Source organism: Flavobacterium alvei (assembly GCF_002920895.1).
Taxonomy (GTDB): Bacteria; Bacteroidota; Bacteroidia; order Flavobacteriales; family Flavobacteriaceae; genus Flavobacterium; species Flavobacterium alvei.
Genome location: NZ_PQVG01000003.1, coordinates 57,672 through 115,342, shown reverse-complemented (window position 1 = coordinate 115,342; position 57,671 = coordinate 57,672). Strand labels below are relative to the sequence as shown.

The window sequence follows — 57,671 nt, the reverse complement described above, 5'->3', positions numbered from 1 at the left end:
GGTTGGTGCTTTTTGATACACTTTTGCCTGCCAAGTGTGAAAAGGAATCAATGGAATTTTAATGGCATAAGCCAAGAAAAAAGCCATAAATATCCAAAATTGCTCAGATGAAGAAAGGTTTAGCGCAGTTAAATCACTTATTAAAAAGCTTCCTGCTTTTTGGAACAAATAAACAAAGGCAATTAGCATAAATAACGAACCAGCCAGTGTGTAAATAAAGAATTTCACCACTGCTTTTTTGCGCTCCTCAGCATCTCCATTACCCCAAATCAAGGCTATAAAATAGATAGGAATTAGTGATAGCTCCCAAAAAATATAATACAAAAGCCCATCAGATGCTAAGAATGTTCCTGACATTGCAAAGCTCATAAATACGATTAAGGCATAAAATGCTTTCGAATTTTTATACGTATTCCCAAAAGAAGAGAAAATGATTATTGGTGTCAAAGCTGTTGTCAGCAATACCATGGCAAGCGCCAATCCATCAGCTTGTAAAGCAAAATAGATTTTGGGTTTGGCTATCCAAAGTTTGGAGTAGCTTATTTCGTTTCCTAAATTGTATTGACTTAACAAACAAATTGCACCAGCAAAAGCGGTCAAGCTAAAAAGTAAAGCTACTTTTGGAGCCCATTTATCGCCCGAAAAATAAGTTGCAAATGCGCCAAGCAAAAGAATAATTAATAGTGTAGTTACATCCATTATATAAAAAATTGTTGTAAAAATAAATAAGTTAGTATGACAATAACGCCTATAACAAAAGCAAATAAATAAAACCCAACACTTCCGTTGTGTGCTTTTTTCCCTTGAATCGCTATTTCGTTAGTCACTTTTCCTAATCCGAAAACCAATGCTGAAAGTGATTTTTCTACATGTTCTCTAAACAAATCAGACAACAGATTAATTGGTTTTACAAAAACTGAATCATAAATTTCGTCAACATAATATTTGTTGTATAACACTTTTGAAAGACCTGTGATTTCAGCATCTTCACTTGGAATGGTATTGTCTTTCAAATATTTTTTGTAGGCAATTCCGATTCCAATTAGGGCTCCGATTGTGGCTATCGCCATCAACATATATTCTGTACTTCCTAATGTGTGTTCTTCGTGAGCTACTTTTGTAAATAATGGCGCTAAATAGTCGTTTAACCAGCTGTGACCAGGCAAACTAATGGCTCCACCAACAAAAGACAATATTGCCAAAATTATTAATGGCACTGTAATTAAACTTGGGCTTTCGTGCAAATGATGTTTTTGTTCTTCGGTTCCTCTAAACGAGTTGAAGAAAGTTAGATAAATTAATCTAAACATATAGAAAGCTGTCATTATAGAGGCGATAGAACCAACTACCCACAAAGCTTTGTTATTACTATGATTGAAAGCTGTCATCAAAATTTCGTCTTTCGACCAAAATCCTGCTAATGGAAATATTCCAGCAATGGCTAATGAAGCAATTAACATCGTGATGAAAGTGATTGGCATCGCTTTTTTCAAACCACCCATTTTGCGCATATCCTGTTCACCATGCAAACCATGAATTACAGATCCTGAACCTAAGAACAAACAAGCTTTGAAGAAAGCGTGAGTGATTACGTGGAAAACGGCTACTTCATAAGCACCCAATCCTAAAGCCAAGAACATTAACCCTAATTGTGAAACGGTAGAATAAGCCAAAACTTTCTTGATATCGTTTTGAACCAAAGCAATCGTTGCAGCCACCAAAGCAGTACAAGCTCCGACAATAGCAATAATATTTTGAACGCTTGGCGCCATATCAAACAAAAAGTTCAATCTAGTAAGCATAAAAATACCAGCTGTTACCATTGTTGCAGCGTGAATCAATGCCGAAACTGGCGTTGGTCCAGCCATTGCATCAGGCAACCAAGTATATAAAGGAAGCTGCGCTGATTTTCCAGTTGCTCCAATAAATAAAGCTAAAGCAGCTATAGCAATCCATAAATCACTAACATCCTTTGCAGATTCTATTGTAGTTCTTAAACTGGTAAAATCTAAAGTATTAAACAACGAACCAACGATAAATATCCCGATTAAAAATCCTAAATCTCCAATTCGGTTCATAATGAATGCTTTTTTGGCAGCATCATTAAAGTTTTGATTTTTATACCAAAATCCAATCAATAAGTAAGAGCAAAGACCTACTCCTTCCCAACCAATGAACATCATCAATAAATTGCTTCCGATTACAAGTGCAATCATAAAGAAAATAAACAGATTCAGATAAGCGAAAAACGAATGCATTTTTTCGTCATCGTGCATATAACTGATAGAATACAAATGAATCAGCGACCCAATTCCAGTTACAAACAACAACCAAAGAATAGACAATTGGTCAATAAGGAAACCAAAACTTATATCGAATCTTTGAATCGAAATCCAATCGAATAAATTAATAACAACTGGTTCTTGACTTGCATTTGCAAATAAATATAAAGTGATGACAAAAGAAACCGCAACCGAAAGTGTTCCCACAATTCCAACAACGTTTTTTCCTGCTTTTTTACCCAGAAAAACATTAAATAAAAACCCTAAAAAAGGAGCTAATAGTAAGACTAAAACTAAATTTGTATCCATTGATGATTATCCTTTTAAGTTTTTTAAATTTCCAACATCAATTGTTCCCATATTACGGAAAATCGACACTAAAATTGCCAATCCAATGGCAACCTCTGCAGCAGCAACAGCCATAGAGAAAAACACAAAAATTTGGCCTTGTGCATCTTGATGATAAGTCGAAAAGGCTGCAAACAAAAGGTTGATTGCGTTCAACATAATTTCGATTGACATAAATACAACAATAGCATTTCGTCTGTATAAAACTCCAAAAACACCAATACAAAAAAGTATAACGCTCAGGAAGATATAATTTTCTATACCAATTTGGTTTAAAATATTATCCATATTATTTCTCTATTTTTTCTTTTTTAGACAATAAAACCGCACCAATCATTGCCACTAAAAGCAATACCGAAGCAAATTCAAAAGGTACCATATATTCATTAAGCAACAATTTACCCAATACTTGTATAGATTGATAGTCTTCGCCTGTTACATCATAACTTCCATCGGCAATAGGTTTCGAATTCATGAACATTGCAATCAAAACCAAGCACATCAAGCAAAACACCACAATAGCACCAAGTCTAGTAATTCGGGGTTTATGTACTTCATTTTCTTTGTTCAAATTCATCAACATAATGGTAAACAACATCAAAATCATAATCGCACCGATGTAAACAATTAAGTTCACCAATGCCAAAAACTGAGCATTCAACAATAAATAATGTCCTGAAATTGAAGTAAAACAAATTACTAAATAGATGGCATTGTGCATTGGTTTTTTGCTATAAATAGTCAAAAATGCCGTAGCCAATGTAATAACAGACAACACACAAAATAAAATTTGTATTGGAGTTGCATTTGCTATGTCTGGAATCTGTATCATTAATTACTGTTTTTAAGTTGAGTATTTTTAATAGCCATTTCTAAAGGCATGACCAATTTATCTTTTCCAAAAATAAAATCTTCTCTATCATAATTTGCAGGAACCAATTCTTTTGAAATTGTTAAATAAATGGCATCTTTTGGACAAGCTTCTTCACACAAACCACAAAAAATACAACGCAACATATTGATTTCATAAATCGAAGCGTATTTTTCTTCGCGGTACAAATGTTTTTCATCGGCTTTGCGTTCAGCGGCCTTCATCGTAATGGCTTCGGCAGGACATGACAACGCACATAAACCACAAGCCGTACAGTTCTCACGACCTTGTTCATCGCGTTTCAACATATGACGACCACGATAAACAGGACTAAATTCGCGCACCTGTTCAGGATAATTAATGGTAGCCTTTTTTCTAAAAAAGTGCTTAATAGTAATCCCTAAGCCTTTTAATATAGCTATAAGATACATTTTCTCTAAAAAAGTCATCTCCTTATTTGAGACTAGCTTTTTTCTGCCGGAAAGTGATATTTCTTGTATTGACATTTATAATTTATGATTTACGATTTTAGATTTGCGATTTGAAAACCGAAATTAAAATCAATTTCTAAATTTATTTTTTGAAGCTTTGATATCTAATTACCATCCAAGATAAGCAAAGATTTCTCCTCTCAAAATTACAACTCCAGTAATCATGATATTGATAATCGATAGTGGAATTAATATTCTCCAACCCAAATGCATCAATTGATCGTATCTAAATCTTGGAATCGTCCAACGAACCCACATATAAAAGAATATGAATCCACATAATTTTACAAACAAGGCTCCAATTCCTATGATATTAGCAAGATTCACTCCCCAATTTTCAGCAACCCAACTCATTCCTGGATAATTATATCCTCCAAAGAATAAAACAGCCAAAATAGTAGATGAAATAAACATATTGGCATATTCAGCAAATAAATAAAACCCCATTCTCATAGACGAATATTCGGTGTGATATCCGCCAATCAATTCGGTTTCGCATTCTGCCAAATCAAAAGGAGTTCTATTGGTTTCGGCAAAAGCACAAATCAAGAAGATCAAAAAAGAAATAGGTTGATAGAAAACATTCCAATTCATTCCAGCTTGTTGTTCTGAAATTTCTTTTAAACTCAATGTTCCAGTCATCATCAACAAGGCAACGATTGACAATCCCATGGCAACTTCATAAGAAACCATTTGAGAGGCTGCACGAATAGCACCAATCAATGAAAATTTATTGTTAGAAGCCCAACCTCCAATCATGATTCCATAAACTCCAACAGATACTATACCGAAAATATATAAAATACCAACATTAATATCCGTAGCTTGTAGCAAAATATCTCTACCAAAAAGATGCAATCGATCTCCCCAAGGAATTACAGCACTAGTCATCAAGGCAGTTGCCATAGCAATACCAGGACCCACTCTAAATAAAAATTGGTTGGGTGTGTTTGGAGCAAATTCTTCTTTAGCAAACAATTTTAATCCATCGGCAAGCGGCTGAAACAAACCTCCCCAACCCGCACGATTAGGACCAACTCTATCCTGAAGATAAGCCGCAACTTTTCGTTCTGCCCAAGTAGAATACATCGCCATAAGCATGGTTACACCAAATACAACCAGAATTACAACACTTTTTTCTATAATAAATGTACTATCCATTGTTCTTTGCGTTTAATGGGTTACCGTCTATTTTTTCGTTGTAATCAATCTCTGCCATACTTATTTTTTTTCGATCTTGTTCTCTTCCTTTAAGAATCGTTTCTTCGGTGTTGATGATCACTTTTTCTAATTTTTGAGTATAATTATTCTGGTTGATAACCGAATCTTTTTCAAATTCTCTTGGCCCTTCAATTACCCAATCCGAAACCTCTTTTTTGTCAAAACGACAAGTATTGCAAATGAAATCTTCTACCTCGTGGTATTCGTCTTTTCTTCCTGTAACTCTCTGAATTTCGTTTCCAAACATCCAAACAGTTGTTTTTCCGCAACATCCTGGAGTGGTGCATTCTCTGTGAGCATTAAATGGTTTGTTGAACCAAACTCTCGATTTGAATCTAAAAGTTTTGTCGGTCAAAGCACCAACAGGACAAACATCAATCATATTTCCTGAAAACTCGTTGTCAATCGCTTTAGAAATACAAGTCGAAATATTCGAATGATCGCCTCTATCCATCACTCCGTGTACTCGGTTGTCTGTCAATTGATCCGCAACCATTACACAACGGTAGCACAGAATACAACGATTCATATGCAATTGAATATTCGGGCCAATATTTTCGGGTTCGAACGTTCTTTTTTCTTCAATATAACGAGATTCTGATTTTCCGTGTTCGAAACTCAAGTTCTGCAAATCGCATTCTCCCGCTTGGTCACAAACTGGACAATCCAAAGGGTGATTAATCAGCAAGAATTCCGTCACTGCTTTTCTTGTTTCTTGTACTCTTGGTGAAGATTTGCTGTTTACTTCCATTCCATCCTGACAACTTGTTACACAAGATGCCATTAATTTAGGCATTGGTCTTGGGTCGGCTTCACTTCCTTTGGCTACTTCTACCAAACAAGCTCGGCATTTTCCACCGCTGCCCTTTAGCTTAGAATAATAGCACATCGCTGGCGGAACTACTTCTCCTCCAATCATTCTGGCTGCTTGCAGGATTGTTGTTCCTGGTTCTACTTCTATCTCGTGACCGTCTATTGTTACTTTCATTATGTTGAAAATAGTTAATTAATTTTTTGAATTATTTTTGACAAATCTTTCAAATCATCGGATTTAAGATTGTATGATACAGGCACATATATAGAATATATTATTTCACCTGTTAATGAATTTATTACGCTAATGTATTTATTGGTGCTACTTTTTATATATTGTAAATAATAAAATCCTTTTGTGTCACTTAAAATTTTATCATTCAATTCTTTTGTAGATAGCATTTTATATTTGAATTTATAATCTTCTAAAAGCTCTTCTTCTTTTAATTTAGCTGATTCGTCACCAGTAAATTTATTGAATTTAACTAGAATATAATCTGGTATATACAATGTTTCACTAGCTAATTTTTTTATTTCCTTTTCGTTTAAGATGTCTGAAAACAAGCTTTTTTTCTTTCCAGTGTTCAAATAAGTATTCAGATTTTGAATGTGATTTTTAAGAATTCCTGGTCCCCAATTGCGAATATGATTATCAGCATCATAATCATTTTGATAGAGATTGCTTGGTCTTACAATGGTTTCAAAATCTGTATATAATTCCAAACGAGCGATTTGAATTCTATCTTTATCGTTAAACTCTTTGTTTTTCTTAAAGTAATTATCGTCCACAGTCCAAAGTTGTAGAAAGATGTGAGTGTGAGAGTAATCAATACCCGGACGTATTCCATTGTTATACAAACTCATCATTTGTACATCTGTAACATATCCAGATAGGGTCAAAAAAGAATTCCCAGGAGCAATATATTTGGTGATATCTGTATATTTAATAAATTCAAGTTTAGTATAAGTCCAGTTATTTTTAAATATTTCTACATATTCTTTAGATTTTTCGGCATTAGGGTCTTTCATTGCAACGTATGTAGTTCCCCCTTTAATTTTAGAAAGTTCTTCAATATTATCAATTGCAATTTGAGCACTTACTTTTGAAGTAAATGACAAATTTATGAGCAATAAAAACAATATAATTTGAATATTTCTTTTCATTATTTGCCTATTATACCGTTACTTTAGAAACTAAATGCTTTACACTTTCAAAAGGTTCGGCAACAAAATGATCTCTGTTTTTTATTTTTTCTGGGAAACGGATATGGTATTCAAACTCCTCTCTAAAGTGACGAATGGCTGCTGCCACTGGCCAAGCTGCTGCATCACCCAAAGGACAAATCGTGTTTCCTTCAATTTTACTTTGAATGCTTAAAAGCAAATCGATATCTTCTTCACGACCGTGACCGTTTTCTATTCTATGCAATACTTTTTCCATCCAACCGGTTCCTTCACGACAAGGTGAACATTGTCCGCAAGATTCGTGGTGGTAAAAACGGGAGAAATTCCAAGTGTTTCTAACAATACAAGATGTGTCGTTGTAAACAATAAATCCTCCTGAACCCAACATTGAACCCGTTGCAAAACCACCGTCGCTCAAACTTTCGTAAGTCATCAAACGGTCGTCGCCATTGGCTGTTTTATAAATTAAATGAGCTGGTAAAACTGGAACTGAACTTCCTCCAGGAACAAACGCTTTTAAAGGTCTGTCTGAACTCATTCCGCCCAAATATTCATCAGAATTCATAAACTCGTAAACGCTCAATCCCATTTCAATTTCATAAACTCCCGGGTTTTTGATGTGTCCTGAAGCCGAAATTAATTTGGTTCCTGTTGATCTTCCCACACCAATTTTGGCATAATCAGCACCTGAATTGTTTATAATCCAAGGCACTGCAGCAATCGTTTCTACATTGTTGACCACTGTTGGATTTGCCCAAAGTCCGGAAACTGCCGGAAATGGTGGTTTGATACGAGGATTTCCTCTTTTTCCTTCCAATGATTCGATTAATGCGGTTTCTTCTCCACAGATGTAGGCTCCGCCACCAATTTGAACATATAGTTCCAAATCGTATCCGGTTCCTAATATATTTTTTCCTAACCAGCCCGCAGCTTTTGCTTCGGCAATGGCACGTTCCAAAATTTTGTACACCCACATATATTCACCACGAATGTAAATGTAAGATAGGTTCGCACCCAAAGCATAGCTGGAAGTAATCATTCCTTCAATTAATAAATGAGGAATAAATTCCATCAAATATCTGTCTTTGAAAGTTCCCGGCTCTGATTCGTCAGCGTTGCAAACCAAATGTCTTGGTTTTCCTGATTTTTTATCAATAAAACTCCATTTCATTCCTGCTGGGAAACCTGCACCACCACGACCACGTAATCCAGAAGTTTTCACTTCTTCAACCACTTCGTCTGGAGTTAACGTTTTCAAGGCTTTTTCTACTGAAGCATAACCACCATTTTGGCGATACACTTCGTAGGTCTTGATTCCCGGAATATTTACTTTGTCTAATAATATTTTTTGTGACATATTATTTATCGTGTAACGTAATTTTATTATCTCTACAATCAGCAATGATCTGATCTACTTTTTCTTTGGTCAAGTGTTCTTTGTAAAAATCACCCAATTGCATCATTGGAGCATAACCACAAGCGCCCAAACATTCTACGCCTCTTACTTCAAAAAGTCCGTCTGGAGTAGTTTCGCCAATTCCAACGCCTAATTTTTCGCAGGTATAGTCCATTAAATCTTCAACACCATTCAAACAACAAGGCGAAGTTTGACAAAATTCAAACATATATTTACCAATTGGTCGTCTGTTGAACATTGTATAAAAGGAAACTACCTCATAGACTTCGACAGGTTTTATCGAAAGAATTTCGGCTACTTTGTCTTGCAATTCAATGCTTAACCAGTTCTCGTGTGCATCCTGAACTTCGTGTAAAACAGGCAATAAAGCCGATTTTTGTTTCCCTTCGGGATAATGACTGATTAATTCATTGATGCGAGTCATCAATGCTTCAGTCATATTTATTTCTTGTTTGTAATCTGTTCTTTCCATTCTATATTTTAGATTTAGATTTAGATTTAGATTTTTCAATCTGCATTCTAAAATCTGTATTCTGCAATCTTTTTTAAGCGTCTAATTCTCCTGCAATAACATTTAAACTGGATAAAATCACAATCGCATCCGAAAGCATTGCGCCTTTTATCATTTCAGGATAAGCTTGGTAATAAATAAAACAAGGTCTGCGGAAGTGTAATCTATAAGGAGTTCTACTTCCATCGGTTACTAGATAAAAACCTACTTCTCCATTTCCGCCTTCCACAGCGTGATAGACTTCGGCAACTGGAACAGGAATTTCTCCCATTACAATCTTGAAGTGGTAAATCAAAGATTCCATATCGTGATAAACGTCTTCTTTTGGAGGCAAATAATATTCAGGAACATCAGCGTGATATACATTTCCTTCAGGCATTTTGTCTAATGCTTGACGAATGATGCTCAAGCTTTCCCAAATTTCGGCATTACGAACACAAAAACGGTCGTAAGTATCTCCTGATTTCCCAACAGGCACTATGAAATCGAAATCTTCATAAGAAGAGTAAGGATGCGCCACACGAACATCATAATCTACACCGGCAGCACGTAAATTTGGACCTGTAAATCCGTAAGCCATTGCCATTTCGGCTGTAATTGGACCTACATTTACGGTTCTGTCAATAAAAATTCTATTTCTTTCGAATAAGTTTTCAAATTCTTTCCAAGCCACTGGAAAATCTTTCAAAAACACATCTAATTTACGGAAAGCTTCTGGTGACCAATCTCTTTCGAAACCGCCTAATCTTCCCATATTAGTAGTTAAACGAGCTCCACAAATTTCTTCGTAGATTTCATAGACTTTCTCTCTGAACTGAAAAACATACAAGAAACCAGTATAAGCTCCTGTATCTACACCAAGAATCGAATTACAAATCAAGTGGTCTGTAATTCTAGCCAATTCCATCACAATAACTCTCAGGTATTGTACTCTTTTCGGAACTTCAATATCCAATAATTTTTCCAATGTCATCCACCATCCCATATTATTGATAGGAGACGAACAATAGTTCATTCGGTCTGTTAGTGGAGTGATTTGATAAAAAGGACGGTTTTCGGCGATTTTCTCAAAAGCTCTGTGGATATATCCAACGGTTGGCTCTGCTTCTATAATTTTCTCGCCATCCATCAACAAGATATTTTGAAAAATACCGTGAGTCGCTGGGTGCGTTGGTCCTAAATTCAGAATTGAAAGTTCGCTTCCGTCTTCGTTATGACGCTCTTGAATTATTTTAGCATATCTATGCTCTGGTGGTAATAATAGTTCTGACATAAAAAATTGATAATTGATAATTGATTTAATTATCAATTGTTAATTGTTAATTATCCATTAAAAGCTGTTCTTCCGAAGAAACGGTCGTCTTTATCAGTTCTTCCTCCATCTTCCATCGGGAATTCTTTTCGCATTGGATGCGATACCATTTCATCCATATTTAAAATACGTTTCAACTGCGGATGACCCGTAAAAATGATTCCATAAAAATCATAAGTTTCTCTTTCCATCCAATTGGCACCTGGAAATATGGTTGTCAAAGATTTTATTTCTGGTGTTTCTCCATTGATAAAAGCTTTTATTTTAATACGTTTGTTTTCATACCAGTTATGCATATGATAGACTACTGCGAATTGTCTTTCGACAGCATTATCCGGATAATGAACACCGCAAATATCGGTTAGGAAATGAAAACGCAATGTAGGGTCATTTTTCAAGAAAAGAACTACTGCAGTAATTTTGTCTGCTGCTACTTCAAATGAAAAAACATCTTTTTCCTGATTGAATTGGAAAACACTTTCTCCAAATGTTTCCACTAATTTATCTTGAACGGTTGTCGATTCTAAACTCATTTTCTTATTTTATGTTATAAGAAGCTAGTAATTCCTGATATTCAGGAGAACTTCTTCGTCTTACCGATTCACTTTTTACTAATTCTTGCAATCTCATTACACCGTCCACAATTTGTTCTGGTCTTGGCGGACAACCCGGAACGTAAACGTCAACTGGGATTACTTTATCTATTCCTTGCAAAACAGAATAGGTATCAAAAACACCACCAGATGAAGCACAAGCTCCAACAGCAATTACCCATCTTGGTTCTGCCATTTGTTCGTAAACTTGACGCAAGATTGGCCCCATTTTTTTGGAAATGGTTCCCATAACCAACAACATATCGGCTTGACGTGGAGAAAAACTCACACGCTCAGAACCAAAACGCGCTAAATCATAATGAGATGCCATTGTAGCCATAAATTCGATACCACAACAAGAAGTGGCAAAAGGCAATGGCCAAAGCGAATTAGCACGAGCCAATCCTACAACATCATTTAGCGTAGTAGCAAAAAAACCTTCGCCAGAAACGCCTTCAGGAGGGGCAACCATTTTTATATTTGAATCACTCATTTTTTTAAAATTATGAATTATGAATTATGAATTATGAGTTCACAATTTAAAATCTAAGATGTTTTTAGTAAATATATTTAGAAAATAGAATTCGTAATTTCTAAATTTCAAATTGATTTTTATTCCCAGTCTAATGCTTTCTTTTTGATGATATAGAAAAATCCAATCAACAACAAAGCCATAAAAACGACCATCTTAATCATTCCTTCTAATCCTAATTCTTTGAAATTGACAGCCCAGGGATAAAGAAAAACGACTTCAATATCAAATAGTACAAAAAGAATGGCTACCACAAAAAATTTAACAGAAAAGGGAATTCTAGCATTCCCGATAGATTCAATCCCACATTCAAAATTGGTATCTTTGATTTTTGAGGATCTTTTTGGGCCTAATTTTCCAGAAATAATAATTATTGCCACAACAAATCCTACAGCTAATAGCATTTGCATTAGTATAGGTAAATAATCTAATTGACTTGATTGCATAAATAATATTGGTTTAGTCTAAATAAGCCACAAAGATAGGCTTCGTGTCTTTAAAACACAAGTTAAATGCAAAAATTTAGCAAAAGGAAATACAATATCGTTTTCGGAAAAACATTCCAATATTCAAGTAGGCTATAAAACAAAAAAGCGTCCCGAATTACTTCGGGACGCTTTAATCCTTCTTAGCCAATAAAAATGAATTTTTATGCTTAGATTACTGCTACTTTCGCAGCAACTTTTCCTTTTCTTCCTTCTTCTTCTTCATAGCTTACTCTGTCACCTTCACGAAGTTCTTCCGCGTTGATTCCTGATGCATGAACAAAAATGTCTTTTCCTGTTTCTTCGTCTGTAATGAATCCGTAACCTTTAGATTCATTGAAAAATTTAACTGTACCTGTACGCATTGTAATAGTAATAATAATTTATAATGTGGCAAATGTAATATTTAATCTAATACGAAAGCCGATATTGCAAAAATTTTATTAAAATATTTGATATTCAACGATTTCTAACCTATTTTATCGATAAACGGCTATAAATCTAATTTAATGTGCAATTCGTTCAGTTGCAATTCATCAATTACCGAGGGAGCATCAATCATCACATCTCTTCCTGAATTATTTTTCGGAAAAGCAATAAAATCACGGATGGTTTCCTGACCTCCAAGTATTGAAACTAATCTATCCAAACCAAAAGCTAAGCCTCCGTGAGGTGGTGCACCATATTGAAAAGCATTCATCAAGAATCCAAACTGATCTTCGGCTTGTTCAGGTGTGAATCCTAAATATTTAAACATCAATTGTTGTGTTGCCTTATCGTGAATACGAATCGAACCACCACCAATTTCGTTTCCATTCAGGACCATATCATAAGCATTGGCACGAACTTTTCCGGGTTCAGTTTCTAACAAACTCATATCTTCTGGTTTTGGCGATGTAAACGGATGATGCATAGCATGATAACGACCGCTTTCTTCATCCAATTCTAATAACGGAAAATCAACCACCCAAAGTGGCGCAAATTCATCTGATTTTCTCAAACCTAAACGAGCAGCTAATTCCATTCGTAAAGCCGAAAGTTGGGTTCTAGTTTTGTCTGCTGGTCCCGAAAGTACAAAAATCATATCTCCAGATTGTGCTCCTGTTGCTTTTGACCAATTAGTTAAATCATCTTGATCATAGAATTTATCTACCGATGATTTAAAAGTGCCATCTTCGTTGCATTTTACATAAACCATTCCGCTGGCGCCAATTTGTGGACGTTTGATCCAATCAATTAAGCCGTCGATTTCTTTACGAGTGTAATTTCCTGCTCCTGGAACAGCGATTCCAACCACCAATTCAGCCGAATTGAAAACAGAAAAATCTTTGTGTTGTGCAAATTCATTCAACTCGCCAAATTCCATTCCGAAACGAATATCTGGTTTGTCGTTTCCATAAGTTTTCATGGCATATTCGTAGGTAATTCTTGGGAATTTTTCTACTTCAATTCCTTTGATCTCTTTCAATAAATGACGGGTCAATCCTTCGAAAACATTCAGAATATCTTCTTGTTCTACAAAAGCCATTTCGCAATCGATTTGTGTAAACTCGGGCTGACGGTCGGCACGCAAATCTTCGTCACGGAAACATTTTACGATTTGGAAATATTTATCCATTCCGCCCACCATCAATAATTGTTTGAACGTTTGTGGCGATTGTGGCAATGCATAAAATTGCCCTTCGTTCATTCTTGATGGCACCACAAAATCTCTAGCGCCTTCAGGAGTCGATTTGATTAAATAAGGGGTTTCTACTTCACAAAAATCTAAATCCGAAAGGTATTTTCGAACTTCCATTGCTACTTTATGACGGAAAAGCAAATTGTTTTTTACAGGATTTCGACGAATATCCAAGTAACGGTATTTCATTCGAATATCTTCACCGCCATCGGTTTCGTCTTCGATTGTAAAAGGTGGCGTTATTGATGCATTTAATATTTTGAGCTCTGTTACTAGAATTTCAATATCTCCTGTGGACATATTTGGGTTTTTTGCTTCGCGTTCGATAACGGTTCCTTTGGCTTGAATTACAAATTCACGTCCTAAGGTTTTGGCCAATTCAAAAACTTCTTTTTGAGAGCGGCTTTCGTCAAAAATTAATTGTGTAACTCCGTAACGGTCACGCAAATCGACCCAATTCATAAATCCTTTATCACGAGATTTTTGAACCCAACCCGCAAGCGTAACTTCGGTATTAATGTGTGAGGCGTTCAATTCGCCACAGCTATGACTTCTATACATAATCTAAATTTTAGACTGCAAAAGTAAAAACAAAAATCAACTTAAACTCTAAATTGGTAAAACTTAGTTTAATTAATACTTTAAAATAGTGTTAATCTTAATTTGCCTTTCAGAAATTGAATTGCAAAAAGTATTAGACTCGCTTTTGAATTAGCTGTAAGACTACTATTGTCAAAAAGTTAGAATTGTTTCATTTTTGAATAATATGATCAATTTCTTTGTGAAATGTTTTTTTAGTAAACATTAATTTTTTAAATTTACTACATAGAAAGACGTTCATGATTTCAGAAATTCGAGATAAAATTTAGACAATAAATTTCTCTTTCTGTGTATTAAATCAATACTTATAGCGTCTATAAAAAAATCGGCTGTCACAAAAATTTGTAACAGCCGATTTTGATTTTATAAATGGTTAATTTTTCTTGATTTCAAAAAAAATTACCTTCTAATTCGTATTTGAATTGCATTTTCAATGGGTTTTTCACTAAAGAAAATCAAATAACCTCCTCCACCAGCGCCACTAACTTTCCAACCCAAAACATCTTTTTTGTGAGAATCAATTTGAGCCATAATATCTGGCGTCACCATATTAGGAAACATCGAAATCTGAGCTTCGAAACTTTGAGTCATTGCTTTTCCAACGGCTGGCGCATCTTGTTGTTGCAAAGCTTTCCAACAAGCATCTGTGGCTTCACTTAACCAACGAGCTCCTTTTTCGTCTATTTGAGTATTTGCTAAAACATCATAATCCATTTCACGAGGATAAAGCGGAATCATCCAAATGCGTTGTTCAATCCAATCCAGCAATTCCGAAACCATAACCGACTGTATATCAGATGGCCAATATTCACCGTCGTAGTAATATTTATTTAAACCTGGCATTGTTATACCAAGTGCATCTTGAGAACCACTCACATATTTTGTTCCGGGAGGATTTTCAAAACAGAATAAGGTTTTAGCCAATTTTTCTTTTTCTCCTTCAGGAATATCAGTATGCCAAAGTTCAATGGCTTTTTTTCTACTGCTGGTGGACATTCCACTGCGGTCATTAAATTCGTAATCGGGCTCTACACAAATGGTAATCACTGAACCACTTACATATTTGCTAACATAAGGCTGATCGAGCCAACCACCAGCAATATCAATACGATATGGAATTCTACATTCCTGACGCAAGGCTGTTGTGGAACGAGCTGGCAAATTGCCGTGTGGTACTCGTTTGCTAACGATGTATTCAATATTCATCTCCTCACACAAAGCTTCTTTTTGAGGCGTATGACCATCGGTGTTTACAAAGAATATATCGGGTTTTAGTTCTTTCAATTCTTCAACAAAATCTAATAATCCACCGCCACTGTTTATCCAAGCTTGTTTTACAACTTTCAATGAATTAACCATATATAGTCGTTCGGCATCGGAATTAATAGTTTTTCGAGCCTTTAATTCGTTGATTGTCCTGTCTGAACCAATGCCAACATATAAATCACCTTGTTGAGCTGCTTCTTCAAAAAATGCTACGTGGCCGCTATGCAACATATCATAACATCCGCTAACAAATACTTTTTTATTCATGTTTATCTTTTACTCTATTAAATTTCAAAAATACACATTTTGGTATTTTAATTTAACTATTAAGCTGCTATTTTTTCAAATGGAGCAACTCTTCTATACTTTTGAATTTAATTAATCATCACCCTTTTAATAGCAAAAACCACCCAAAATCAAATTTTAGGTGGTTTTTTTCAATTAAAATCTATAAATTTATTATACTTCAGCTCTAGCTAATCTTCGATCTCGCAACCAGTATTTGGTTCTTTTTACCAAATAAAACATTACAGGAACCATAACCAAGGTCAATACCGTGGCATAAGTTAATCCGAAGATAATCGTCCAAGCCAAAGGTCCCCAGAAAATCACGTTGTCTCCACCCATGAAAAAGTGCGGATTAAAATCGGTGATTAGGGTAAAGAAGTCAAAGTTCAAACCAATCGCCAACGGAATCAATCCTAAAACTGCCGTTAAAGCCGTTAACAATACTGGACGCAAACGAGATTTTCCCGATTCGATAATTACTTCTTTAATTTCGTCTAAGGTTAAATCATCATGGCTTTTTAACTTATTATCGGTAACTTTTTTATCTAATAATAAGACAAAGAAATCCATCAATACAATTCCATTTTTCACCACAATACCCGCCAGCGATATGATTCCCATCATCGTCATTAGGATTACGAAATCCATTCCTGCAATTACATAACCATAAAAAACGCCACTAAAACTCAAGATAACAGTGAATAAAATCACCATTGTTTTCGACACCGAATTAAATTGCAAAACAATAATTAGCGTGATTCCTGCTAATGCCAAGAAGAGTGCATACATCAAGAAACTTTGATTCTTGCCTTGTTCTTCTTGAACTCCAGAAAAGGAATAACTCACATCACTTGGTAATTTATAATTTTTTAATTCCGTTTTGATTTGTTTGGTAATTTCATCTCCATTAAAACCAGTCAAGACATTCGAATAAATAGTCATTATTCGTTTGTGATTCTTTCTTTTAATCTGATTATAGGTCTTCGTTTTTTCAGTTTGTGAAATCGCGGAAACGGGAACTTGCACGATTTGTCCGTTATTCTGGTTCCTGAAAGTCAACGATTGATTGAAAAGGATGTTTTCGTTCTTGCGTTGATCGTCTTGCATTCGCATCACAATATTATAATCATCATCACCTTCTTTGTAAGTCGAAATTTCTTGACCGTAAACCGAACGTCGCAAGGCAAAACCTAATTGTCCTGTAGAAACACCCATACTTCCTGCGTTTACTCTATCGACTTTTACTTCTAATTCAGGGCTGTCTCTGTTGATATCCACGCTCAATTTTTCGATGCCGGGAATGTTTTTCGAATTAACAAAAGCAATCATTTTATCGGCTTCTTTCAACATCAAATCATAATCGGTTCCTTTCAATTCGATACTGATAGGATAACCAGCTGGAGGCCCATTGGCGTCTTTTTCGACAGTTATGGTTGCTCCCGCAATGGCTTTTACTTTAGACCGAATTTCTTCTAAAATATCCGAAGTATTAATGCCTTTACGGAATTTGAATTCAGAAAAACTTACGGTTACTTTTCCTTTGAATGGCGTTTCCGAAGCCGAGCCTGCATCAACATTTGGATTTCCAGCACCAATTCCCACTTGCGAAACGATACTTTCTGCAAGGAAGTTTTTATCTGTTTTTGGGTCTTCTACATATTTTTGTAAAATTCCAATGATTTGATTTTCTACATATAGGGTTGCTTTATTGGTTTTCTCTATCGAAGTTCCTTGTGGATATTCGATGTAAGCAATAACCTGATTCGGGATATTGTCTGGAAAAAACAATACTTTTCTCGGGAAAATACCTAGTAAAACAAAAGAGAAAAACAACATTCCAATGATGGATACTAAGGCAATCCAAGAATTTCTTTGGGTTAAGATTTTGGCTAAAAACACTTTGTATTTTTCTTCCATTCTTGGGAAAAAACTGTGTTGAAAATCTTGTGTCCATTGGTACAATTTAAGGAAATACAACCACATTAAACCGGTGGAAATCAACAATAAATGCCCAATTCCTCGCACCAATTTACTATCATACGTATATTTTGACCCAATAAAAGCCAAGAATATTCCGAATGCCAAAAATAGAATGGTATAGAATTTCAGGTTCTTTTTAGAAATATTTCGGTCTTCAGTATCCATCGAACCTCCGGTCATTGCTGCATTGACAACCATCGCCACAAATAACGAAGCGGTAAGCGTTACGGTCAAAGTCATTGGGAAATACTTCATAAATTTACCCATAGTTCCTGGCCATAAGGCAAAAGGTAAAAACGCCATCAAGGTGGTAGCTGTCGATGAAATTACAGGCCAAGCGATTTCTCCAATACCCACTTTGGAAGCCGTAACTCGATCCATTCCTTTTTTCATGTTGGCAAAAACGTTGTCAACGACCACAATTCCGTCATCAACCAGCATTCCTAATCCCATTACCAATCCAAAAAGTACCATCGTATTCAATGTCAATCCCAAAGCCGAAAGTATAGCAAAAGCAATCATCATCGATAACGGAATTGCTGCTCCAACGAACAAGGAATTTCGCAATCCCATCGTGAACATCAACACAATCATTACCAAAATAATCCCGAAAATAATGTGATTCGACAATTCATCTACCTGATGTTCTACACGAGAAGATTGGTCGTTTGTCATTTCGATTTTCAGGTTTTTTGGCAAATAAGAAGCTTGTGCTTTCTCAATTCTTTCTTTCACCTGTTCGATAGCCGAAATCATATTTTGTCCCGAGCGTTTTTTCACACTCAACATCACTACTTCTGTACCTTTCTCACGAGCGTAAGTCGTTTTTTCTTTTTCTTTGAAGCTAACAACAGCAATGTCTTTTAGATAAACGGCTCCACCAAAAGATTTTACCACCACATTTTCCAGTTCTTTCGGGTCTTTAATTTCTCCCACAATTCGGATGTTGTTTCTAGAACCTTGAGAAACTAAGTTTCCGCCTGAAAGGGTCATATTTTCATATTTAACCGCATTCTGAATTTCATCGAAAGTTACTTGTGCAGCTGTCATTTTGAAAATATCTACAGCAATTTCTACCTCTTTATCATCCACACCAAGAATATCGACTTTCTTCACTTCGGAGATTTCTTCCAAATCATCCTGAATTAATTCGCCGTATTTTTTAAGTTGTTGCGTAGTGTAATTTCCTTGCAGATTGATGTTCAAAATAGGCACTTCTTCGGAAATGTTCAATTCAAAAACATTCGGTTCTACCTTGCTTCCGTTGTCTAGATTTGGCCAATCGGTGTCGGCTTTGGCATTATCAACCTTGTCTTTGATTTTTACTTTAGCGGCATCAATAGAAACATCGTCATCAAACTCTGCGATAATCATTCCGTAATCCTGAAACGAACTCGAAGTTACCTTAGTAACCCCACTAATGTTTTTGATTTCTTTTTCTAATGGTTTGATAACCAATTTCTCTACATCTTCGGCTGAATTCCCAGGGAAAACGGACGAAATATATACTTTGTTTTCGATGATTTCTGGGAAATCTTCACGCGGCATTGTGATATAGGCGTAAACTCCTGTAATTACTATCAGTGCCGTTACGATATAAACGGTAACTCGATTATCTACCGCCCAATTGGAAATGCCGAATTTTTTATGATTAATACTGTGCATCTTTCTATTTTTAGTTTAATGTTTAATGTTGCTTAAAATGGTTTAAGATGGTTTAAAGTTGATTAAAGGTTTAATATTTTAAGCCGATATTAAACAATTTTTAAACTCTTAAACCTTTAAACCCTTTTAAAAATTAAGTTTCATTCCTTCTGAAACAGCATTCGCTCCTTCGGTAACAATTATAACTTCGGAGGATAACCCGCTTAGAATTTCGGTAACATTCCCTGAAGATTGTCCTAGTTTTACAATAACTTTTTTAGCAATTCCTGTTTTTCCGTTGGAATTGGTTACTACAAAAACAAAATTATTTTTCTGACCATCTTCCTGAATGACATTCGTAGGAACTACAACAGCATCTTTGCTTACGTAATCAATGATTTTAAGATTAGCTACTTGGTTTGGACGCAATAAATTTTCAGGATTTGGAACACTTACTTCAATTCCAAAACTACGGTTGTTTGGATTCACAAAGTTTCCAATTTGGCGTACTTTTCCTTTATAGGTTTTTCCTAAAGAAGATAAAACCACATCCACTTCAGTACCCACTTTTAGTTTACCAATGTATGTTTCAGGAACCGAAGTCGAAACATACATATTCGATAAATTCACGATACGCATCAATCCTTGTGCGCTTGGTGCTACTACTTGACCTTTTTCTACAAAAACCTCATCGATTGTGCCCGTAAATGGCGCTTTTATGATTGTTTTTGCCAATTGCGCTTTGATTTGAGCAACCCCTCTTTGAGCAGAAACCATTTGGGTTTGTGCTTGCAAGTATTGAATTTCAGAACCAATTTTTTGATTCCAAAGATTTTTTTGACGTTCGAAAGTAGTTTTTGCCAAAGCGTATTGGTTTTCTAAACTGGCTACTTGTTGGCTCAATCCAGCGTCGTCAATTCTTCCCAAAATTTGTCCTTTCGAAACTCTTTGTCCTGCTTTCGCATTCAATGAAACTAAAGTTCCTTGATATTCGGGTTGCACCAAAATATTTTCTTTAGTATCAATACTTCCTTGAATTTCAAGATAATGACTAAAAACGGTGTCTTTTACGGTTTGTACAGAAACTAATGCTTCTTCTGTTTTTACGTCTAAGATAGCTAGAGCTTCATCAATTTTGGTTAAATCACCTTGGATTAATGCTTTTTTTGCTTGAAGTTCTTTAACGTTTTTGGATGCAATTAAGTCATCAATATTGGTGCTATTTTCGTTTTTACCGCAAGCGAAAAGCACTAACGAAACGGTGGCGATGAGGAATATTTTTTTACTCATAACTTTTATATTTTTTGTTTGGAATTCGTGAATCTTCGATTTCATTTTTTATAGTTATTTATAGTGGATTATTGTTTGTTGATTACTTTTTCTAAAGCGGCTTTTTTGTTGATTACATCTACCATCGACTGCAAGTATTTTTGTTGTGCAGTGTATAATTGTCTTTGCGCATCGTTAAAATCAAAACTAGTCGAAAGTCCTTCGGTAAATTTTATTTGTTGCTTTTTTTCAATTCTTTCAGCAAGATTCAAATTTGTTTTTGCCGTAGCATATTCTTCTACACTAAATTCATAATCGCTTTTCGCACTTGCATATTGCAATTTCAATTTTTGCTCGGTTTCTGTCAATTGGGTTTTGGCTTGATCCAAAGCAATTTTGGCTTGTTGGGTTCTCGAACTTCTGGCCAAACTACTGAATATTGGCACTCTTAAACTTACACCAAGATTGGAATAATTGAACCAATTTTGATTTTGAGTAAAAAACTGAAACTCATCCTTGAATGCGTTGGTTCCATAATTAAGATTGGCTGATAATGAGGGCAAAGCTTTGCTTTTTTCTAGTTTCAGCTCTAATTCTCTTTGCTCTTGAAACGTTTGAGCCATTTGATAATTGATGTTATTCGAAACGTTAAATTCACTTTGAGAAAATGCCATATCCAAATTAGAAACGGTTAAATTATCTAATTTATCGGTCAGCTTCAAATCACTAGCGATTTCGATACCTAGGTTGGTTTTTAGCATTTTATAAGCTACGTCAACCAATCTTTTGTTGTAGTTCAATGTACTGTTTATTGAGGTCAATGTGATTTCTAATTGTTCCACATTTTCCTCTTCAATCAATCCATTTTTGAAAGTTTCTTTAGTGTCGGATAAGGTTTTTTCGAGCGCTTTTTTGTTTTTTTCTAGAATGGCAATACTCTCTTCTGCCAGCAATACATTACCATAAGAATTGGTGACCATTTCTCGAATTTCGGTACTGGTTTTTTGTTTTGCATTTTCGTAGTATTTCATATAGGTTTTAGAAGCCTGAAGTGCTACAATATAGGATCCGTCAAAAATTAACTGACTCAAAGTAGCGTGAGCTGACATATTGTGTTTGGTTCCAAAAGCAACGGTGGCATAAGTTCCTGGCTCTCCTCCAAAAAATTCTGCTGGAACAACCGATTTTTGTAAAACGAAATTGTTTGTATAATCAACTCCTCCATTAATTTGTGGCAAACCCGCAGCGGTTGTTTCCCATTTCTTTTCTTTAGAGGCTTCAATATCTCTTGCTGCATTGATGGCCGAATAGTTGTTGACTGTAGCGTGAGCAATAGCTTGTTCTAAGTTAAAACTGTAGCTTTTTTGTGTTTCCTGCGCCTTTGCCGTCAGGGCAAAAACGAATAAGGGTATGATAAATAGTTTCTTCATTATAGATGGTAGTTTATTAATTGTTTTTCTAGTTCTATTATTCCTTCGGGAGTTGCCATTGCTCGGGTATGGTATTCTAAGGCCAACAATTCCTTTTCATTTGCTTCTTTTTCGGAGCTTATCTTTCCATTAATACTAAAAATTAGCGTGTAATAAAATTCAACATAAGTATCAATTGGTGTTTCTTTTCGATACAAACCTTGTTCAATTCCTTTTACGATGTTTTGTTTAAAAACCACATTGCATTCGTCTATTTCTCTCGACATTACGTTATCGTAAATTTCGGGATAATGTTTTCTCAATTGATAAACCGGTGACGAATCGCCTGCTTTAAACATTTCTTTAAACATTTTTCGAATCTCGAAATTTTCCTCGATAGCATTGTGATTTTTAACTACTATATTATCAATAATTTGATGTACTTCTTTGTGAACTAATGCTGTCGATTCCTCAATTAAAAGTTCTTTATTGCAGAAATATTTGTAAATTGTTTTTTTAGAAATACACATTTCTCCAGCAATATCATCCATTGTGACACTCTTGAATCCTAATTTCAAGAATAAGTCGGTTGCTTTTGCTATAATTTTATCTTTCATTTTTTTGCTGAACGAATTCAGACTCTTTATTATTTATTCAAATGTATGTTGTAAACTTTTATTGAAATTCTAGTTTTCTAAAAGTTCACGAAAACTTAACTTTTGGGAGTTTATCTAAAAGAATTAAATCGAAAATTCCAAGTTAGCTACCAATTTCAAGTTTTTTCCGAATCCAAATTTCTCTTGCGAATTGTTGAAGTTTTTGTCTAAACCAAAATCGTTTCGATTAATATCTCCTTTTATTTCAAAAGCTGCTTTTTTGGTTCCGCTGTAATTATTAATTCCAATGAATTCGGCATCGAGTTCAACCATTTTTGTCACATCTTTTATGGTCAAATAGCCTTTCAAGAAATTGATATTGTTCTTAAATTTCTGAAAAGAAGTCGATTTGAATCGAATAAGAGGTTTTTTTGTAGATCCAACATTGTTTTTATTCTCCAATCTAGCTTGGCTGTTTTTTGAAGAAAACGTTTTACTTTCTAAGAAAAATTCCACCGATGCATCTTCAATTCCATCTTCATCAAGAGATACAAATCCATCAAAATGATTGATTTCATTTCCCAAATAAGTAATTGTTGAATCTTTCATTTGGATTAACACATCCGATTGATCTGAATCAATAGTCCATTTAGTTGCCATAATAGGTTAGTTTTATAAGGTAAAAAGACTTTTTAGTTTTTAATTTCTGGTGCAAATATAGAACGGAAACTTTGAATACCAAAATAGTTTCCAAAGTATTTTTATTTTTTTTTTCTGGAATTAAAGTCTCAGGTTTTTTAAGTTACTTTGTAGTCTTTAAAATCAGAACCTTAAAAAACAATAGTAATGCTTACCATCAGCGAGTATCAAGAGCAATTCTTAATCTATTTGAAAAGTCAAAATATTGACAAAGAACCCAAAAATCTATACCAACCCATAGACTACATTTTGCAGTTGGGAGGCAAAAGATTGCGTCCAGTTTTAACCTTGATGACTGCAGATATTTTTGATATAGATTACAAATTAGCTTTGCCAGCAGCAATGGCAGTCGAGGTTTTTCATAATTTCTCCTTGGTGCATGACGACATTATGGACGATGCTCCACTGCGAAGAGGAAACGAGACCGTACACGAAAAATGGAACATCAACACTGGAATTCTATCTGGCGATGCAATGTTGATTTTGGCCTATAAATATTTCGAAAATTACCAACCAGAAACCTTTAGAAAACTGGCCAAATTATTCAGTAAAACAGCTCTCGAAGTATGCGAAGGACAGCAATATGACGTTGATTTCGAAACCAGAAATGATGTTACGATTCCCGAATATCTAAAAATGATTGAATATAAAACCGCTGTTCTCGTTGCTGCAGCAATGAAAATGGGCGCCATTGTGGCTCGTTCTTCTAAAGAAAACAGAAGTTTAATTTATGATTTTGGTCTTAATTTAGGTTTGGCATTCCAATTGCAAGATGATTATCTGGATGCTTTTGGTAATCCTGAAACCTTCGGAAAACAAGTGGGTGGCGATATCATCGAAAACAAGAAAACCTATTTGTACTTGAAAGCGCTCGAATTTGCAAAACCAACCGAAAAGGAACAATTATTGCATTTATTTTCGACCAAATTAGACGACAACTCCGATAAAATAGCTGCCGTAAAAGAAATTTTCAATACAACTGGAGCTTCAAAAGCCACACAAAAAACAATTGAAGAATACACTTTGAAAGCATTCGAAACCTTAGAACAAATAAAAATTTCAGAAGATAAAAAAGCCATTTTGAAAGCTTTTGGCGAAAATTTGATGAGCAGAAATACATAAGCTAAAATAGAATTTCCGTTACCATATCAATGAACAAAGAATTAAACAGGCGTGATTGCCTGTTTTTTTGTGTTTTAGTTTTATTAAAAAATCATAGTAATCTTGATTGTTACTCTATTCGAAAATAATAATTTCAAATCATCACCCTCAAAAATGATTCTTAACACAAATATTTACAGCTAGTTAAAAAATTATAATTATTTTTTAATGGGCACTAGTAGTACTAAACCTAAAAAAAAACAGAAAATAAGGTAGGGTAATTTTATTTTAAAATGTTTTAAATGACAAGTTCTAATAGAATTATAAAAAATCCGTATAAAATATATGATATAGTTTTACCTAATTTTAAATTTTTAACAAATGAAAACCAATCAAAACACTATTTTAGCATTAGCATTATCTTGTGTATTATTTAGTTGCACAAATAATGACACAGTTTCATCAAATACAGACACAAGTGCAACTTCAACTTATGAAGTGGTTTCTGCTGCCGCTTTACCGACTACAATCTCCAATTACATTACATCTAAATATGCAGGTTCTACAACAACCGAAGTAAATTTGAATGCTGATGGAACTTATGTAACTTATGTAACTCTTGCTGCTGGTGCTACAGCAAAAACAACCTCAACAGCAAAAACTACTAATGTAGTTGTAAAATTAAAATTCAATGCAAAAGGCGTTTTAATAATTACAAAAATAGAAACTCCAATTGCCATTGCTGATCTATTGCCAGCAATAACAACTTACATCACTACCAATTATCCAGGTGCTACAATAAATGTTGCTCACACAGAAACTGGTGGAAGTTTTGATGTTTTAATTACTGCGGCCGATGGAAGTAAAATCAAATTGAATTTTACAGCCGATGGAACCTTTGAATCTGCACGTGTTTTTAGAACAAACGGAAATCACCGTCACAATCATGATAAACCACAAACTCCAGTTGCCATTGCTGATTTAGCGACAAGCATAACAACTTATATTACCACAACTTATTCAGGTGCTACTATTACTTCGGCCCACAAAGAGTCTGACGGAAGTTTTGACGTGTTTATTACTACTGCTGCAGGTGCTAACCTAAACTTAAATTTTAGTGCTACTGGCGATTTTGTTTCTGTAAGTTCTTGCGGAAATAATCATTCCAATCACGAAACTCCAATTGCTGTCGCCAATTTACTGACAGAAATTACCACATACATCACAACAAATTATGCTGGAGCCACGATTACATCTGCAGAAAAAGATTGGAACGGTGGTTTTGAAGTGCATATTACCACTGCAGCAGGAGTTCGATTAGAATTGAATTTTACCGCGGCAGGAGTTTTTGTAGTGGGTTCTGATTCTAATAACAATCATTCAGCAGGATCAGTTTCGGTTATTATTAATGATTTAATAGTTAGCATTAAAACGTATATCAGCACAAATTATGCTGGTGCGACAATAAAAGAAGCTCATTTAGAATCAGATGGAAGTTATGATGTAACCATTATAACCGCTACAGGAACTAAACTGAAATTAACTTTTACTGCTGCTGGTGTTTTTGTTAGCGTAAAAACTACATAAAAAAAATAATATTTCTTTTCAATATACATTCAATAAAGACCATCAGTTCGCGCTGATGGTCTTTTTGGTTAAAAACATTAGAAGAAAATTTAAGGAGTAGAAATACCTAATTTGATTGTTTTATCGTTGAAGCAAAAATTTAATTCTTAAAAACAGTTGTTTTTCATCTCCTATTTTATATTTTCGAGTCGAATTATTTTTAAAACATCTTTACTGGCTTGAATAGGATTCGTTATTTGGGGCTGTTTTTATTCCAAATTTAGATTTCATTTTATGCTAATAGAAAATAATTAATTACAGATAACCACTTCAAAAGAATTTATCGAATGAATTTCATTGCTCCAATAAATACAAATCAATTACTCGAAGAAGCCGAAAAGGAATCTTTATACTTGAAATTAATTGAACAAATCAATAAGGATTTTAATTTGGCCAATGAAGGAATAGATTTTCCCAAGAGCATTTCACCCGAAGAATTGAAAATTCAAATGCATGAAAAAATCTATCGAATGATTCAATACAAATTTGCCGAATATTTAAATTTACTATACATCATAGATGTATCTGAAGATCAAATCAAAAAATTGGATGGTTCAGATTTAGTAATCCTAGCCGAGAATGTAGCCTTTTTGATTTTGAAAAGAGAATGGCAAAAAGTGTGGTTTAGGAATAAATATTAAAAATAAACCCTAACAAAAGGCATAAATGCATCGTTGTAATAGCTGTTGTTTTCATCAAATAAAACATTGTAACGAGCCCCTATGGTAACATTTCCTGTTCTGTAACCCGCACCAACATACAAGGCTGTATTCCAAAAAGAATCCGAAACGCCATAATATTTATAGTTGGTATTGACGTTGATTTCTTCTAACTCTACCGAAAGCTGAATTTCAGGAATTGGATTAACCAAGGTAATTAAACTTGCTCCATAAATAGTAGAGGTGTAGTCATTTTTTGCAGAAACATAACCAAACTGCAAGGCAGTTCCAACACCAACAATTGAGTTTATATTGTAAATCGCACTTGGCGAAATGGTGATGTCTGTATAACCTGATCCTATACTCAATCCCAATCCTCCTCCAAATTGAACATTTTTCCAAAAACCATTTGACGAACTGGGAGTATTTGATGGTCCTTGAGCGGCTATTGGATTAAAAACAAATAGGAATGCCAAAACAAATAATGACCTGAAAATGGTTAAATGATGATTATTTTTCATGCTTTTTGGATTAATTTAACAAATTATTACGTAAAAGTACGTAAAAAAAAATATTATGTGTATTGTTTTATTGTACTTTTGCCAAACTATTTTTAACATATAAAGATATTTTATACAATTATGGACAGGTTTTCATTCTTAAACGCGGCTCACACCGAATTTTTTGCCCAACTTTACGATCAATATTTAGAAAATCCAGATAGCGTAGAGCCAAGTTGGAGAGGCTTTTTTCAGGGTTTCGACTTTGGAATGGCAACTTACAACGGAGAAAATCCAGTAACTCAACCAGAAATCAAGACAGTTGTAGCTCCTGAAAACAATTCTGGAACAGAAAAACTGCTGAAAGAGTTTAAGGTTATCAAATTAATTGATGCTTATAGAAGTCGTGGACATTTGTTTACTAGAACAAATCCGGTTCATAAAAGAAGAACGTATTCGCCAACATTAGACTTGGAGAATTTTGGGTTAACAAAAGCTGATTTACCAATCGTTTTTGATGCTGCTAGAATCATCAAAATTGAGCCTTGCAGTTTGGCCGAAATATTAGGTCATTTAGATAAAATCTACTGCCAATCTATTGGTGTAGAATATATGTACATCCGAAATCCTAATGATATTCAATGGATTCAATCTAAAATAGGGCACAACGACAACCAGCCAGATTTTTCGGTAGAACAGAAAAAAACAATTCTAAGAAAATTAAACAAAGCCGTTGCATTCGAAAACTTCTTGCACACTAAGTATGTTGGTCAAAAACGTTTTTCACTCGAAGGAGGAGAATCAATCATTCCAGCACTTGATGCTTTAATAGAAAAAGCAGCCGAAAAAGGAGTAGAACATTTTGTGATGGGAATGGCTCATCGTGGCCGTTTGAATGTTTTGGCTAATATTTTCGGAAAATCTACCCAAGATATTTTTAGCGAATTTGACGGAAAAGATTACCAAGACCAAGAATATTTTGATGGTGACGTAAAATACCATTTGGGATTAAGTGCTGAAAAAAGAACTAGTACAGGAAAAACCATTAATATCAATTTAGCACCAAATCCATCGCATTTAGAAACCGTTGGAGCTGTAATCGAAGGAATAACAAGAGCCAAACAAGACAAATACTTCCCAAACGATTTCTCAAAAGTATTGCCAATTGCCGTTCACGGTGATGCCGCTATTGCTGGACAAGGTCTTTTATATGAAATCATTCAAATGTCGCAATTAGATGGTTATAAAACAGGTGGAACTATTCATATTGTAATCAATAATCAAGTTGGTTTTACTACTAATTATCTTGACGCACGTTCATCAACTTATTGTACAGATATTGCCAAAGTAACACTTTCGCCAGTATTGCACGTTAATGCCGATGATGCCGAAGCTGTTGTACATGCTGTACAATTCGCTTTAGATTTCAGAATGCATTTTGGTCGTGACGTATTTATCGATTTGTTGGGCTATAGAAAATACGGTCATAACGAAGGTGACGAACCCCGTTTTACACAACCTATTTTATATAAAATCATCGCCAAACATAAAAATCCAAGAGATATTTATGCTGAAAAATTATTGGCCGAAGGCGTAATCGATGCTACTTATGTAAAAGAATTAGAAACCGAATACAAAGCCGATTTAGAGGTTAGCCTTGAAGAATCTCGCAAAAAAGAATTGACTATCATCACTCCGTTTTTACAAAATGAGTGGAAAGGTTTTGAAACTGCTGGAATTTCACAAATGCTTACAAAAGTGGACACGACTTATACAAAGGAGGGTCTTACTGCTGTGGCCAATGCTATTTGTAATTTGCCAACCGATAAAAAATTCATTAGCAAAGTTCAAAAATTAATCAACGACAGAAAAACAATGTTTTTCGAAACCAATAAATTAGATTGGGGAATGGCCGAACATTTGGCCTACGGCTCTTTACTAAGAGAAGGTTTTGACGTTCGTATTTCAGGTCAAGATGTAGAACGCGGAACTTTTTCACATCGTCATGCAGTTGTAAAAGTTGAAGATTCAGAAGAAGAAGTAGTTTTAATCAATAGCCTTGAAGGAAAAAAAGGAAAATTTAACGCTTTCAATTCATTGCTGTCTGAATACGGAGTTTTAGGTTTTGATTATGGATATGCCTTGGCAAATCCAAAAGCACTAACCATTTGGGAAGCACAATTTGGTGATTTTTCCAACGGAGCCCAAATTATGATTGACCAATATATTTCGTGTGGAGAAGACAAATGGAACAATCAAAACGGAATCGTTTTATTATTGCCTCACGGATATGAAGGCCAAGGAGCTGAGCATTCTTCAGGACGTATGGAACGCTTTTTGCAACTTTGCGCTAGACAAAACATGTATGTTGCCGATTGTACAACACCGGCCAACTTCTTCCATTTATTGAGAAGACAAATGAAATTAAAATTCCGTAAACCACTTGTTGTTTTCACACCAAAAAGTTTGCTTCGTGATCCAAGAGTAGTTTCTAGCATCGAAGAATTAGAAAATGGTGCATTCCAAGAAACTATTGATGACAATTCTATAGTCAAATCAGAGATTAAAACTCTGGTTTTCTGTACAGGAAAATTCTATTATGACATCACAGCCGAAAGAGAAATAAGAGGTAGAAAGGATGTAGCAGTTGTGAGAATCGAACAATTGTTCCCATTCCCTGCTGAACAACTAAAAGAAATTATTGCAAAATACCCAAATGCCGACGATTATGTTTGGGCACAAGAAGAGCCTAAAAACATGGGGGCTTACGGTTATATGTTGATGAATTTCGATTTAGTAAAATGGAGATTGGCATCATTAAGAGTTTCCTCAGCATCAGCGTCAGGAAGTTATACAAGATCTAAAAACCGTCATGCAAAAGCCCTTAAAATGGTTTTCGAAAAGGATTATATTAGATAAAAAACAGTTCCTATAAAAAATTTAAAATTCATAATTTAATACAAACAAGATGATTTTAGAAATGAAAGTCCCATCACCAGGGGAATCAATAAAAGAAGTTGAAATTGCAACTTGGTTAGTAAAAGAGGGCGATTATGTAGAAAAAGATCAAGCCATTGCCGAAGTAGATTCTGATAAAGCAACATTAGAATTGCCAGCAGAAGCTAGCGGAATCATCTCTTTGAAAGCAGAAGAAGGAGATACTGTAGCCGTTGGAGCAATTGTGTGTCATATCGATACTGATGCAGCAAAACCATCAGCTGCAGCGCCAGTAGCAGAAGTGAAAAAAGAAGAAAAAGCTGCCGAAGTTAAGAAAGAAGAAGTAAAAGTAGTTGCTCCAGTAGCACCAACTTCTTACGCTTCAGGAACTCCATCGCCAGCAGCAAGAAAAATATTAGACGAAAAAAATATTCAACCTTCTACTATTGTTGGAACCGGAAAAGACGGAAGAATCACTAAAGATGATGCCATAAACGCAGTTCCATCTATGGGAACCCCTACGGGAGGAAATCGTGGTTCAGAACGTACAAAACTATCAATGTTGCGTCGTAAAGTAGCCGAAAGATTAGTGGCTGCTAAGAATGATACTGCGATGTTGACAACGTTCAACGAAGTAAACATGACACCAATCAATACTTTGCGTAACGAATACAAAGATGCGTTCAAAGCCAAACACGGCGGTCTTGGTTTAGGATATATGTCATTTTTTACAAAAGCGGTAACAAGAGCTTTAGAATTGTTCCCTGATGTAAACTCAATGATGGACGGTGATTATAAAGTAGCTTACGATTTTGCTGATATCTCTATCGCCGTTTCTGGACCAAAAGGATTAATGGTTCCTGTGGTTCGTAATGCCGAAAATTTATCTTTCAGAGGAATCGAAGCTGAAATCAAAAGATTGGCCATCAAAGCACGTGACGGACAAATCACCGTTGATGATATGACAGGAGGAACATTTACTATCACAAATGGTGGTGTTTTTGGATCTATGTTGTCAACTCCAATTATCAACCCTCCTCAATCTGGAATCCTTGGAATGCACAACATTATAGAGCGTCCGATTGCTGTAAATGGCAAAGTGGAAATTCACCCAATGATGTATGTAGCTCTTTCTTATGACCACAGAATTATTGATGGTCGTGAGTCTGTTGGTTTCTTGGTTGCCGTGAAAGAAGCATTGGAAAACCCTGTAGAATTGCTTTGCGGAGGAAATCCAAAAAAAGCTTTTGAATTGTAAAATTCCATTTCAAAATATAGAAATCCCGTTTGAGAAATTGAACGGGATTTTTTATTTCCCCAAATACAAACAATGATTGTAGTAATCAATAATTCCCTTGCCTTTCATTAAAATATCGGCACCTATGATGCCGTGAACAGGTTTAGCTTTATATGCAATCAAGGCTTCATTGACGTGGGATAAATCAAAAATAACAAGATTAAAATCACTGTATTTCCAATTGCCCAATTGTAGTTTGTTTTTATGCGCTGTTTGAGTGGTCATTCCGGTTGCTCCAGCACCAGAAGCTTTAGTTTTAGAATCTTTGGCTTCGAGTTGAAACAATTCGACACTTTCAAAACCAATACAACTATTGGATGCTCCCGTGTCGAGAATAAAATTGCCTTTTACGCCGTTAATCTTTGCTTTTATCAGCAAATGTTGGGTTTTCGAAACCTTGAATTTTATTTTTTTGTAGTTTTCTTTTTTGAGAAGATAAGGAAGGTAGTTCATTTTCGAAAGTGTTTATAGACCAAAAATAGTCCAATTAATAGCAATAACCCAAGAATATAAAAAGAATAATTCGTTGGTTTCTCGGCAGTTTCAATTCCGCCATAATACACGAAAGCACTCCAGTAATAAGGCGATTTTTTGGCATTCGAAACCGATTTGTCGTTCAAGAAATCTAGTTTGGCTTGATGATTGGCTTCCAAATACGAACTTCCGTTTTTGATGTTTGCATAAAAATCTTCCATAAAAACCGAAGTCGTATAATCGTTCACTTTCCATAAGGAAAACAACAAATTTTGTGCTCCGGCAAACTGGAATCCCCTGGCAACACTCATCGCACCTTCGGATTTGTAGAGTTTTCCTATTCCCGTTTCGCAAGCACTCAAAACCACCAAATCGGGATTGATGTTGAGGTTGTATAGTTCTGAATACAAGATTTCCTGATCATAAAATTTAATACTTGCCGGCGTTTCGGTATCGCCTGAAGTGGCGTGCGTACTCAAATGCAAAATCGAATAATTGGCAGTATTCTTCTTGAAATTGTCGAAAGTAGCAGTTTTATTATCGAAAAATTGGCCGTCGAAATTGCTTTTTATGGATTGCATTTCGGTTTTGGAAAACACCAATTCGTAAGCTGTTTTTTCGAAAATTGGGAAAATGCCTAGAACTGTTTTCTTATCTCTTGAAATGGGTTTGCCATCCAAATAAAATGTTGCCGAATTATTATAGGCAATCCTGAAATCATTCAGCAAATAATGCATTTGGGCAAAATTGGTCGTGGTGGATTCTTTGGTAATCAAGGCTTCGAAAGGAAGAAAACACAGTATTCCGTCTGGGATTATGACGAGGTTTTGATAAGTCCAGTTTGTAGGCAATTGCAACATTTTGTAAATTGAATTACCATAATGATTGTAACCCGAAATATCGTCAATTATTTTATTGGCATCGCTGAAATAATCCAAAAACGAAATTATTTTCGGTATCGCCGTGTCTGTTATGTTAATGTGTTCAAGTTTTATTCTTTGGTTTGCCAAGGTAAAAATGTACATTTTCTCAAAGCCCGAAAAATACTCCACCATAATGGCTTTGTCTTTTTCCAGTTTCGAATACAAGGATTTTAAATCAATGTTTTCGGCTGAATTGACTTGATTTTTGGCTCTGATTTTTTTTAGCGAAAGCATCAATTCGTTTTGTTTTTTTATCGCTTCGTTTATTTTTGAAATGTTCGCCAATTCGCCTTTTTGTTGTTCTTTGACGATTTTATTATTCCAGCTTTGGAGTTGTTCCAAATACAATTTTTCTTCCCTCGAAGCTGTTTTTTTGTCGGAAAGATAACTTTTCAAAACACCCGATTTGGTTCGTTCCGAAAGTAGGAAAGCCTTTTCTATATAACTGGTTTTCCCTTCTTTTTTGTAGAGAAAATCATAAATGGCAATACATTTTTCGGTTCGGTTTCTGATGCGGATTTGGTTGATGATTTTTGAATTTTCATAGACCAACAAGTTTGAGAATAAATCCTCGATTTGAAAAGAAAGTGCATACGCTTCCAAGGCTTTTTTGGGTTGGTTTTGTTCTGTAAAAATTTGGGCTTGCAAGTCCAAAGCGTCCAGCAAAACGGTTTCGGCATAAAGAGAATTGGGATTGGGCAGAATGTTTTTTTGATTGGAATAATTGGGAATCAAAATTTTGAAAACGGCTTTAATCAAGATGCTGGATTCGGAATATTTTTGTTGTTGAAACAATAAATTGGCTTCTTCGTATTTGAATTTGGCTAGCTTTCGAGACGAAATATTCGGACTTGCAAAGAAATAGTTCTTGGCTTTTTCAAAATAAGAATTGGCCAATTCCATCTTTTGCCATTGCAAATTTAATGAGGACAAGTTGCGGTAACAATTGGCCAGCGTTTCGGTTTGGGTTTTGTCGGATTTTAATAGTTGAATGGCCGATAAATAGGAGCTTTCCAGTTTTTTTATCATATTGGATGGAAAAAAGGTAGGTTGTCTGTAGCTCAACACATAATTATTTCCCAAGTTGTTGAACAAGTTTCCTTTTTGAACGGCAGATAATTTCTCGGTTTTAATGGTTTTTTCGAGTAAATCAATCGCTTCGTTTACTCGACCCGTGTTTTGATATACATTCGATAAATTCAGGATTGCCGCTATTTTTTGGACTTGGTTTTTCTCGGTTTCGGCAATAAAATAATACTGTTTGATGGTGTTTTCGGCATTGTCGTAATCGCCCATAATAGTGTAAAGATTGCCCAAAGGTTTCAGGCAATATTCCGTAATGTCGTAATTAGAAAGTTGGTATTTTTGATACACTTGCCAGCCTTTTTCATAACTCGAAATGGCTTGGTGGGTTCTTCCAAATAGATTTTCGTAATAGGCTTTGTTGCAATTTAGGACAACAATCGCAAGTAGTTCATTCTTGGTTTTTGGTTTGGGATTTTTCCAAAAATCAGTTTCTGTTTTGGCTAAATTTTGCAATCCTTCAGCGGTGGGATTGGTGGAATAGGCATCAATGGCAGCATAAATTTTATCTTCTGGCGTAAGCGGATTTTGTCCAAAAACATTTAGACTTAAAACAATCAGAAGAAAAATAAGTTTTTTAACCATTAAGGAATTAAGTTTATTAAGTCTGTTCAAAAGAAACTCCGTGACAATCTGTTTAAATCCGTGTCATCCGTGTGCCAATAATTAAAACTTCCAAATGCCATACAACTGGAAATAATTGAAATTGTCTTCGAAATTGATGACATATCTCGCGCCAAAACTGGGGCCAATTCGAGCAAAACCTGCAGTCAAATCAAACAACAATCCCGTTTTGAAATTGGTAAAAGATTCTTTTTGAGTGTTAGTTTCGTTGGTTGTTGAGAGTAAAAGTTTATCGGTTGGTCCTTCATAAGTTTCTATTTTCAGGTTTTGTTCCTGCTTTTCCGAAACATTAAAATTGGCTTGCAATCCTGCGCCAATTCCAATAAAATTATTAATGTTATAACGCATCAAAACGGGAATTTCCCAATTGATACTGCTATTTTCTATCGAAGTTGTGATGCGTTGCAATTGACGAACGCCATTGGCATTTTGCACAAATGTTTCTGTTGTTGTGGTCGTCCCGTCATAAGAATGCAAGCTGTTTACAAATTCGGCTTGCCAATAATAACGATAGGATTTATAAGGCGAAATTGTGGCTCCCACAAAATAACTCTTGGAATTTTCTAAATCGGGATAGTAATTATACCCCACTTTGGCTCCAACAGAAATTCCGGGACTGAATCGTGTCGTGGCATAATTGGTAATGATGGGTTCGTTTTTATCGAAAATAATTGCGGTTCGGCTTTTGGTATTTACTTTGTGAAAGTCCTTGTTGAACTTCATCGAATACTTGACAAATCCTTTGGTACTGTCCTTTTCCTTGACGTTTTTCTGCTCGCTTCCCGGCAAATAAATGTTTTTGAAAGTGAAGAAAATTTGTTTTTGTTTGATGATGGTATCCAAACAACTTGTTGTGGGTTCTTCTCCTTTAGGGCAAATAGGGCATTTAGGATACATATCTTCAATCTGGAAGGTTTTTTTGTCGAACATTTCGGGAATGTCGGTTTCCAATCGAATCATTCTCGCTGGACCTTCGCCGTTATTTTGGAATCGGGTTTTGAAATTGACTCTTTTAAATCGCACCAATCTATAATTCATAAAACTCCCGTTGGAACCCATTTTGTTGGGGTCGTGCGAGGTCACGATTTCCATTTCTAGGTTTTTTATTTTGTGGTTTTTATAACTTCTATTCGGTACAAAAACACTTCGCATTGTCACGGTGGCACTGGTGTCCTTAATCATTTCGGGCGTGGTTTTGTGCGTGAAAAACACATTGCGGGTTTCGCCCGGATTTACGCCGTCAAATTCTAAAACGGTTACGTTTTTATAAGTTTTGTTCGCTTCTAACAAGGTCGCATCTAAATCTTCTTCGGTGGTTGTAGTTCTGTATCTTTTGGCTACTGCCAATGCATTTGCAGAAGCCAAATAAGAATTGGAGTTTTCTAAATCATTCGCAGTTGCCACCAAATTTTCTTTTACTTCTCGTTCGCCAGCATACGTTCGGAAATCGACCAATTCGAAGTTGTTGTTTTTGAATTGTTTTTCGTTGTAAAAAAGATATAATTTCCCGTCGGTGACATAATTTTCCATATTTTGATAACTCACGATCACTTCCATTTGTTGGTCGGGAATCGGGTCACAATTTTTTTGGATGGCCAATCCATTTTGATCTTCGATGGAAGCAATATCAGTGTAAACTTCTTCATTCGAAGTTTCGTTTACGGCCACCGATTTTGGTCTGGTTGCCGGTGGTTTTCCGTTGTCGTAATTGTTGGTTACAGCAAGTCTAGCGGTGTAAGTTCCTTTGTTTTTATAAACGTGTTTAGGCTCGGCTTCTTTACTATAATGACCATCTCCAAATTCCCATAAGTGAGAATAGGAAGGTTTTGGTGCGCCCGCAATCGGAATTAACGGAGGCGTTTCAGGTTTGAATTTTACCGCATTAGCCTTTTGATTATAAGTGATATTGGCTCTTCGAGTTACGGTATCTTTTACCTTGGTTTGCGAAAAAGATACGATAGAGAATAGAAAAAAGAAAATAGAAATTTGTTTTTTCATAATCCATTTGGTTTAGTTAAGGTTCTAAAAATAGAAAAAAGTGGTGAGCAAATCACCACTTCGTTCAAAAACTTCTGTTTTAGACTATTGAATCGCATTAATTGCTGCCACCATTTGAGCTTCAGTTGCTACTGTTGTTTCCGCTAAACTAAAGGTGTAAACATCGCCTGCTGCAACGGTTACTGCTTTGATGGCATATCTCCAATTGCCATTGTCTTCAGTGGCAAAAATCACGTGACAAGCCAGTCCTATTGGGATTTGACCGTAATGTTCGCTGAATTGTTTCGTAGTGGAATTATAAGTATCTAATTTAGCTAAAGCATTGGTTCCTTCGCCATCATATGACAAATAAATAGCGCTATTGGTGTTGTCATATCCAGTTGGAACTTCGGCTAGAATGGTTGTTCTAGGTCTGGGGTCACTGTAGAATTTATCCACGTTTGTCCAGCCAAAGTTGCCAAAAGATACATTATAAGTATTTTGTTTAAAATCAACATTTCCGTCTTTTTGCCCTCCAGTTCCTGCAGCAGTTCCAGGTCTTACCCAAGCCAAATTTTCAGGATCGGTAGTAATGTCTCCTGCCCAGAATAGCATTCCTGTATCAATGGTTCCTGTTAAATTTGCGGGTACTTGAAGTTGAATACCGCCATTTGACACTAAATCAACTCCGCCTTGAGAGGCTTTGATGAAAAATTCTCCACCTGATTTTAGTAAACTTTTTTTACCGTCAGGCATCACTCCCATTGTAGGTTTGTTAGTGATTAGCATATTTCCTTTGTCGAAAAGCTCGATAAAAGTAATGTCGATTGCTCCAGTAACAGGACTTCCGTTTTTAGTTAGCGTATTCCCGTTTAAAGTGATAATAACTCCTTTTGCAGATGTCAAAGTTATGGTTCCTGTTCCAGCAGTTGCTGTGAAATTTTGAGTATTACTTTTGAGTCCGGCTTCGTTTATTCCTTTGAATGCAGCTGCTGTTGGAGGAATTGGATCTAAATTTTCATTGTTAGTACAGCTTGCGAAAATCATTGTTGCTAAAGCTAAAAGTCCGATGTTTTTAATTTGATTTTTCATAATTTCTAATGTTTTAAAATGGTTGTTTATAGTTATATCAATTCGGGTTTGATATTGTTACCCCTTCAATCTGAATTTATTTCAGATTCTTGTTTTTTTTATCGAGTAATTAATGCCCAGAGTTTATGGAAGAAAGTGATTCCAATTTTTTTTAAATTTTTCATAATCTAAAATTTATATCTTTTTGTTTGCTTTTACATTATATCCTGGCTTAACACTACTCTCTTGTTTCAAAGTGCTTTTAGGAGGAAAAGGATTTCCATCATCCTGACCGTTTGGTCTTGTAGTTCTTTCGTTCGTTTGATTACTTTTAGTTCTTGTTTTTAGAATCTGAACAGGTTCTGTAGTTTCGTCAGAGATAGAAGTCATTTCTCCAGACATACTATTTTCTTTAAAATAAAGATTGGTAATTGCACCAGTGCTTGCCAAATCGCTTTTAGCTTTTACGATGTCTTGAGTTGATTTTTCTGTTTGTGCAAAACCAATTGATGTTGCTAAAACCATTAGAAGATAATATTTGTTAATGGTGTTTTTTTCTGATTTGTGATGAGTTGATTTCATAATTTCTATTTTTAAAGGATTATAATTTTTGATTTATACCGTTATATCAATTGGGTTTTAAATTTGTTACCCCTTTAATCTGAATTTATTTCAGATTCTTTTTTACATTAGCAGATAAATATTTTTTTATGGCACAAAGCACAATTCATCCCGACCAAATTTATATCGATGGACTTGCCAATAATAATTCGGCGGTAATTCAATCTATTTACAAGAATTTTGTACCTAAAGTGGTTTCGTATATAAGGAACAATTCTGGAGATCAAGACCAGGCGCAAGATGTGGTTCAGGAAATTATGATTTTGCTTTTTAATCAGGCTAAAGCCAATAAATTGCAACTGACTTGTCCGTTTGACGCCTACTTTTTTTTATTGTGCAAAAGAAAATGGTTGAACGAACTCAAAAAATCTTCGAATAAAGGGGTAACAATCGATGATGATTTGCCATCTACTAATGAACCCACCGAACAAATGGTGACTGAAGCCGAACTATTCGACGAAAAACAGCAGCTTTTTGACTTGATGTTTCAAAAACTGGGCGACAAATGTCAGGAGTTATTGAAATTGAGTTTCACCATCAAATCGATGGAGGAAGTAGCCGAAAAACTCAATGTAACTTATGGTTATGTGAGAAAGAAAAAATCGTTGTGCGTTGGTCAATTAACCCAGTGGATTCAAGAAACCAATCGCTTTCAATCTTTAAAAATTACTTAGCCATGAACGAGGAACGCTACATATTATTCGAAAATTATCTTTCAAACCTATTGTCTGCTGAAGAAAAAGCAGACTTTGAATCTCAACTTCAAACGGATACCGATTTTCGCAAAAACTTTGAAATTTATCAAAACTGGACTAATTTTTTAGAAAATAAATTTTCGCCAGAAGCAGTTGATTTCAAAAAGAACATAGAATCCATTTCTAAAAAACACTTCAAAACCAAAAAATCGAAAGTTATTGATTTGCGATCTTGGCATTATGCAGTGGCGGCTTCTGTAACAATTTTATTTGGATTGTTTCTTTTTCAAAACATAAATCCAACTTTTGAGGATTATGACAATCCAGAAATGGCCACTTTTGTTGAAAGAGGAGATGTGAACGAAAATTTAAAATTGGCGCAAGATGCTTTTAATGCAAAAGAATATAAAAAAGCAATTCCAATTTTTGAAACGGTTTTAAAAACCAATAAATCACCTGAAATTCAGTATTTTTATTCCATTGCACTTCTGGAAGACAATCAACTTCAAAAAGCCGAAATCAATTTTTCTGATTTAAGATATGGAAATTCTATTTACAAAAACAAGGCGACTTGGTATTTGGCACTTTCAAAACTCAAACAGAAAGATTTTAGATCCTGCAAGGATATTCTGTTGACTATTCCTGATGATTTCGAAGATTACGACCAAGTTCAGGAATTGTTGAACGAATTGGATTAGGTTTTAATTTCACGGAGATTCACAAAGAGTTTTCGCAGAGATTCGCAAAAAATGGAATTATTTCTTTGTGTTACTTTGTGTTGCCTTTGTGAATTTTTGCGTAATAATTGTAAGTTTGCAACTTAATATTTGCATCAAATAATGATTATTACCGACACGCACACCCATTTATATTCCACTGAATTTGACCAAGACCGCAACGAAATGATTCAGCGTGCCATTGATGCTGGAGTTACACGATTCTTTATCCCTGCTATTGATTCTGCTTATACGCAGTCGATGTATGATTTGGAAAAAGCTTATCCCGAAAATATTTTTTTGATGATGGGCTTGCATCCAACGCACGTAAAAGACAACTATCTCTATGAATTACAACATGTTGAAGAAGAATTATCCAAAAGAAAATTCTTTGCCGTGGGCGAAATTGGTATCGATTTGTACTGGGATAAAACCCATTTACCGCAACAACAAGACGCTTTTAGAAAACAAATTCAATTAGCAAAACAATACAAATTGCCCATCGTAATTCATTGTCGGGAAGCTTTCGACGAAATTTTCGAAATATTAGAAGCAGAAAAATCGACTGATTTATTCGGGATTTTTCATTGTTTTTCTGGCACTTATGAGCAGGCATTGCAAGCCATTTCGTATAATATGAAATTGGGAATTGGCGGAGTTGTGACTTTCAAAAACGGAAAAATAGACCAATTTTTAAGTCAAATCGATTTGAAACATATTGTTCTAGAAACCGATTCTCCCTATTTGGCACCCGTTCCTTTTCGAGGAAAACGCAACGAAAGTAGTTATCTAATTAATGTTATCGATAAACTGTCAATGATTTACAATCTGTCGAAAGAGGAAATCGCTCTGATTACAACCCAAAATTCTAAAGCTATATTTGGGATTTAATGTAGATTTCACTACTTTTCGATAAAATTTTTGTTCATTTGCCTTTTAAAAAACAAGTTATATGTCAAAATTTGACGCCATTCGTCCATTTTATGAAACTGAAGTAAACGATGCCATTCAAGGTGTGCTTCATCACCCTATGATGAAAGCATTGATGAACTTTACATTTCCAGATCTTCCTGACGAAATATGGAAAGAACAGTTGCTACGAACGCATTCAACGAGAGATTTTCAATGTAACTTTACATACAAATCACTCAAAAAAATTCTTGAAAAAAAATCAGATGGATTGACCACTTCTGGATTTGAAAAGCTTCAAAAAAACACACCTTATTTGTTTATTTCAAATCATCGAGACATCCTTTTAGATACTTCATTACTAAATGCTTGTTTGTTCGAAAATAAATTAGTGATGACTGCATCGGCCATTGGAGACAATTTGGTGCAAAAATCATTCTTGAGAACACTAGCCCGATTAAACCGAAACTTCCTAGTTCAAAGAGGTTTGTCGCCACGCGAAATGTTGCAAAGCTCAAAATTATTATCCGAATATATCAGCATATTATTGCAACACGAAAACCGTTCTATTTGGATAGCACAACGAGAAGGAAGAACAAAAGACGGCAATGACGCTACAAATCCTGGCGTTTTAAAAATGCTGGCTATGGCATCTGACGAAGAAAATTTGATGGATTATTTCAAGAAAATTCAAATAGTTCCCGTTTCTATTTCATACGAATACGACCCAACCGACTTCTTGAAAATGCCACAACTTTTGGCAGAAGCCAAACAAGAAATTTACATCAAAGAAAAAAATGAGGATTTCATCAACCTTATGAGTGGGGTTATGGGTCAAAAAAAACGCATTCACATTCACGTTGGAGATGTTCTAGATAAAGAATTGGATATTATAAAAGAGCTACACGAAAACTCAAACAAACAAATTCAAGCTTTGGCACAAATAATAGACGATTCTATTTTAAGCAATTATAAACTTTGGCCTACCAATTATATTGCTTACGATATTTTGAATAAAACCACAACCTATCAGCATTTGTACACCGAAAACGAAAAATCGCTTTTTGAACGCAGATTAGAAATGAGGATAGATCATAGCAATCCATTGGCGTTGCAAGGTTTCTTGTCTATGTATGCGAATCCGGTTGTGAATAAATTAAAATACGAAAATGCTATCTAAAGCCAAAATCCTCTTGATTTATACCGGCGGAACCATTGGTATGATGAAAGATTTTGAAACAGGAGCACTCAAGGCTTTTAATTTTAGAAAATTGCTGCAAAAAATCCCTGAGTTAAAACAATTGGATTGCGACATCGAGACAGTTTCTTTCGAAAAACCAATCGATTCTTCTAATATGAATCCCGAGAATTGGACAGAAATTGCTCAAATCATAGAAAACAATTTTGACAATTTTGATGGATTTGTAGTGCTCCACGGTTCGGACACGATGTCTTATTCTGCATCGGCATTGAGTTTTATGCTCGAAAATTTATCAAAACCCGTGATTTTTACAGGCTCGCAATTGCCCATAGGCGATTTAAGAACCGATGCCAAAGAAAATCTCATAACAGCCATTCAAATTGCGTCGTTAAAAGAAAACGACAAACCCCTAATTAGCGAGGTATGCCTTTATTTTGAATACAAATTATATCGAGGCAATAGAACGACCAAGATAAATGCCGAAAATTTCAATGCGTTTATTTCTCCAAATTATCCCACTTTGATAGAATCGGGAGTGAATTTGAAGACTTTTCCCGATTTGTTTTTGCCACAGACCAAGGCAAAAAAACTTAAAATTCATAAAAAATTAGACACTAACGTAGCCATTATAAAAATGTTTCCTGGCATTAGTGAAACCGTTTTATCGGCAATTTTTGATATTCCGCAACTAAAAGGAATCGTATTAGAAACCTATGGTGCAGGAAATGCTCCAACCGAAGATTGGTTTTTATCCTTACTAAAAAAAGCCATTGCCAACGGATTGTATATCGTTAATGTGACCCAATGCTCCATCGGAAGTGTGAACATGGGAAAATATGAAACGAGCACTGCCTTGAAGGAAATTGGAGTGATTTCTGGCAAAGACATCACTACCGAAGCTGCCATTACCAAATTGATGTACTTGCTGGGACAAAATGTTTCGAAAGAAAATTTCAAAACCCTTTTCGAAACTTCTTTAAGAGGAGAAATTTCATAAAAACCGTTTTTTAATTTTCTTTAATCATTTTTTTTAGTGTTATTTGCACCCTCAAACAACTAGAGAGGTGTCCGAGTGGTTGAAGGAGCTAGCCTGGAAAGCTAGTATATGGGTAACTGTATCGAGGGTTCGAATCCCTTCCTCTCTGCAAGTAGAAATACAATAAAAGCTAAAACGCTGTAAAACTTATGTTTTATGGCGTTTTTCTTTTTATCAATATTATAGACGTTGATCTTGTTTGTTGGCACAGTTTGAAAAAATGAGCTAATGATTCATGGAGATATCATCGCGATCGGTTTATTTTTTTTCTACAAATTTAACGTTTCGATTTCTTCGATTTGTTTGTCCGTCATTGTACCAAAACATTATTTTCGGAACATACAAAGCCAGAGTTTCGTCTGTGTCCTCCTCAAATAAAGTAATTGTTTTTCTTAAAATTGTTTTCAAATTGCCTAAACCTACTATCTCAAAAGCATCACCATTTTTAAAAAATTAGTAATCGGTGCCATCGCTTCGTGTATCCGTACGCATCAAATAAATTCCCTTTTTTCTATCAGCGCTTAAAGGTGATTTATCGGTAATTTCCCAGGTCAAAACACCTAATTTTTAGCTTTCGGTGATTTCTCCTTTACTTTTGAAAAAATCAACCATAGATTTTTTCATCACTTCAATATCGTTTCCTTTTTGAGAAAACATTGAGTAAAAACAAAAAACACTTAGAATAGTTAATATTGTTTTTGATTTCATAATTATTATTTTACGCTTTCTCTAAGAATTTTGTCACTAATTGCATTTGGTTTTTTTCTATCCACTCCCCCGAAGTCTTCTTTTAAAACTAAACATCATCAGAACTTGGATGCTGTGCAAATGTCGATGACTTCGCACCCATTCCTACATACCGTTCCAACTTTTTCAAAATGACTATTGCAATGCGTTTGATCCTTCAAATATACTCATTTTTACTACAAAAAAACCTTGTCTTTATTGCCTATTGTAATGACAGTGGCTAGAAAAATCGTACTAATCTTCGAGATTATTTTCCATTCCATCCTAATAAAAACTTAAAGTAAAAACAGTTCCAACCAGAATGAATTAATTTTGCAACAGAAAATCAATTGGCAATCTTGATATGGAAAATAAATTGAGCGTACAGATTTGGTCGGATATTATGTGTCCGTTTTGTTATATAGGAAAAAGAAGAATCGAAGAAGCTTTAAGCCAATTCGAACACAAAGATGCCGTTGCCATCGAATGGAAAAGTTTTCAATTGGATGCAGGTTTTATTCCTTCATCCGATGATAATTTAGCCGAACACTTGGCAGATAAATACGGAAGAGATATCGATTGGGCTCAAACGATGTTAGAAAATACAACGCAAAACGCAAAAACAGCAGGATTGGATTTTCATTTTGAAAAATCAGTGATGGCGAATTCCCACAATGCACACCGATTATTGCATTTGGCTAAAAAATATCAACTTGCTAACGAATTGAAAGAACTGCTTTTTAAAGCTTATTTCACCGATGGCAAAGATTTAAACAATCTCGAAACACTAACCGAATTAGGAATCGCCGTAGGACTCGAAGCCGAAATTGTTGCTCAAGTTTTACATTCTAACGCTTATAGCCAAGAAGTAAAACAAGACATTCAACAAGCTGGAGCGATAGGTGTTCAAGGAGTTCCTTTTTTTGTTTTTGACAACAAATATGCTATTTCGGGGGCACAGCCAACCACCACTTTTTTACAAACGTTGGAAAAAGTATGGCAAGAAGGACAATTTGATTCGAAAATTACTTTGGTAAACAGCACTACGGAAAACAGTTGCGATATTAATGGATGTGAATAAGAATATTATTAGGACACAGATGACTCCGATGCCAAGGCAAACGCGGATAAAAACGAATTTTTCAAATAATATAAAAGTAAAAATCCGTTTTTATCCGTGTTTTCGCAAAGCGAATCCGTCTCATCTGCGTCCCATTTTTTTTATCAACAATCGCTAAAATTAACTTTTGTTCCGCCACGATATAAACTGCTGTTTTGTAATTTTACAGGATGTATGCTTTAGTCGATTGCAACAATTTCTACGCTTCCTGCGAACGTGTTTTTCAACCGAAATTCAACGGAAAACCTGTTGCAATATTATCCAACAACGACGGCTGCGTGATTTCTAGAAGCAATGAGGCCAAAGCCGTTGGCGTTCCAATGGGCGCTCCAGCATTTCAAATCAAGGAATTGGTCAAAGAAAAAAACGTCCAATTGTTTTCTTCCAATTATCCACTCTATGGCGATTTGAGCAATCGAGTAATGGCGATTTTAAATCAATTTACACCCAATGTAGAAATCTATAGCATTGACGAAGCTTTCCTAAATTTTGATGGATTAGACATTTCAGATTACCACGATTACGGTCTTCAAATGAAAACTCGTGTACAAAAATGGGTCGGAATTCCGGTTTGCATTGGCTTTGCCAAAACCAAAGCTTTATCGAAAGTAGCCAACAAAATCGCCAAGAAATTTCAGGAAAGAACCCAAGGCATTTATGTAATTGACACCGAAGAAAAACGCATTAAAGCCCTAAAATGGACAAAAATTGAAGATGTTTGGGGTATTGGCTATCGAATGAATAAAAAAATGAAGTCGAAAAACATTAAAACTGCGCTAGACTTCATCCAACCACAACACGAAGCTTGGATTAGAAAAGAAATGGGCGTTGTAGGAATGCGCTTGAAATATGAATTGGAAGGAAAATCGGTTTTGGATTTGGAGCCTATTGTGGACCAAAAGAAAAGCATTGCCGTTACCCGAAGTTTTCCCAAACAAATTGCCGATTTCGATTTGTTGCGCGAACGTGTGGCAACTTTTGCCTCGGTTTGTGCTGAAAAATTGCGGAATCAAAAATCCTGTTGCCACACAATTATTGTAATGTTGGTCATTGACAAACACAGCATTCAAACGAATAAATATTATTTTAATATGGCTGTTACACTACCTTTTGCAACTAATTCGACCTTGACTATTTCGAATACAGCCATTGCGATATTGAAAAAATTGCACGCCGGAAATGAAAACATCAAGTTCAAAAAAGCAGGAGTAATTGTCACCGAATTGATTGACGAAAACAAAAAACAACTGCAATTATTCGATGAAGAAAACCCAAAACATTTGGCTTTAATGCAGGCAATAGACAAACTCAATCATAAAATTGGTGATAAAAAAGTAAAACTCGCCACCCAAAACTTGAACCTGACTTGGAATATGAACCAGAACCATCTGTCGCCAAAATACACTACTAATTTCAACGATATTCTCGAAATACGATGTCCCTAAAAAAAGACCAAAAGCTAACTTTTTTCACTCCAGATTTTGAAAGTGAACTGCGAATTCCTTTCATCAAAGAAGGTGTTTCGGCAGGATTTCCCTCGCCTGCGGCTGATTTTATGGAAAATAGCATTGATTTAAACAAGGAGTTAAGCGAAAACCCGTTGGCCACATTTTACATCAAAGTCAAAGGAAACTCAATGATTGATGCTGGCATCAACGACAAAGATGTTTTGGTCGTGGATAGAAGTCTCGAACCCCAAAACAACAAAATCGCCATTTGCTTCATCGACGGCGAATTTACCGTAAAGCGCATCCAACTCGAAAAAGACTGCTTGTATCTAATGCCGGAAAACCCCAATTATCCTCCCATAAAAGTCACGGAAGAAAACCAATTAATCATTTGGGGAATTGTGACTTATGTGATAAAGAAAGTGTGAAATTGAAAAAATCATCTACTTTACGGAAAACCGTAAAGTAGATGATTTTTAATAGATTACATTTGGGTTTTATTAATTTAAATCATTAAAAATGAAAAAAACATTAATACTTATACTTTTAAATTTCTTTATTTTAAATGCACAAAATATTGATAATGAAATTAATAGACTTGAAAAAAACAGAAAAGAATTTATTGAAAAGATTAATTCTTTAAAAGATTCTATTTCAATTATTGATAAAAAAATTAACATAATTAAATCAAAGGAGATTTTAAAAACAGTTAAAGATTCGTCATTAACTGCAATTGTATCTAAAAACGGCAAATTAAGAAAAAGACCTTATGTAATGGATGACATAATTTTCAATTTTGAAGAAGATACTGAAGTTTTAATTTTAGACTATCACAAAGGATATTTTGGCGTATGTGTTAATTCTGTTTGTGGATATGTTAACGAATTATGGATTAAAAAAAATCAAAAAGTAGTTGATTTAGTTTATGTTAGAATTCAAGAGGAGGAAGAATTAGCAAAAATCAAAGAAGAAAAGAAAATCAAAAAAGAAAATAAACAATACGCAGACATTGAAGCTAAAAACATTAAAAAATATGGAAAAACACTTTATGCCAAATTAAAAAAAGGCACGTTTTGGATTGGAATGACCGATGATATGGCAATAATTTCTTTAGGGAATCCAAAAGATATAAATAGAACCGTTGGTAAGTGGGGTGTGCACGAACAATGGGTTTATGATGGTGATTATTATTATTTTGAAAACGGAATATTAACATCATACCAAGACTAAAAAAACAAAGAACCCCGACCACGCGGATTTAGATAAATTATCTTGTTAACGCTAGCGCGGATTTGCAATCCGTGCCCACAATCGAGAGCAAACAAAACAATTCACAGAACTAGTTAATGTATAAAACCAAAAAAGCCTCTTCTTTCGAAGAGGCTTTTGTACCCGGAGCCGGAGTCGAACCGGCACGGTTTCCCACAGGTGTTTGAGACCAGCGCGTCTACCAATTCCGCCATCCGGGCTTCAGCAGACAGAAATAACAACAGTTATTTCAACGCATTAAAAAGAGATAACTGTTATAAAAACAACTCGCTTTTGTTTAACACGGTGCAAATGTAAAAAATAAAATGAAAGATTCTAACAAAATACTCGAATTTTTCCTTTCAGAGTTCGATTTTATTCCTAAATTTGCACCTCGGTAAAACGAAAAACAACTAACTAACTACATCCGAGGCATTTATATTTTTCTGGATTTAATCAAATGATAAAACCAAATTAAATAGAATGTAACGGAATAAAAAAACAACAAACAAATGTCACATACAGATCCAGAAGCTAAAATTTTTGCGTGTTCACAAAGTGAATACCTTGCAGAGAAGATAGCCAAGGAATACGGAATTCCTTTGGGTAAAATGACAATGTCAACCTATAGCGATGGTGAATTTCAACCATCTTATGAAGAATCCATAAGAGGTTTGCGAGTATTTATTGTTTGTTCAACATTTCCAACTGCGGATAATTTGATGGAATTGTTACTAATGATTGATGCTGCCAAACGAGCTTCGGCTAGACACATTACAGCAGTTATGCCTTATTTTGGTTGGGCAAGACAAGATAGAAAAGACAAACCAAGGGTTCCGATTGGAGCAAAATTAGTGGCTAAATTATTAGAAACTGCGGGAGCAACAAGAATTATGACCATGGATTTGCATGCAGACCAAATTCAAGGATTCTTTGAGAAACCAGTAGATCACCTTTTTGCTTCAACTATATTTTTACCCTATGTAGAAAGTCTAGGTTTAGAAAACCTAACTATAGCTTCACCAGATATGGGTGGCTCCAAAAGAGCTTATGCTTATTCTAAGTTTTTAGAGTCGGATGTGGTGATTTGCTACAAACAACGAAAAGTAGCCAATGTGATTGACACTATGGAGCTGATTGGTGAAGTAAAAGGCAAAAATGTAATTTTGGTAGATGACATGATCGATACTGGAGGCACATTGGCGAAAGCCGCAGATTTAATGATCGAAAAAGGAGCATTAAGCGTTAGAGCAATTTGTACTCACCCTATTTTGTCGGGAGATGCATACGAAAAAATAGAAAATTCGAAATTAGTCGAATTAATTGTTACTGATTCTATTCCGTTAAAGAAAGAATCCAAAAAAATAAAAGTGGTGAGTTGTGCCACACTTTTTGCAGAAGTAATGTACATGGTACACCACAACAATTCTATTAGTGGAAAGTTTTTGATGTAATTCATTTACACAAAAGCCAAAAACTAATTCAAAAACGAGTTTAATAATTAACTATATAAATTTTTTACAATGAAATCGATTACAATTAAAGGATCAGAAAGAGAAAGCGTGGGCAAAGTTGCTACTAAAGCCTTACGTAATGCTGGAGCGGTTCCTTGCGTGTTATACGGAGGAAATCAAGCAGTTCATTTCTCAGCAGACGAAAGAGCATTCAAAACTTTGGTTTACACTCCAAACGCACACACAGTTGTGATTGAACTTGGGGACAAATCATTCAATGCTATTCTTCAAGACATTCAGGTACACCCAGTATCTGACAAAATCTTACACATTGACTTCTTTCAAATTCAAGATGACAAAGAAATCACTATGGAAGTTCCTGTAAAAATCGTTGGTAACTCAAAAGGAGTTATGGCTGGTGGGGATTTGCGTATGAACAACCGTAAATTAAAGGTAAAAGCTTTACCAAAAAACCTTCCTGATTACGTTGAGGCAGACATTACACCTCTTGAAATGGGTAACAAATTATATGTTACTAAAGTGCCAACGCCAAATTTCAAAATCATGCACCCAGACAATACTGTGATATGTCAAGTGAAGATTTCTCGTGCGGCTATGAAAGCAGCTCAAGAAGCAGCAAAAGCAGCAAAAGCTCCTGCAAAAGGAAAGAAAAAATAATACTTTTTTCAATAATTCAAGAAAGCATCAATCGAAAGATTGGTGCTTTCTTGTTTTAGAGAATTTCTACAAAAGCCACCTTCCACTGAATTATCTTTCGAAAAAAACCACCACAACTTACAATATATAATCCAAATAATTATCTTGATTGATGATCTCGAAAGTTGCTTCTGGATAGGATTTTGCAAATTCGGTTGGGATTTTTGCTTTAGCTTTTCCGTATTTGTATTCAAAAGCGGCTAATTGTTCATTTTTTTCTTCTATTCGGTCTATTTCTTGTTTGGTATGGGTACGCCAAAAGTAATCGTAAACAAAATTTTGGGTATAACTCATTTTTTTCATTCTTTCGGAATTCAAATAGTTTTCCCAAAGTTTACCCACATCTTCTCTACTATTCAATGGATTAAACGTATTGATAATTGCGTTTCGGATACCGTTATCTACAAAATACCATTTCTTCATTTTTGTTATTTCGTTGTCTCTGTTTCTGCTGAAACCCGATACGCTGTAAATGATAAAAACTTTGCTAAACAAATCTAAATACTTTTCGACCGTGTTTTTACTGATTTGCAAATCACGACCCACACTTTCGAGTGATAATTCGCTCCCTGTTCTAAAAGCGATTATTTGAAGTAAAGCAATTATTTTGTCTCTTTTTTTGATGCCTTCAAAGGCAAAAATATCTCTTAACAATTGGGTGTTGACCAATTCTTTTAAGTAACTTATTTTTTCCTCACGATTCGTAATATGACTCAATTCAGGATAACTCCCTAATATTAAACGGTCTTCGAGATTGCTTCGGGTCTGTAGTAAATTTTCATTTTTAGCATATTCCATTTGTGCTATTGGGTATAAATTTATGGTTTTCATACGTCCAACCAAGGGCTCTCCTAATTGATTATTGATCTCAAATGCAGAAGAGCCCGTAACCAAAATTTTTAAATCTTGGATAGTATCTACCATCAATTTTAGCTTTTTTCCAATGGCAGGTATTTCTTGTGCTTCATCAATGATCAAAAATTTAGTATCACCAAGCAATCTTTTAAAATTTGCCGTACTCTGAATTTCTAATAAACTATGCGATTCAATATCGTCTCCGTTCAAAAAAAGTACTTTTTCATTTAGTTGCTCAACCAGCTTTTTTATAAGTTCCGTTTTACCCACTCGCCGTGCTCCTAAAAGAACAATTACTTTATTGGGCTGCAGTTTTTGCAAAATTAAATCGAGTGCCAATCTGTCTATTTCCATGAATTTAGATTTTAAACAATACAAATATATTTAATTTTATTAAATTCCGTCAAAAAATTGACGGAATTTAATTGATTTCCGTCAAAGTAGTGACGGAAATCAAGTTTAAGGGATTAAAGTATAGAAAATTGTAGGATTGAATTCTGTTAGAGTTTCACTACTTTTGCTCAATGATAAATTGGTTCAACAATCTGTTTTCAAGAACAGAAATAACCGACAACAAAGAGTATATGAAGAAATTTTTAATTGTAGGACTTGGCAACATTGGTGCTGAATATGTCAACACAAGACACAATATAGGTTTTAAAGTAGTTGATTTTCTAGCTAAGAAAGAAGGAATCAGCTTCGAAACAGTGAAACTAGGAGCATTGGCCGAATACAAATTCAAAGGGCGTACTTTTTTGCTCTTGAAGCCCAATACCTATATGAATTTGAGCGGAAAAGCCGTTCAATACTGGATGGATAAAGAAAACATTCCGCTAGAAAACATTATGGTCATTACCGATGATTTGAATCTATCTTTCGGAACCATTCGCATTCGAAAAAAAGGTAGTGATGGCGGACACAACGGACTCAAAAACATCAATCTTGTTCTGAATACGCAACAATACACCCGTTTTCGTTTTGGAATAAGCGACGAATTCAAAAAAGGAAAACAAGTAGATTATGTCCTAGGAGAATGGGACGACACTGAAAAAGCAGCACTACCAGAGCGATTAGAATTAGCTTCAGAAATTATAAAATCATTTGGAACCGCTGGAATAGAAAATACAATGACAACATTTAACGGAAAATGATAAATAATTCTGATTTTTTGGAAATTTAACCTCCAAAAAAGCAGAGTTTGCCTAATTTTTGTCAATTTATAATTGCGATTTGGTAAAATCATTAACTTTGACAAAATTTTTTAAGATAATGAAAACAACAACCCCTCTATCTATCAAGTTCATTTTTATATTTTTTTGTATGCTAACTCTTGGCAACATTTACAGTCAAGACAAAAATACAACAACCAAAAAAATTTTTGGACAAACTCTTAAATCATCAAAAAATCCAAATAGCGATAAGATTAGATGCGTTTCAACAGAGTATGAACAATTTCTTCAAGAAAAAAATCCCAAGAGAATGTCCAATGCTCAATTCGAAACATGGTTGGCACCGTTGGTTTCTAAATACAAAGCCACAAAAGCCAATTCTAAAACAGCAGCAACAATAATTACAATTCCAGTGGTAGTTCACGTAGTACACAACGGTCAAACCGTTGGAATAGCTCCAAATATTACCGATGCCCAAGTTCAATCTCAGATAACTGTACTTAATCAGGATTTTAGAAGAATGCTTGGTACTCCGGGCTACAACACAAATCCCGTAGGAGCAGATGTTGAAATCGAGTTTGTTCTTGCTCAGCAAGATCCCAGCGGAAATCCGACAAATGGAATTGAACGAGTGAGTTTTTTGCAGTCTTCATGGTCTGATACCGACATTGAAAATATCCTAAAGCCTGCCACTATTTGGGACCCAACAATGTATTTAAACATGTGGAGTCTTAAATTTACTGACAATACCGTTTTGGGTTATGCACAATTTCCTGATGGCTCTGGATTAGCTGGACTTAACTCTTCTGGCGGAAGCGCTAACACTGACGGAGTTGTTTCCAGTTACGATGTTTTTGGAAGCAAAGACTATGGCAGTTCCTTTCTATTAGTTACTTCTTTATATAACAAAGGGAGAACTATGTCGCATGAAGTGGGACATTGGCTTGGACTATTACACATATGGGGAGACGGAGGTAGTCGTGACAGTAATACCAAAGACTGCAATGCCTCCGACTATTGTGCAGATACTCCACAAGCAGGATGGGAAAATTATGACTGTAATACTTATGATTCTTGTCCAGCAAATCTAGGAAATGATATGGTAGAGAATTATATGGACTATACAAATGATGATTGTATGAACATATTTACTCAAAATCAAAAAGATCGAATAGCGGTTATCATGAATAATGCCGCCAGAAGAAGCACTTTAAAAACATCAACAAAGGATGATGCAATGTCATTGTTTGCCACTGATGCCGAAGTTAAAATACTGAGCTTCAATAGCAATATTGATTATGGTTGCGCTACTCCACCAGCACCAACAAACAAACAAGTGTCTATTTATAATAGAGGAACCTCTACTTTAACTTCTGTAACTTTAAATTACAACATAAACGGAGGCTCCAACCAAACCTATACTTGGAGCGGTTCATTAACACAAAACCAATTTGCCGACATAACACTTCCCAACACTAATTTGAATGGCACTTTAAATGTTAGCATAGCAACATCCAACGGAGGAACAGACCAAAGAACTACTAATAATACTGCCAGCAAGAATTATTTTAACAACGTACCCACTAACTATAATTATACTAATTATGTCTTTAGATTACAACAAGATTTATGGGGAAGCGAAACTACTTGGAGTTTAAAAAATAGTTCTGGTACCACTTTATATAGTGGTGGTCCATATGAAGATAAGCCTTCTTTACCTTTACCCTCATTAATAACCGAAAATTGGACATTGCCTTCTAACCAATGTTATACTTTTACAATAAATGACTCTCAAAGTGATGGAATTTGTTGCGGAACCGATGGAAATGGCTATTATGATATTAAGACTAACAATGGCGCTATTACCGTTAAATCTGGATCTTCATTTTCATCAAGCGAAAGCATAACAATTACAAACAACACCTTAGGAACTGATACATTCGAGGCATTAAATGAAATATATCTGTATCCAAACCCTACAAAAGGGATTTTAAATGTGAGTGTTCCAAGTAATTTTGGTTTGCCAACAAGTTTAACTATTAGCAATAGCTTAGGTCAAATCATTAGCCGAAAAGCAGTTTCAAAAGCAGACGATTTAACACTAAACACTTCATCTTATAGCAAAGGGATATATTTTATAACAGTTACCAAAGACGACCAAGCAAAAACATTGCAGTTCATCAAAGACTAATTTCATAACACAAACCAATTAAGAGGGTTGATTTATCTATCAATCCTCTTTTTTTTATCTGTTTTATTAGCATAAATTTGCAGCATTCTAAAAACAAATTGCTTTGACCGTTTTCAATTCTATAAATGATTTCAATTGCGCTAAAAAAACCGTTCTCACTTTGGGCACTTTTGATGGTGTGCACATTGGTCATCGAAAAATATTAGAAAAACTAACTCAAAACACTGAGAATGGCAAGTACGAAAACCTGGTACTTACCTTTTTTCCGCATCCAAGAATGGTATTGCAAGGACAATCGGATGTGGAATTACTCAACACCATCGATGAAAAAATAGATTTATTAGAAAAAATAGGCATTCAAAACCTAGTTATCCATCCATTTGACGAAACCTTTTCTCAATTATCTGCCGAAGATTTTGTAAAAACTATACTAGTAGATCGATTCCAAATTCAAAAAATAATAATTGGTCACGACCATCGATTTGGAAGAAACCGAACTGCCAATATTGACGATTTGATCGCGTTTGGTGAAAAATATAATTTTGAAGTAGAACAAATTTCGGTTCAAGAAATACAGGACGTTTCGATAAGTTCGACCAAAATCAGAAATGCCTTAACCGAAGGAAACATGGCTTTGGCCAATGAGTTTTTGGGTTATGAATATTTCCTTACTGGAACAGTTTCTAAAGGAAAACAAGTAGGAAGAACCATTGGATTTCCCACGGCAAACCTCCAAATTAAAAAAAATTACAAACTCATTCCCAAAAAAGGGGTTTATGTTATACAAAGCATCATCAACCAAAAAAATGTCTTCGGAATGATGAATATTGGATTTAATCCAACTGTTGCGGGAAAACAGCTTGCTATTGAAGTCCACTTTTTTGACTTTGATACTGATTTATACCATCAAGAAATAAGAGTTTCTATCCTGAAATATCTTCGCTCCGAACATAAATTCGAGTCGGTAGCTTTACTAAAAGAACAATTAGAGAAAGACAAAAATACAGCTTTAACTTATATAGAAAGTCTTTAAATTTACCCAGATTCTTTTTTCTTCAAATAAAATTAATTGCATTCCCATTGTTGAAAAACTCCATTAAGAAGACAATCCCAATAATTAAAGTCCAATACTTTTCAATACTACATCATTGCTTGATTGGAACAATTTAACTACTTTTGACACACTAAAAAATAAGATCGATGAGTATTACAAGACACGACTGGACAAAAGAAGAAATTATTGCCATATATAATAAACCCCTAATGGAATTGCTTTATGAAGCAGCTACCATTCACAGAGAACACCACGATCCAAACGTAGTTCAAATATCTACTTTAATATCACTAAAAACAGGCGGTTGCTCAGAAGATTGTGGCTATTGTCCGCAAGCCAAACGCTACCACACCAATATTGAAACCAATCCTTTTATGACTGTTGAAGATGTAAAAGTACAAGCTGTCAAAGCAAAAGAAGGAGGTTCATCAAGAGTTTGTATGGGTGCTGCTTGGAGAAATGTAAAAGACGGCCCTGAATTTGACCAAGTTTTAGAAATGGTTCGTACCATCAACAAAATGGATATGGAAGTGTGCTGTACGTTGGGTATGATTACCGAAAACCAAGCACAACGATTGGCCGAAGCTGGTTTATATGCCTACAACCACAATATCGACACTTCTGAAGAATATTATAAAGAAGTCATTTCGACCCGTGGATTTGAAGACCGTTTGCAAACCATCGAAAATGTTCGTAAAACCAATATTACAGTTTGTAGTGGTGGAATTATCGGAATGGGTGAAAGCATCGAAGACCGAGCAGGAATGCTTAAAGCTCTCTCTACCTTGGATCCAATGCCAGAATCGGTGCCAATAAATGCACTAGTTCCAGTTGCAGGAACACCACTTGAAGCAGAACAATCTGTCGAAATCTGGGATATGATTCGAATGATTGCTACAACAAGAATAGTAATGCCAGCCACTCAGGTGCGCCTTTCTGCAGGAAGAATAAATTGGAATCGTGAAGGTCAGGCTTTGTGCTTTTTTGCTGGTGCCAATTCTATTTTTTCAGGTGATAAATTACTTACTACTCCTAATAATGACTTAAACGAAGACATGAAAATGTTTGAATTATTGGGATTGAAAAACCAACAACCTTTTGCAAAAACCTATAAAAGAGTTTCTGTTGAAGCGGCCGATTCTAAATTTGCTCCTCTTGGCGAAAAACCAAAATGGTCTCGTCCTGGACACACTATCGAAAGAAATGTGGAAGCAACTGTAAAAGGAAAATAAAAATATTTTTGAGAATACTGAATTGCATTTAGTCTATTAAAGCAAACTATATGCAATTCGGTATTCATTCATGATCAAAGACTATCATATTAATTGGTTATAGAAATAATTTCTAAACTATTTTCAATACTTTTTCGACCACTTCGTACACTTTTTGCAATTGTTCATCAGTAATGATATAAGGTGGCAAAATGTAAACTATATTCCCAACAGGGCGCAAAATCACTCCATTTTCAATAAAGAAATCGTAGAGTTTATTTCGTAAGCTTCCGTAATAACTAGCGGCGCTTTCGGTTTTGATTTCCAAGGCAAAAATAGTTCCCAACACTCGGGTTGTAGCCACTTTTGGATGCGTTTCAATCTGTTTTTGAAAAGCCAAATGTCTTTGATTTACTCGGGCAATATTATCCTGCATTTCTTGAGTTTGCAACAATTCTAAACTTGCCAAAGCTGCCGCACAACCCGTTGGATTGGCAGTAAAAGTATGTCCGTGAAATAACGCTTTATTGATATCTTCATCATAAAAAGCTTCAAAAATATCCTGCGTAAATGTGGTAATCGCCATTGGAATCGTTCCGCCAGTCAATGCTTTGGACAAACACATCATATCGGGCGTTTCGGTTAGATAATCACAAGCAAACGATTTTCCTGTTTTTCCAAAACCCGTCATTACTTCGTCGGCAATCGTGAGGACTTTGTTTTTCTTGCAAATTCGTATTAGTTCGTTCAATGATTCTGGCTCATACATTACCATTCCAGCTGCTCCTTGCACCAAGGGTTCGAAAATAAATCCCGCGCAATTATGTTTTTTTATGACATTTCTCAAGGCATCAAAACTTTCTTGTTCCTGACCTTTAGTTGGCACAGGAATTCGCACCACATCAATAAACATTCCTTGAAAAGCTTGAGTATAAAAAGAAATTCCACTAGCCGCCATCGCCGCAAAAGTATCACCATGGAAAGCATTTTCGAAAGCTATAATCGTGGTTTTCTTTTCTCTTTTGTTGAAAAAATATTGTAAAGCTACTTTAATCGCAACTTCCACTGCGGTCGAACCATTGTCGGAGAAAAAGACTTTTTGTTGGTTTTTCGGCAAAATTTTCAACAGTTTTTCAGCCAAAACTATCGCTGGTTCGTGAGTGAATCCGCCAAAAAGAACGTGCTCCAAAGTGGTCAATTGCTTGTAAATTGCTTCAGCAATAAATGTATTGGAATGTCCGTAAGGGTTTACCCACCAAGAAGCAATGGCGTCGATATATTCTTTGTTGTTTTCGTCCCAAAGTAGTGCGCCTTTTCCTTTTTTTATCGCTATGGGAAGCGCTGCGGTTTTATGCTGGGTATAAGGATGCCAAATATTGTTTTGGTCTCTTTCGGTTAAGTTCATTTCGAAAAATTTATTTCACAAAGATACACGAAGAAAACACAGAGATATACAAAGAAATTTTAAAGATTTAATAAATTCTCTCGAAACAAATCGGCGTATTCTTTGATGACATTTTTATCAAAATAAGGTT

52 protein-coding genes and 2 tRNA genes (2 of these 54 cut by a window edge) are annotated in these 57,671 nt (G+C 35.1%); 21 read left to right on the top strand and 33 right to left on the bottom strand.

The window, feature by feature from the left end:
• From C3L50_RS05865 to C3L50_RS05760, 22 genes are all read right to left on the bottom strand, one after another.
• Positions 1-699: the beginning of a complex I subunit 4 family protein gene (locus C3L50_RS05865; RefSeq protein ID WP_103805234.1), read on the bottom strand. 744 nt of this gene lie to the left of the window's left edge; only the first 699 of its 1,443 coding nucleotides appear in the window; its start codon is at positions 697-699; the stop codon falls past the left edge of the window.
• The gene (gene nuoL, locus C3L50_RS05860; protein WP_103805233.1) at positions 699-2,591 is read right to left on the bottom strand and encodes an NADH-quinone oxidoreductase subunit L; all 1,893 of its coding nucleotides are present in this window, start codon (positions 2,589-2,591) and stop codon (positions 699-701) included. Before nuoL ends, C3L50_RS05865 begins: the two co-directional genes overlap by 1 nt.
• Positions 2,592-2,597: 6 nt before the next feature.
• Positions 2,598-2,918 (bottom strand): NADH-quinone oxidoreductase subunit NuoK, encoded by a 321-nt coding sequence (gene nuoK / locus C3L50_RS05855; protein ID WP_103805232.1) that lies wholly within the window; start codon positions 2,916-2,918, stop codon positions 2,598-2,600.
• 1 nt (position 2,919) lies between these two features.
• Positions 2,920-3,462: an NADH-quinone oxidoreductase subunit J family protein gene (locus C3L50_RS05850; protein WP_103805231.1), complete on the bottom strand. Its 543-nt coding sequence runs from the start codon at positions 3,460-3,462 to the stop codon at positions 2,920-2,922.
• The gene (locus C3L50_RS05845) at positions 3,462-4,007 is read right to left on the bottom strand and encodes a NuoI/complex I 23 kDa subunit family protein (RefSeq protein ID WP_103805230.1); all 546 of its coding nucleotides are present in this window, start codon (positions 4,005-4,007) and stop codon (positions 3,462-3,464) included. Before C3L50_RS05845 ends, C3L50_RS05850 begins: the two co-directional genes overlap by 1 nt.
• Before the next feature lie 93 nt (positions 4,008-4,100).
• Positions 4,101-5,153, bottom strand: coding sequence for an NADH-quinone oxidoreductase subunit NuoH (gene nuoH / locus C3L50_RS05840; protein ID WP_103805229.1), 1,053 nt, complete (start codon positions 5,151-5,153; stop codon positions 4,101-4,103).
• Entirely contained in the window at positions 5,146-6,201 is a 1,056-nt protein-coding gene (locus tag C3L50_RS05835) for a 2Fe-2S iron-sulfur cluster-binding protein (RefSeq protein ID WP_103805228.1), read from the bottom strand. The genes nuoH and C3L50_RS05835 overlap by 8 nt, the downstream gene beginning before the upstream one ends.
• A gap of 14 nt (positions 6,202-6,215) precedes the next feature.
• Positions 6,216-7,190: a hypothetical protein gene (locus C3L50_RS05830; protein ID WP_103805227.1), complete on the bottom strand. Its 975-nt coding sequence runs from the start codon at positions 7,188-7,190 to the stop codon at positions 6,216-6,218.
• Positions 7,191-7,200: 10 nt separating this feature from the next.
• Positions 7,201-8,568 (bottom strand): NADH-quinone oxidoreductase subunit NuoF, encoded by a 1,368-nt coding sequence (gene nuoF / locus C3L50_RS05825; protein ID WP_103805226.1) that lies wholly within the window; start codon positions 8,566-8,568, stop codon positions 7,201-7,203.
• 1 nt (position 8,569) lies between these two features.
• On the bottom strand, positions 8,570-9,100 hold the full coding sequence (locus tag C3L50_RS05820; RefSeq protein ID WP_103805225.1) for a complex I 24 kDa subunit family protein: 531 nt from the start codon (positions 9,098-9,100) through the stop codon (positions 8,570-8,572).
• A gap of 73 nt (positions 9,101-9,173) precedes the next feature.
• The gene (locus tag C3L50_RS05815; protein ID WP_103805224.1) at positions 9,174-10,412 is read right to left on the bottom strand and encodes an NADH-quinone oxidoreductase subunit D; all 1,239 of its coding nucleotides are present in this window, start codon (positions 10,410-10,412) and stop codon (positions 9,174-9,176) included.
• A 50-nt stretch (positions 10,413-10,462) separates the two neighbouring features.
• On the bottom strand, positions 10,463-10,984 hold the full coding sequence (locus C3L50_RS05810) for an NADH-quinone oxidoreductase subunit C (protein WP_103805223.1): 522 nt from the start codon (positions 10,982-10,984) through the stop codon (positions 10,463-10,465).
• A gap of 4 nt (positions 10,985-10,988) precedes the next feature.
• Positions 10,989-11,537 (bottom strand): NADH-quinone oxidoreductase subunit B, encoded by a 549-nt coding sequence (locus tag C3L50_RS05805; RefSeq protein ID WP_103805222.1) that lies wholly within the window; start codon positions 11,535-11,537, stop codon positions 10,989-10,991.
• A 119-nt stretch (positions 11,538-11,656) separates the two neighbouring features.
• Positions 11,657-12,022: an NADH-quinone oxidoreductase subunit A gene (locus tag C3L50_RS05800; RefSeq protein ID WP_103805221.1), complete on the bottom strand. Its 366-nt coding sequence runs from the start codon at positions 12,020-12,022 to the stop codon at positions 11,657-11,659.
• Between the two features lie 209 nt (positions 12,023-12,231).
• Positions 12,232-12,426 (bottom strand): cold-shock protein, encoded by a 195-nt coding sequence (locus tag C3L50_RS05795; protein WP_007137066.1) that lies wholly within the window; start codon positions 12,424-12,426, stop codon positions 12,232-12,234.
• 128 nt (positions 12,427-12,554) lie between these two features.
• Complete coding sequence (aspS, locus tag C3L50_RS05790) at positions 12,555-14,303, bottom strand: aspartate--tRNA ligase (RefSeq protein ID WP_103805220.1); 1,749 nt, start codon at positions 14,301-14,303, stop codon at positions 12,555-12,557.
• A 438-nt stretch (positions 14,304-14,741) separates the two neighbouring features.
• Entirely contained in the window at positions 14,742-15,875 is a 1,134-nt protein-coding gene (locus C3L50_RS05785; protein ID WP_103805219.1) for an adenylyltransferase/cytidyltransferase family protein, read from the bottom strand.
• 192 nt (positions 15,876-16,067) lie between these two features.
• Positions 16,068-19,541: an efflux RND transporter permease subunit gene (locus C3L50_RS05780; protein ID WP_103805218.1), complete on the bottom strand. Its 3,474-nt coding sequence runs from the start codon at positions 19,539-19,541 to the stop codon at positions 16,068-16,070.
• Between the two features lie 126 nt (positions 19,542-19,667).
• A complete protein-coding gene (locus tag C3L50_RS05775; protein WP_103805545.1) occupies positions 19,668-20,810 on the bottom strand; it encodes an efflux RND transporter periplasmic adaptor subunit in 1,143 nt (380 codons plus the stop codon).
• Positions 20,811-20,878: 68 nt separating this feature from the next.
• Positions 20,879-22,219: a TolC family protein gene (locus C3L50_RS05770; RefSeq protein ID WP_103805217.1), complete on the bottom strand. Its 1,341-nt coding sequence runs from the start codon at positions 22,217-22,219 to the stop codon at positions 20,879-20,881.
• Positions 22,219-22,815, bottom strand: a complete 597-nt coding sequence (locus C3L50_RS05765) for a TetR/AcrR family transcriptional regulator (protein WP_103805216.1) — start codon at positions 22,813-22,815, stop codon at positions 22,219-22,221. Before C3L50_RS05765 ends, C3L50_RS05770 begins: the two co-directional genes overlap by 1 nt.
• A 123-nt stretch (positions 22,816-22,938) precedes the next feature.
• Positions 22,939-23,454, bottom strand: a complete 516-nt coding sequence (locus tag C3L50_RS05760) for a YceI family protein (protein WP_103805215.1) — start codon at positions 23,452-23,454, stop codon at positions 22,939-22,941.
• Positions 23,455-23,640: 186 nt separating this feature from the next.
• On the opposite strand from C3L50_RS05760, the gene C3L50_RS05755 reads away from it, so the two are divergent.
• From C3L50_RS05755 to C3L50_RS05745, 3 genes are all read left to right on the top strand, one after another.
• The gene (locus C3L50_RS05755; RefSeq protein ID WP_103805214.1) at positions 23,641-24,615 is read left to right on the top strand and encodes a polyprenyl synthetase family protein; all 975 of its coding nucleotides are present in this window, start codon (positions 23,641-23,643) and stop codon (positions 24,613-24,615) included.
• A gap of 360 nt (positions 24,616-24,975) precedes the next feature.
• Entirely contained in the window at positions 24,976-26,181 is a 1,206-nt protein-coding gene (locus tag C3L50_RS05750; RefSeq protein WP_103805213.1) for a PepSY-like domain-containing protein, read from the top strand.
• A 326-nt stretch (positions 26,182-26,507) separates the two neighbouring features.
• The gene (locus C3L50_RS05745) at positions 26,508-26,861 is read left to right on the top strand and encodes a hypothetical protein (protein WP_103805212.1); all 354 of its coding nucleotides are present in this window, start codon (positions 26,508-26,510) and stop codon (positions 26,859-26,861) included.
• On the opposite strand, the gene C3L50_RS05740 is transcribed toward C3L50_RS05745, so the two are convergent.
• The gene (locus C3L50_RS05740; RefSeq protein ID WP_103805211.1) at positions 26,858-27,400 is read right to left on the bottom strand and encodes a hypothetical protein; all 543 of its coding nucleotides are present in this window, start codon (positions 27,398-27,400) and stop codon (positions 26,858-26,860) included. The two genes, C3L50_RS05745 and C3L50_RS05740, sit on opposite strands and share 4 nt — an antisense overlap.
• 120 nt (positions 27,401-27,520) lie before the next feature.
• Here C3L50_RS05740 and C3L50_RS05735 point away from each other — a divergent pair, with 120 nt between their 5' ends.
• Both C3L50_RS05735 and odhB read left to right on the top strand, forming a co-directional pair.
• Positions 27,521-30,298 carry a 2-oxoglutarate dehydrogenase E1 component gene (locus C3L50_RS05735; protein WP_103805210.1) on the top strand — a complete coding sequence of 926 codons (2,778 nt, stop codon included), beginning with the start codon at positions 27,521-27,523 and terminating at the stop codon, positions 30,296-30,298.
• A gap of 49 nt (positions 30,299-30,347) precedes the next feature.
• Positions 30,348-31,574 (top strand): 2-oxoglutarate dehydrogenase complex dihydrolipoyllysine-residue succinyltransferase, encoded by a 1,227-nt coding sequence (gene odhB / locus C3L50_RS05730; protein WP_103805209.1) that lies wholly within the window; start codon positions 30,348-30,350, stop codon positions 31,572-31,574.
• A gap of 51 nt (positions 31,575-31,625) precedes the next feature.
• Here odhB and C3L50_RS05725 read toward each other — a convergent pair whose 3' ends face one another.
• From C3L50_RS05725 to C3L50_RS05705, 5 genes are all read right to left on the bottom strand, one after another.
• Entirely contained in the window at positions 31,626-32,066 is a 441-nt protein-coding gene (locus C3L50_RS05725) for a retropepsin-like aspartic protease (RefSeq protein ID WP_103805208.1), read from the bottom strand.
• Positions 32,063-34,678, bottom strand: coding sequence for a CHAT domain-containing protein (locus C3L50_RS05720; protein ID WP_103805207.1), 2,616 nt, complete (start codon positions 34,676-34,678; stop codon positions 32,063-32,065). The genes C3L50_RS05725 and C3L50_RS05720 overlap by 4 nt, the downstream gene beginning before the upstream one ends.
• An 81-nt stretch (positions 34,679-34,759) precedes the next feature.
• Positions 34,760-36,715: a PKD domain-containing protein gene (locus tag C3L50_RS05715; RefSeq protein ID WP_103805206.1), complete on the bottom strand. Its 1,956-nt coding sequence runs from the start codon at positions 36,713-36,715 to the stop codon at positions 34,760-34,762.
• 84 nt (positions 36,716-36,799) lie between these two features.
• Positions 36,800-37,786 (bottom strand): hypothetical protein, encoded by a 987-nt coding sequence (locus C3L50_RS05710; RefSeq protein WP_103805205.1) that lies wholly within the window; start codon positions 37,784-37,786, stop codon positions 36,800-36,802.
• A gap of 174 nt (positions 37,787-37,960) precedes the next feature.
• Complete coding sequence (locus tag C3L50_RS05705) at positions 37,961-38,347, bottom strand: hypothetical protein (protein WP_103805204.1); 387 nt, start codon at positions 38,345-38,347, stop codon at positions 37,961-37,963.
• A gap of 128 nt (positions 38,348-38,475) precedes the next feature.
• On the opposite strand from C3L50_RS05705, the gene C3L50_RS05700 reads away from it, so the two are divergent.
• From C3L50_RS05700 to C3L50_RS05675, 6 genes are all read left to right on the top strand, one after another.
• A complete protein-coding gene (locus C3L50_RS05700) occupies positions 38,476-39,060 on the top strand; it encodes an RNA polymerase sigma factor (protein ID WP_103805203.1) in 585 nt (194 codons plus the stop codon).
• A gap of 2 nt (positions 39,061-39,062) precedes the next feature.
• The gene (locus tag C3L50_RS05695) at positions 39,063-39,779 is read left to right on the top strand and encodes a tetratricopeptide repeat protein (RefSeq protein ID WP_103805202.1); all 717 of its coding nucleotides are present in this window, start codon (positions 39,063-39,065) and stop codon (positions 39,777-39,779) included.
• A gap of 141 nt (positions 39,780-39,920) precedes the next feature.
• Positions 39,921-40,688: a TatD family hydrolase gene (locus tag C3L50_RS05690; RefSeq protein ID WP_207764307.1), complete on the top strand. Its 768-nt coding sequence runs from the start codon at positions 39,921-39,923 to the stop codon at positions 40,686-40,688.
• Between the two features lie 61 nt (positions 40,689-40,749).
• Complete coding sequence (locus C3L50_RS05685; RefSeq protein ID WP_103805200.1) at positions 40,750-41,886, top strand: 1-acyl-sn-glycerol-3-phosphate acyltransferase; 1,137 nt, start codon at positions 40,750-40,752, stop codon at positions 41,884-41,886.
• Positions 41,876-42,904 carry an asparaginase gene (locus C3L50_RS05680; protein ID WP_103805199.1) on the top strand — a complete coding sequence of 343 codons (1,029 nt, stop codon included), beginning with the start codon at positions 41,876-41,878 and terminating at the stop codon, positions 42,902-42,904. The genes C3L50_RS05685 and C3L50_RS05680 overlap by 11 nt, the downstream gene beginning before the upstream one ends.
• 61 nt (positions 42,905-42,965) lie before the next feature.
• Positions 42,966-43,052, top strand: a tRNA-Ser gene (locus C3L50_RS05675).
• Positions 43,053-43,510: 458 nt separating this feature from the next.
• Here C3L50_RS05675 and C3L50_RS16290 read toward each other — a convergent pair.
• Positions 43,511-43,651: a hypothetical protein gene (locus C3L50_RS16290; protein ID WP_165783979.1), complete on the bottom strand. Its 141-nt coding sequence runs from the start codon at positions 43,649-43,651 to the stop codon at positions 43,511-43,513.
• Between the two features lie 382 nt (positions 43,652-44,033).
• On the opposite strand from C3L50_RS16290, the gene C3L50_RS05670 reads away from it, so the two are divergent.
• The 4 genes from C3L50_RS05670 (at position 44,034) to C3L50_RS05655 (ending at position 47,467) form a co-directional block, all read left to right on the top strand.
• On the top strand, positions 44,034-44,750 hold the full coding sequence (locus C3L50_RS05670) for a DsbA family oxidoreductase (protein ID WP_103805198.1): 717 nt from the start codon (positions 44,034-44,036) through the stop codon (positions 44,748-44,750).
• A gap of 209 nt (positions 44,751-44,959) precedes the next feature.
• The gene (locus C3L50_RS05665) at positions 44,960-46,234 is read left to right on the top strand and encodes a Y-family DNA polymerase (RefSeq protein WP_103805197.1); all 1,275 of its coding nucleotides are present in this window, start codon (positions 44,960-44,962) and stop codon (positions 46,232-46,234) included.
• Positions 46,225-46,665, top strand: coding sequence for a LexA family protein (locus C3L50_RS05660; RefSeq protein ID WP_103805196.1), 441 nt, complete (start codon positions 46,225-46,227; stop codon positions 46,663-46,665). Before C3L50_RS05665 ends, C3L50_RS05660 begins: the two co-directional genes overlap by 10 nt.
• 91 nt (positions 46,666-46,756) lie before the next feature.
• The gene (locus C3L50_RS05655) at positions 46,757-47,467 is read left to right on the top strand and encodes a hypothetical protein (protein ID WP_103805195.1); all 711 of its coding nucleotides are present in this window, start codon (positions 46,757-46,759) and stop codon (positions 47,465-47,467) included.
• A gap of 159 nt (positions 47,468-47,626) precedes the next feature.
• On the opposite strand, the gene C3L50_RS05650 is transcribed toward C3L50_RS05655, so the two are convergent.
• Positions 47,627-47,706: transfer RNA gene (locus C3L50_RS05650), tRNA-Leu, on the bottom strand.
• A 291-nt stretch (positions 47,707-47,997) separates the two neighbouring features.
• Here C3L50_RS05650 and C3L50_RS05645 point away from each other — a divergent pair.
• Complete coding sequence (locus tag C3L50_RS05645; protein ID WP_103805194.1) at positions 47,998-48,939, top strand: ribose-phosphate pyrophosphokinase; 942 nt, start codon at positions 47,998-48,000, stop codon at positions 48,937-48,939.
• Positions 48,940-49,008: 69 nt separating this feature from the next.
• Positions 49,009-49,617 (top strand): 50S ribosomal protein L25/general stress protein Ctc, encoded by a 609-nt coding sequence (locus C3L50_RS05640; RefSeq protein ID WP_103805193.1) that lies wholly within the window; start codon positions 49,009-49,011, stop codon positions 49,615-49,617.
• A gap of 117 nt (positions 49,618-49,734) precedes the next feature.
• Here the strand turns inward: C3L50_RS05640 and C3L50_RS05635 are convergent, their stop codons facing one another.
• Positions 49,735-50,865, bottom strand: a complete 1,131-nt coding sequence (locus C3L50_RS05635; RefSeq protein ID WP_103805192.1) for an ATP-binding protein — start codon at positions 50,863-50,865, stop codon at positions 49,735-49,737.
• A gap of 170 nt (positions 50,866-51,035) precedes the next feature.
• Between C3L50_RS05635 and pth the strand changes: the two genes are divergently transcribed.
• From pth to bioB, 4 genes are all read left to right on the top strand, one after another.
• A complete protein-coding gene (gene pth / locus C3L50_RS05630) occupies positions 51,036-51,662 on the top strand; it encodes an aminoacyl-tRNA hydrolase (RefSeq protein WP_103805191.1) in 627 nt (208 codons plus the stop codon).
• 118 nt (positions 51,663-51,780) lie between these two features.
• Positions 51,781-53,871 (top strand): T9SS type A sorting domain-containing protein, encoded by a 2,091-nt coding sequence (locus C3L50_RS05625; RefSeq protein ID WP_103805190.1) that lies wholly within the window; start codon positions 51,781-51,783, stop codon positions 53,869-53,871.
• Positions 53,872-53,974: 103 nt separating this feature from the next.
• Positions 53,975-54,904, top strand: a complete 930-nt coding sequence (locus C3L50_RS05620) for a bifunctional riboflavin kinase/FAD synthetase (RefSeq protein WP_103805189.1) — start codon at positions 53,975-53,977, stop codon at positions 54,902-54,904.
• A 167-nt stretch (positions 54,905-55,071) separates the two neighbouring features.
• On the top strand, positions 55,072-56,157 hold the full coding sequence (bioB, locus tag C3L50_RS05615) for a biotin synthase BioB (protein WP_103805188.1): 1,086 nt from the start codon (positions 55,072-55,074) through the stop codon (positions 56,155-56,157).
• 112 nt (positions 56,158-56,269) lie between these two features.
• On the opposite strand, the gene bioA is transcribed toward bioB, so the two are convergent.
• The gene (gene bioA, locus C3L50_RS05610) at positions 56,270-57,541 is read right to left on the bottom strand and encodes an adenosylmethionine--8-amino-7-oxononanoate transaminase (RefSeq protein WP_103805187.1); all 1,272 of its coding nucleotides are present in this window, start codon (positions 57,539-57,541) and stop codon (positions 56,270-56,272) included.
• 59 nt (positions 57,542-57,600) lie between these two features.
• On the bottom strand, positions 57,601-57,671 hold the 3' end of the coding sequence (bioD, locus tag C3L50_RS05605) for a dethiobiotin synthase (protein WP_103805186.1). The gene runs 547 nt beyond the window's last position; only the last 71 of its 618 coding nucleotides appear in the window; its start codon lies beyond the right edge, outside the window — the gene reads right to left on this strand; the stop codon is at positions 57,601-57,603.

Coding starts and splice junctions, on each gene's coding strand:
- nuoL (WP_103805233.1), bottom strand. CDS start 2,591: ATGGATACAAATTTAGTTTTAGTCTTACTATTAGCTCCTTTTTTAGGG.
- nuoK (WP_103805232.1), bottom strand. CDS start 2,918: ATGGATAATATTTTAAACCAAATTGGTATAGAAAATTATATCTTCCTG.
- C3L50_RS05850 (WP_103805231.1), bottom strand. CDS start 3,462: ATGATACAGATTCCAGACATAGCAAATGCAACTCCAATACAAATTTTA.
- C3L50_RS05845 (WP_103805230.1), bottom strand. CDS start 4,007: ATGTCAATACAAGAAATATCACTTTCCGGCAGAAAAAAGCTAGTCTCA.
- nuoH (WP_103805229.1), bottom strand. CDS start 5,153: ATGGATAGTACATTTATTATAGAAAAAAGTGTTGTAATTCTGGTTGTA.
- C3L50_RS05835 (WP_103805228.1), bottom strand. CDS start 6,201: ATGAAAGTAACAATAGACGGTCACGAGATAGAAGTAGAACCAGGAACA.
- C3L50_RS05830 (WP_103805227.1), bottom strand. CDS start 7,190: ATGAAAAGAAATATTCAAATTATATTGTTTTTATTGCTCATAAATTTG.
- nuoF (WP_103805226.1), bottom strand. CDS start 8,568: ATGTCACAAAAAATATTATTAGACAAAGTAAATATTCCGGGAATCAAG.
- C3L50_RS05820 (WP_103805225.1), bottom strand. CDS start 9,100: ATGGAAAGAACAGATTACAAACAAGAAATAAATATGACTGAAGCATTG.
- C3L50_RS05815 (WP_103805224.1), bottom strand. CDS start 10,412: ATGTCAGAACTATTATTACCACCAGAGCATAGATATGCTAAAATAATT.
- C3L50_RS05810 (WP_103805223.1), bottom strand. CDS start 10,984: ATGAGTTTAGAATCGACAACCGTTCAAGATAAATTAGTGGAAACATTT.
- C3L50_RS05805 (WP_103805222.1), bottom strand. CDS start 11,537: ATGAGTGATTCAAATATAAAAATGGTTGCCCCTCCTGAAGGCGTTTCT.
- C3L50_RS05800 (WP_103805221.1), bottom strand. CDS start 12,022: ATGCAATCAAGTCAATTAGATTATTTACCTATACTAATGCAAATGCTA.
- C3L50_RS05795 (WP_007137066.1), bottom strand. CDS start 12,426: ATGCGTACAGGTACAGTTAAATTTTTCAATGAATCTAAAGGTTACGGA.
- aspS (WP_103805220.1), bottom strand. CDS start 14,303: ATGTATAGAAGTCATAGCTGTGGCGAATTGAACGCCTCACACATTAAT.
- C3L50_RS05785 (WP_103805219.1), bottom strand. CDS start 15,875: ATGAATAAAAAAGTATTTGTTAGCGGATGTTATGATATGTTGCATAGC.
- C3L50_RS05780 (WP_103805218.1), bottom strand. CDS start 19,541: ATGCACAGTATTAATCATAAAAAATTCGGCATTTCCAATTGGGCGGTA.
- C3L50_RS05775 (WP_103805545.1), bottom strand. CDS start 20,810: ATGAGTAAAAAAATATTCCTCATCGCCACCGTTTCGTTAGTGCTTTTC.
- C3L50_RS05770 (WP_103805217.1), bottom strand. CDS start 22,219: ATGAAGAAACTATTTATCATACCCTTATTCGTTTTTGCCCTGACGGCA.
- C3L50_RS05765 (WP_103805216.1), bottom strand. CDS start 22,815: ATGAAAGATAAAATTATAGCAAAAGCAACCGACTTATTCTTGAAATTA.
- C3L50_RS05760 (WP_103805215.1), bottom strand. CDS start 23,454: ATGGCAACTAAATGGACTATTGATTCAGATCAATCGGATGTGTTAATC.
- C3L50_RS05755 (WP_103805214.1), top strand. CDS start 23,641: ATGCTTACCATCAGCGAGTATCAAGAGCAATTCTTAATCTATTTGAAA.
- C3L50_RS05750 (WP_103805213.1), top strand. CDS start 24,976: ATGAAAACCAATCAAAACACTATTTTAGCATTAGCATTATCTTGTGTA.
- C3L50_RS05745 (WP_103805212.1), top strand. CDS start 26,508: ATGAATTTCATTGCTCCAATAAATACAAATCAATTACTCGAAGAAGCC.
- C3L50_RS05740 (WP_103805211.1), bottom strand. CDS start 27,400: ATGAAAAATAATCATCATTTAACCATTTTCAGGTCATTATTTGTTTTG.
- C3L50_RS05735 (WP_103805210.1), top strand. CDS start 27,521: ATGGACAGGTTTTCATTCTTAAACGCGGCTCACACCGAATTTTTTGCC.
- odhB (WP_103805209.1), top strand. CDS start 30,348: ATGATTTTAGAAATGAAAGTCCCATCACCAGGGGAATCAATAAAAGAA.
- C3L50_RS05725 (WP_103805208.1), bottom strand. CDS start 32,066: ATGAACTACCTTCCTTATCTTCTCAAAAAAGAAAACTACAAAAAAATA.
- C3L50_RS05720 (WP_103805207.1), bottom strand. CDS start 34,678: ATGGTTAAAAAACTTATTTTTCTTCTGATTGTTTTAAGTCTAAATGTT.
- C3L50_RS05715 (WP_103805206.1), bottom strand. CDS start 36,715: ATGAAAAAACAAATTTCTATTTTCTTTTTTCTATTCTCTATCGTATCT.
- C3L50_RS05710 (WP_103805205.1), bottom strand. CDS start 37,786: ATGAAAAATCAAATTAAAAACATCGGACTTTTAGCTTTAGCAACAATG.
- C3L50_RS05705 (WP_103805204.1), bottom strand. CDS start 38,347: ATGAAATCAACTCATCACAAATCAGAAAAAAACACCATTAACAAATAT.
- C3L50_RS05700 (WP_103805203.1), top strand. CDS start 38,476: ATGGCACAAAGCACAATTCATCCCGACCAAATTTATATCGATGGACTT.
- C3L50_RS05695 (WP_103805202.1), top strand. CDS start 39,063: ATGAACGAGGAACGCTACATATTATTCGAAAATTATCTTTCAAACCTA.
- C3L50_RS05690 (WP_207764307.1), top strand. CDS start 39,921: ATGATTATTACCGACACGCACACCCATTTATATTCCACTGAATTTGAC.
- C3L50_RS05685 (WP_103805200.1), top strand. CDS start 40,750: ATGTCAAAATTTGACGCCATTCGTCCATTTTATGAAACTGAAGTAAAC.
- C3L50_RS05680 (WP_103805199.1), top strand. CDS start 41,876: ATGCTATCTAAAGCCAAAATCCTCTTGATTTATACCGGCGGAACCATT.
- C3L50_RS16290 (WP_165783979.1), bottom strand. CDS start 43,651: ATGAAATCAAAAACAATATTAACTATTCTAAGTGTTTTTTGTTTTTAC.
- C3L50_RS05670 (WP_103805198.1), top strand. CDS start 44,034: ATGGAAAATAAATTGAGCGTACAGATTTGGTCGGATATTATGTGTCCG.
- C3L50_RS05665 (WP_103805197.1), top strand. CDS start 44,960: ATGTATGCTTTAGTCGATTGCAACAATTTCTACGCTTCCTGCGAACGT.
- C3L50_RS05660 (WP_103805196.1), top strand. CDS start 46,225: ATGTCCCTAAAAAAAGACCAAAAGCTAACTTTTTTCACTCCAGATTTT.
- C3L50_RS05655 (WP_103805195.1), top strand. CDS start 46,757: ATGAAAAAAACATTAATACTTATACTTTTAAATTTCTTTATTTTAAAT.
- C3L50_RS05645 (WP_103805194.1), top strand. CDS start 47,998: ATGTCACATACAGATCCAGAAGCTAAAATTTTTGCGTGTTCACAAAGT.
- C3L50_RS05640 (WP_103805193.1), top strand. CDS start 49,009: ATGAAATCGATTACAATTAAAGGATCAGAAAGAGAAAGCGTGGGCAAA.
- C3L50_RS05635 (WP_103805192.1), bottom strand. CDS start 50,865: ATGGAAATAGACAGATTGGCACTCGATTTAATTTTGCAAAAACTGCAG.
- pth (WP_103805191.1), top strand. CDS start 51,036: ATGATAAATTGGTTCAACAATCTGTTTTCAAGAACAGAAATAACCGAC.
- C3L50_RS05625 (WP_103805190.1), top strand. CDS start 51,781: ATGAAAACAACAACCCCTCTATCTATCAAGTTCATTTTTATATTTTTT.
- bioB (WP_103805188.1), top strand. CDS start 55,072: ATGAGTATTACAAGACACGACTGGACAAAAGAAGAAATTATTGCCATA.
- bioA (WP_103805187.1), bottom strand. CDS start 57,541: ATGAACTTAACCGAAAGAGACCAAAACAATATTTGGCATCCTTATACC.